This is a genomic window from Klebsiella sp. GW_Kp182 (assembly GCF_040062275.1).
Lineage (GTDB): Bacteria > Pseudomonadota > Gammaproteobacteria > Enterobacterales > Enterobacteriaceae > Klebsiella > Klebsiella michiganensis.
Genome location: NZ_JBEAFQ010000006.1, coordinates 1 through 57,671, shown reverse-complemented (window position 1 = coordinate 57,671; position 57,671 = coordinate 1). Strand labels below are relative to the sequence as shown.

Sequence of the window (57,671 nt, the reverse complement as noted above, 5' to 3'; positions counted from 1 at the left end):
AATTTGTTGTCTCATGAGGTTTCATTGAACCTCATGAACATCGAAAAAAACCACAAAATCCACGCAATTGCGTGGATTTTTCATTTCAGCAAGCGCGTAAGCAAGTCGCAGATGGAGTTAGCCCGACACAGGCTCGCCAGTTAGATAAGATCCGCAAGGTCAACGACGTCTCCAACACCTTTAAGCTGATCGCTAAAGAGTGGTTGCAGATGAAAGACTGGGCCGAAATTACCAAAACGCGCCGACTGGATATGCTTGAGCGTGTGGTTTTCCCCGCAATAGGTAAGCTCCCAATCAGAGAGGTCACTCCACACCACATCCTTAGAATTCTTCAAGAAACTGCTAAACGAGGAGCACCGACAGTTGCCGCTGAAGCTCGCCGCACCGTTTCATCAGTTTTTGAGTTAGCAGTTGCAACGCTTAGACTGATAGCGATCCTGTACGGCCTGTGCGCAAGGCCCTTCCGGCCAATAAGACACAGCACAAACAAGCACTGAATCCTCAGCAAATCGGAAAGTTATTAAACTGTTTTGATAATAGTCGTGGCTCGTACCAGGTTAACTATTGTATGTGGCTTATGTGGTGGACATTGACGCGTCCTGCAGAAGCCACCGAAGCAGAATGGACAGAATTCGATCTTGATAACGCCCTGTGGACAATTCCGGCAGCGCGAATGAAAGCCCGAGAGAACACGTTATTCCCCTACCCTCCCAAGCTATCAAAATGCTCAGAACACTACAGGGATTAACCGGGCATCGGCAGCACCTTTTCCCGGGCAGGGATAATCCGTTAGGTCCAATGACATCGCACTCGCTACGCCAGCTACGTAAAAGCCTCGGCTGGAGTGGTACATATAGCCCACATGCAACCCGAACCACTGGAAGTACCCGTTTAAACGAGATGGGCTATCGACCTGATGCTATTGAGGCCCAACTTGCGCACGCTGATACCAACAATGTTCGTCGCACATACAACCATGTAACTTATCTTGATGAGCGAAAGGTTATGATGCAGGACTGGGCAAATAAACTTGAAGAATGGGTAGGAAGCGCGCGCAGCACTATTGATGTTTCGTAAACCATGATGTATTGGTCTGTTAATGCTGATTATTAACGATAATTTCCCATCAGATTATAAAAACTATATTTCAGCCTACACTTTTGTAACTGTCTGATTATACGACCATTGTTACTCTCCTCACCCAGCGTTATAATTTCTTAGCACCCATTAGCGCAGGATGTTCCCATGAGCCGATACCGTATCTCTGGCAGTGAAGGACAATATGAGAAAAACTCCGATGAGCAAGTTCTGGCAAATAAGCTGGGGATTGCTGATTCTGGTGAGATGGACGAAGCGGAGCTTGTGCTGTTAGAGAAGCTCTATCACTGCATTTTTGAAGAGCAGTTTCCAGCAGGGCAGATCACCATTGCTTTGCTGAAAAGCTGGCATCGCCGCTGGCTGGGAAACATCTATGAGTGGGCCGGGCAAGAAAGGACTGTCAATATCAGCAAAGGGGGCTTTATGTTCGCGCCCTCTGCACAGTTGCCAAAACTAATACACGAATTCGACGCTAAATACCTTGCCCGATATACACCATGCACCAACATGAGCGAAGAACAGATCATAGAGGCTATTGCTGTAACCCATGTAGAGCTGATACTCATCCATCCATTCCGGGAAGGCAATGGACGTTTATCACGACTTTTAGCTGATGTGATGGCGGTTCAGGGGGGACACAGGCCGCTGGATTATCAAAGCTGGGAGCAAAACAAAGCCGAATATATTTCGGCTATCCACGCAGGTATGTCAATGGACTACGGCCCGATGTGTTATTGGGTCGGTACTGCGTTAAGACGTGATTAAACAGCAAGACGAAGATGGGCGAACTTTTTGCGCGTCGCTTCAAGCGAAGCTTCGATCTTCTCAGAAGACTGCCCCGTCTCAACGGCGGTTGACGTTGCTACCGAGCGAACAATGTCAGCGCGAGACGGTTTAACGTAATACACCTGCGTTTTCTTGTCATTGCTCATCGCGATTCCTCAGCTATCGAATGTGTAATCTGTACTCATTATATCAAGGTTTCGACACGACTTCACATCATCTGTAGCCCGACGTCATCAAGGGGCCATCTGGCTCTGATACGGGCAGACAACAACTTATCACAGCGTTTGCCATAACGCATGTAGAACGATTCTCATCAATTCAGATAGGAAAGTAGTCAACTTTCACGACTACTGGATGATGTGACGACGACCAGTAGATCGCTTTTTACCCATTCTTAACACAGATCAGAACGTAGAGAACATTCCTCATGACAAGCTCATCGTGTGACCCTGGTGACCCTGTGACCCTGGCCCAAATTCAGTGCAGTGCTAAATCAGAGATCCTCGTCTTTCTGACCCTGGCCCAAATTCAGTGCAGTGCTAAATCAGAGATCCTCGTCTTTCCGGAGACTTCGGATGAATTCAGCCGGAGTCATGTCATTTAATGATGAATGCGTTCTCTCATGATTATATTCCCTGCGCCAGTTGTCGAGTTTGTCCTGCGCATCTTCCAGCGACAGGAACCAGTGAATGTTCAGGCATTCATCCCGCAGACTGCCATTAAATGACTCAATAAACGGGTTATCGGTTGGTTTTCCGGGGCGGGAGAAGTCCATTGTGACACCGTGCTCATACGCCCATTTATCCAGAATTTTCGAAATAAACTCGCTGCCGTTATCTGTCTGAATACGTACCGGCAGGCGCTTGCCCAGCACCCGCAACCCTTCCATCACACCGACCACATCCTCACCTTTCAGCGACTTTCCGGCATGGATCGCCACACACTCCCGACTAAAATTATCCACTACAGTCAGCGCCCGGAAACGTCGTCCGTTAAACAGGTTATCCGACACGAAATCCATACTCCAGCACTGATCGACACCGGTCAGGACCGGACGTTGCTGACGATGTGCTGCACTGACATGCCTGCGCGGGCGTTTTCTGCGCAGGTTGAGGCCTTCCAGACAGTAAATCCGGTGTGTTTTCTTGTGGTTAACAGGCCAGCCTTCCCGCCGCAGCTGAATATGAATACGCGGGCAACCGTAGCGGATCCGGGTTTCCGCTATTTCCCGGATACGCAGGGTTATCGCCCGATCATCCCGCCGGCTCTGCCAGTGGTAAACGGTTCTGCTCTGCATCAGCAGTCCGCATCCCCGTCGGACACTGATACGGTAAGCCTCCCGCAGAAAATGCACCGCCTGACGCTTCTGAGCCGGCCTCAGAACTTTTGTTTCAGTACCTCCTGCAGCATCTCCTTGTCCAGACTCAGGTCAGCCACCAGTTTCTTCAGCCGTTGATTTTCATCCTCCAGTTGCCGCAGACGCCGCAGTTCGGTCACGCCCAGACCGGCGAATTTCTTCTTCCAGTTATAAAAAGTGGCTTCAGAAATCCCCATCTTTCGGCAGACTTCCCCGACACGGGTGCCGGTTTCGGCCTGTTTCAGCGCAAACGCGATCTGTTCTTCGGTATAGCGGGTCTTTTTCATGGCGATGTGCCTCTCTGTGAGATGGAAGAAAGACCGGAGACTTCAGTTTAGTCTGGCACTGTTTTCAGGGAGGAGATCAAAGGTGGGTGCGTTAATCAACAATAAAAATTATGTGGTTAATCATTTGTAATGTCCTCACAATGAACGATTTTCACCACACACAGCATTGTTTATGAGTAGAGACGCTGGTATTGACCTATTCTTTGCTAATTTATGGCTGGGCAAGGCGTTCACATGGTCACATCCAAAATTTTATCAACTTATCAATCTAAATACAGATAAATATAAGACGCTATCTAGCCATAGAATCGAACATCTTTATCTGCGAAATATTGACCTGGCAAAAATAGCAACGGTTTTCTACCGAACCGTCGTCCATCTACCATGTTGCCATTTCGTCAGCAACAGCCATTGAACCACAACAATCGCACGGTATTTCAATCTCGTCGCTTTCTTCATTTTCACAAAATGTACACACGAAATGCTGGAAGTTAAATTTAACACAAAAATTTCCATTATTGTGGAACACTTTACATAATTCAGAGATAATGTTGGGAGAGTCATCTCCCCAACATAATATTAAATGTTATATATGCTATTTTTTATAATTACATTCCTCAACTTGAAAAATAACTTCATCACCAACTTTTTTTTGCAAAAATAATTCTATCATCATTTATAAACAATGATTTAGTATCACTACCAAGATCGCATGGGCTTTTCGAATACATCTCAAATGTATATATAAATTTCTCTGCAAATTTTGATAAATTCTTTTCATACCATGACATAGTATTTTGTGATACTCCATAAATGAAAACAAAAAAAATGCCAAAACTAAAAATCTTGATTAGTATTGTGGATTTCTTTAGATAAATATCATCTTTTTCACTTTTGAAGGGGAATAAAAAATCATTTACTTTAGCATCCAATAATAAAAAATATAGAAGTATAAAAGGAAAAACAATTAAGGCTAAGATATAATATAAAAACAAAGCAATTAAAGCTGTAATGAATGGAATGGTTAAAATAGAAACAATAATTAATGCATGAGGAAAATTAGAAGGCTCAACTCCGCTAACATCATTTAATATGATCCCAGCAATAGATATAGAAAAATTAGTCCCGACAACCAATATTATTGTTAACAATGCTTTCCCTATAACATTTTCATAAATTTTCTTATATAGAAGAATAGCATCATATGCCAATGCAATACACCAAAATACAATAGCCAATAAGAATGCAGACCTGAACATTTGACCATAACTCAATACAAGAAATATTACGTATGTATAGACAAACAATAAAATATAATTTAAATGCAATTTTTGACTAACATTCAAACGAGAATAAAAACACTTAATCCATTCTATCAATAAATATTTTTTCAATCTATCCACCTTAATATCCATATAGTTCACAGATAGTTAATTATGCTCTCTCAGCTGCCTCTAACCATGTATTCACCCCATCAACACCTAAGGCCAACATAGTGTCTTGCAAAACAACTACTCGATATAGCATTTCTCCGTCATCCGATTCTTCCTGCTCTTCTGCTTGTGCAAATAAACGAGTCAATAGCTGCATTAAACTATTATTATAGTCATGCAAATAGGTTTTTGTTGTACGAACATATTCAAGATAAATCTCCGTAGCCTTCAATGCATACAATGGTTCTATGCATGAAACAATATTTAACCATGCGCCAAAATCGAATAAACCAATTTTCGATGGCTCTGAACTCATAGATACTAATGAAAAATAACGCTCTAACACTGGTACAGGTAAAATAATAACCGGCTCTTTCTCTCTAAAAATACTACCCATTGACGCTATTAATACTGAGGAATATTGATTATCATCACTTAACGCAGCGGCTAATCCAGCAAGACATAAATCCCGATGCCGCTGAAAATTCTCATGATGTGTCCAAACATCGATAGCACCTTCCCATGCATCACTATCGCTTAATTCTTTTAATTGTTTGATAAAATCACAATTTTCTATTTTTTCTGACAATACAGCTAATGCAGATATTCTTCCCCATGCTTGCAATCCATCTTTAATATCTTCAGATACAATCTTATTTAACCATGGGGAAACTCTGTCGAACTCATGATAATAGGTATAATAGAGACAACATTCTGCCATATCCCAAAGCCCTTCGCTACCTTTCCGCATTATTAATTCAAATACTCCCCAACCAACTTCAGGTAAAATATTCTGTAAATAAGGTAAACGGCGTAATACTACAGCTCTCACCGCAGGATGATCGTTAGTAGAAAATTGATGTAGTGTTGGTAACAATAACTCAGGCCAAGATATATGTTCTTCATGTAACTTTATTGCCATAACCATAAGGGCATCAGCGATATGCCCTCGAATCATATTAATACCTACGCCAATAAAAGTGACACCATCTCCTGAGATAGGATCTTTTTCTTCCACTGCTAAATAGGGAATAGATAAAAAAGTTATTCTTTCCGCATTATTGATATCTTTTACTACATGCGAACATCCTTGTAGCACTTCGGAAGCAGAGCGGTTTTGCCTCCAATAGACAGAATGTCGTTCCAATTCATCTAAAGTGTTGCTAACTAAAAAATCAATATTAGGTTCATTAATCGGTTTCCAGTCATTATTTTGGCGAAGGTTTCCATAACGATAATTCAAATAATGTGCAACACCATCCATAATATGATTTCGGAACTCTTCATTTATATCCTGCCAGTAAGAAGATAAAAAAAACAAAAATCGTAATGGATCCCTTGAGGATGCCTCACTCAGTTGTTGAGCAACTTCCTCCTCTCCACCAATTAACATGTCGCTAAATGAGTCTCGCCTATACCCATTATAGTGCTCAAGAAGACTGAGAACGCCTTCATTGCTAAGCTCATTAAAAATTTCAAATGAGAACGGAGCTCTTACTATTCCGCACCATCCATTAACATCTGGTTTATGTTCAAGTGGCCAGTTTGAACGAATATATTCATCTAAAATACTTACACATGACGATGAGCGTAAATGGCACGGTATACAAATAATAAACTTGACCTGCTCTTTAAGCATATATTGCCTATGCTCAGGGACATCAGTATATCTCTGAGAAAGAGAAAGTATTATAATCTGTATTGCGTCTTGGGATTCTGAACTCAAATGGATAAAAACTTTCTGAACTAAAGTACCCAATTCATGTGAAAGCTCAGACTTTAATAAATCCGCTTTCAACAGCAAACGAGAGGATATGTCAAGATTAGTTAGCGGAGAATTAATGCATGCTAACAATGCAAAGTAACGAAGTGAACCTTCCAGATTAAAGCATAAACGTTCACGATTGTTTTGCCACCACTCAGAATTGATATTAGCATGATGAATAATAGCAACTTCTAAAGCATCCATCAGGACACGTTGACTATCTTTATGCTCAAAGTCTCTCATTCTGCGATCATCAGAATGAGAAGTTCCACTTAGAAAACCACTTCGATAATTATTTTTTTCTTCATATCTAGAACTCCGCACTTGGCTCCACTGTTCAAGTGTCGATATAGCCCGTTCTAACAAAATAATAGAATTAATCATTCTATTTGAAAGGAATTTATTATCCTTATCACCAAATTCGTGTGGTCGGCACTTAAGTTTATTTCCAAAACGATATGACAGTATGTCTTCATCTTTAACATCAGCAATGATGTAATCCCAAAGCACCGCATCATCGCCCCCCCCTACAGCAACACAGCGAGCAAGGGCTCTACCTAAAAAGCTATATTTTTCTTGTGGGAATTTAAATAACTCCAGCAATAAAGGAGACATCAAATATGCATGATCTTCCTTTATGTTTGATATGGAAACAGCAATCTTACTGATCAATTGTGACTTATCTATCCAATCAGATCTTAATATTTCCATCCAAAAATAAACGACACCTGATGGATCTAGATTTAACCAATGCGCTATACGGTAAGTATGAATTCCTATACCATCAACATCACGCGTGTTTTTTAAAACCGGAACAAGATTCCTTAGCCAAAAATGATGCCATTCAACTTGTGAAGCTTTACTATAAATAACTTGGAAAACATCTCGATGCGTATTACGTAAATCACGTAACATTGGCCAATCATCATCTTGAGGTAATTGCTCAGCAAAACACTCGGCAACTAGGCGACGTATATGAAAAGCATAAGTTCCGGTAAGCACCGTTCGTAACTGTTTTCTAAACTCTTGTCTTCCTTCATTGACAAGCTGTGCAATAAAGCTACGAATAGATGGGCGGACAAAAGGTACTGGAGGGAGATCCTTTATAAAATTATTTAAGGTCAATCCATGACGAATCGCTCTACTAATAACTAATACATCAAGTAACGTTTGATGCCCAAATGTTAATTTATTATCCTCAGTTTCATGCAAAACATTATGACTAAGTAGCATTCTACGAATGTCATCTGAAGCAGTAAATCGTTGAGTTGGTATCGACAGGGTACGAAGCTTTAACATTTCCGTGGCCATATTTTCAAGTGCTATTTTCCCTTCATCACCTAGCGATGGATTCGTCAACATAATTGAATCAATATAGCGTTGAGCTAGCACTTGGCTAGTCACTATATTAAAACTACCATCTCTTTGAGCAAGATTTATAAATAGATCTAACTCACGTGGATTGCTAATTAAATGTCGCGTTATGTTATCAATAGCTGATGAGTCGATTGAGAGTTTTTCAAGCAACGGCATGATTTCACCTTCCCAATCTAACGGCTGGCACTTAAACTCTTTATCCCATGAGCGCTGAGATATACGTCTATCGTAATGTCTATCAAACTCTCTGCAAGCCGTAATAACGGTAACATTTGGAATTAATAACAGCTGATCTATTTGAGCTAAAAAATACGTTAGCACCGTATGTTCTCGAGCTATAGCAAGCACATCAAGTGAATCAATTATGACTATTACATGATAGCTGTCAGCTACACGCGCAATCTTTTCAATCCATTGCTCATCTAATCCTAGAGATTGCCGTTCCTGTGCAGTTTCTAAATCAGCAAACTCTCGCGATTGAATAAATAACGGTAACATAACACTATCAGATTGCGCCAATTGCTCTAATTTCTCCTGCAATTCAAGTAGAATACACGTTTTCCCTGAACCCGGCCCTCCAGTCACTAATATGGAATGGCTCTTGCTTTTGATAGCCTCAATTAATTCACTAACTAAAAGAGTGTCAATGCGATGACCACCAATATCTCTTTGCCACGAACGACCAATCGATGATGTTTTTCTGAATGAATTAAAAATAGATTGAATGTCTGTTGGAGGAGAAATGACACAACCTGACTGAGAAAGAAGATTTATAAGGTCGGTTTTGGTTAAACGCGAGCAAGATGACAGTTTATTATCTTGCGTATCAGCAACTCGCATCCCTTGGTAATCAAGGCAAGTCCAAAGTGAATTAAAAGCTGCAACAGAATTACTCACCAAATATTGTAAGCGCTCTTCTACTGTTTCTCGCATTCGCTCATGAATATCGCTAGTAACAAATTTTGTTCTGGATAAAAGCTCATAACTATTAAAATTAGAAGATATTTTTGCAATTAATTCACTGAGCTTTCTATTTGTCGCTTCATGTACCTTTATCTCTTTTAAAGCAGCATGATAGACACTTTCATCTGGAAAATTAGTACTAAACTCTTGTAAAGCTGCCAGTTCACCAAAAGGGGTACGGGAGTAGAATCTGACTGTCGTAGTAGGATCTTGTATAAGCATTTTAATGGCCTTTTCTAGCTCATCATTAAGATCGGTGAACGACCACGCTCGAAATCCTGTTTGATTTTTTTTGCACTGACAACAAATTATTGTACCGTCAGTCCGCCCTATCACAACGTCATCGACCAGCCATTTCACTGAATCTGTCTCTAACCATTGATAATCAGGATTGGATAACACGGTCAAAGCCCACTCAAACGCTACCAACGTTTGATATCCATCCCCCCTATTAGATTGAATACCAGCTTTACTCAATTGATAGCTCCTTCTGACAGTGAATAGCGTTAGTCGCCCTATGCTAGAATCTTTGTCCTATACAGCTAGTTACTAGCTTGAGTGCTTGTACATGCTATGCTTTTTAAGCATATAACCATACTATAAACGATACATTCGCACTAATAAAACAATAAGTTAAGCTAAAGTAGCTTATGAAGGGCAGCGAAAAAAGATATACCCTTGGTAAGAAGAATAGATGAACATGAGTTGTGATAATTCTCCTCAGATAGCAGCCTCAACTAAAGTGAGTACAGGCATGAGTATAAAAATAACAATCAAAAATAAAAATTTTAAATATAAAAATAATAAATTCACAATCACGATTCAACGTCTAAGCATTTCTTCGCCGTCATGCGATCCACAAAATCCACGCGCTCGCGTGGATTTTTTATTGCCCGCAGTTCCCGTCAGTTCTGACCCGCCGCCAGCGAATATTTCTTTATTTTGCGATACAGCGTGGCGATGCCGATGCCCAGCTCATCCGCCGCCTGCTTTTTATTACTGTAGCGAGAGAGCGCATCGCGGATCATCTGCCGCTCCATCTCCTCCAGCGCCGTCACGTTCTCCTCCTGAGTGAGGGTCGCTGGCGCTGAAGCCGACGACGTCGCCTGGCTCGCCGCTTCACCGCTGCTTAACAGATTCGGCGGCAGCAGCGACATATCGATGATTTCTCCCGACGGCACCACGTTGACCAGGTACTCCATCAGGTTGCTGAGTTCGCGAATATTGCCCGGCCAGCGATAGCGCTTAAGGAAATCGATCACGTCCTGCGCGACGCCGGGATAAACCAGATTGAGACGACCGGTATGCAGATGCAGGAAATAGTGAATCAGCAGTTCAATGTCCTCCTGACGTTCGCGCAGCGGCGGCAGGCGCAGCGGAATCACGTTCAGACGATAGTAGAGATCTTCGCGGAACTTCCCTTCCGCGATGTACTGTTCCAGGTTTTGATTGGTAGCGGATATGATACGAATATCGACCTGAACCGGATGGCTGGCGCCCACCGGCTGAATCTCACGTGACTCAATGGCCCGCAGCAGCTTGGCCTGCAGAGTGAGCGGCATATCGCCAATTTCGTCAAGAAACAGCGTCCCGCTATTGGCCGCCTGAATCAGGCCGGTCTTACCGTTTGCCGATGCGCCGGTAAACGCCCCCTTCACGTAGCCAAACAGTTCGCTTTCTAACAGCTGCTCGGGTATCGCGGCGCAGTTAATCGCGATAAAGGGCTTCGCGTGGCGATCGCTGAGCTTGTGGATAGCGCGGGCAACCACCTCTTTCCCGGTCCCGCTTTCACCGGCAATCATTACGCTGGAGGGGCTCGGGGCCACGCGGCTGATCAGCTTTTTGAGCTGCCGCATAGGTCGACACTCTCCGACCATCGCTTCAATCTGCGGCCCTTCCTGCCCGCAGCTGAAATCGGCCGAAGAGTGCGACTGATGGAACGCCATTAAAAATAACCACTGATCCTGCACCGCGTGCAGCTGGCCGATAATGAGCTCCTTGCGATCGTCAAAGGAGATAATGTGCTGCATATGGCCGTGCTTGAAATTATCTTCGAAAGTCAACGGCTGAAACTGGATTGACTTACCAATCACCTGTCCCTGAGTGACGCTCATTATTTTCAAAGCGGCCTGGTTGGCAAATTTGACTCTTTGATCGTTGCCCACGACCAGTACGCCCTGATCCATATTTTCGATCATGGTTAAAAATATTTTATGGATATTGTCGCCGACCGCCCGCTCCTGCAAAAAGCGGGAAACGAATATGGTTGAGACATGACGAACATAATCAGAAAACTCCTGGATATTCGCATTTATACGTTCCTGCTGCTCGCGCGTCAGCGCAACCAGGCTAATAACGCCGACGCAGCGGTCGTGATACATCACCGGCGTGCCAAGAAAGGCTTTCTCTTCGCATTTCTCCTTATTGTTACAGTCTTTACACAGGGGGTCGAAGCGGGAGTGGGTAACGACCTTCTCGGTCTGTGTTTCAATAATGTAACGCAGAAGCCGTGAATTTGAATTTAATTTATAGCCAATCTGTTTACTATAAGCGCCAGTTCCGGCGACCCGGTATAATTCGTTATCAACAATCTCGACCTCCAGCTGCAGCACGCTGGATAACATCCTTGCAAACTTTTGAATTGTAGGCTGAATCTGCATTAAAATGGAGGGTGCTTTGGACGGTATCATGTCTATCGGCCTTCTATTATTGCTCACCTGTTCGGCGTCAAGCGAAGCGGCTTTATTTATCTGCGGGGAATGATACCACTCCTTTTAGCCACCCGCGTTGATATAGATAGGGCCAATTCCCCCACCTTATCTTAAATATGCAAGAGCTATCACAGTTTCTTATCATTATGATAAATTTGCAGCGGTTTTTATCATATTGGCGCAATGTGAAGATGAGAATCGCATTATTTACGGCGGCAACCCGCGCCTGTCCCGCTGAAATGGACGGCGGGGGAAAAATTTCACCTTTCTCTTCCCGGGATAACTCGCCTGAATTCGTGACAGACCTGGCATAATCTTAACTATTCAATCCTCTCCGCCGCCTCTCCCGGAGGATTTGGCACGCTTATTGTTAGTGGTAATACAGCGCTGGCAGTCGCTAATTCGGCAACTCTGCATATCCGACCGCACAGCAATCAATAAGCCGTCATTCACGACCAGGATTGAAACATGAAAACTGTTAACGAACTGATTAAGGATATCAATAAACTTAACTCTCATCTCAGTGAGAAAGACTTTCTGCTGACCTGGGAACAATCGCCGGATGAGCTGAAACAGGTGCTGGACGTCGCCGCCGCGCTAAAAACGCTACGCGCTGAAAATATCGCCACCAAAGTGTTTAACAGCGGATTGGGTATTTCCGTGTTCCGCGATAACTCAACCCGCACCCGCTTCTCCTATGCCTCCGCGCTTAATCTGTTAGGTCTGGCGCAACAGGATCTGGATGAGGGGAAATCGCAGATTGCCCACGGCGAAACGGTCCGTGAAACCGCCAACATGATCTCCTTCTGCGCCGACGCCATCGGCATTCGCGATGACATGTTCCTTGGCGCGGGCAACGCCTACATGCGCGAAGTCGGCGAAGCGCTGGACGACGGCCACAAGCAGGGCGTCCTGCCGCAGCGACCGGCGCTGATCAATCTGCAGTGCGATATCGACCACCCGACGCAATCCATGGCCGATCTCGCCTGGCTGCGCGAGCACTTCGGTTCGCTGGAGAATCTGAAAGGTAAGAAGATCGCCATGACCTGGGCCTACTCGCCGAGCTATGGCAAGCCCCTCTCGGTGCCGCAGGGCATTATCGGCCTGATGACCCGCTTCGGTATGGACGTCACCCTCGCCCACCCGGAAGGGTACGACCTGATCCCTGACGTTATCGAAGTGGCAAAAAACAATGCCCAGGCCTCCGGCGGCAGCTTCCGCCAGGTGAACAGCATGGAGGAAGCCTTTAAAGACGCCGATATCGTCTATCCGAAATCCTGGGCGCCGTACAAGGTAATGGAAAAACGCACCGAGCTGCTGCGCGCAAATGACCATGAAGGTCTGAAGGCGCTGGAGAAAGCCTGCCTTGAGCAGAACGCCGGCCATAAAGACTGGCACTGTACGGAAGAGATGATGAAGCACACCCGCGACGGTGACGCGCTGTATATGCACTGCCTGCCGGCGGATATCACCGGCGTCTCCTGCGACGCGGGCGAAGTCACCGAGGGAGTCTTCGAGAAGTACCGGATCCCGACCTACAAAGAGGCCAGCTGGAAGCCGTACATCATCGCCGCGATGATCGTCTGCCGCAAATACGCGAACCCGGGCAAAGTGCTGGAGCAGCTGCTCAAGGAAGCGCAGAAACGCATCAAATAATCCCCAGGCTGGCCTGCGGGCCAGCCCCACGACTTTCGCATTTCAAAAAGGATAAGGATCGAGTATGTCTGCTTTCTCACTGAAAATGGATATTGCCGAAAACCGTTTTTTTAACGGAGAGATTTCACCGCTGTTTTCACGCCAGCAGGCGCAGCAGGCTCGCCGCTTTCATCAAAAGATCGCCGGCTATCAGCCTACGCCGCTGGTGGCGCTGAACGAACTTTCCGCGCTGTTTGGGGTACAAAAAATCCTCGTTAAAGATGAATCCCGGCGCTTTGGCCTCAATGCCTTCAAAATGCTCGGCGGCTCTTATGCTATCGCCCGGCTGCTGTGTGAAAAATATCATTTAGATATCAACGATCTCTCCTTCGAAACGCTCAAATCCAGCATCAAAGAGAAGATGACGTTCGCCACCACGACCGACGGCAACCACGGCCGCGGCGTGGCGTGGGCAGCCCGCCAGTTAGGCCAGAACGCCGTCATCTATATGCCGAAAGGCTCCGCGCAGGAGCGGGTTGACGCCATACTGCGCCTCGGCGCCGAGTGTATCGTCACCGACATGAACTACGACGACACCGTCCGCTTTACCATGCAGACCGCGCAGAAAAACGGCTGGGAGGTGGTGCAGGACACCGCCTGGGAAGGCTATACGAAAATTCCGACCTGGATTATGCAGGGCTACGCCACCCTCGCCGATGAAACGGTAGAACAGCTCTCCTCAATGGGTATCGCCCGTCCGACGCACGTGCTTCTGCAGGGCGGCGTGGGGGCGATGGCGGGGGGCGTGCTGGGCTACCTGGCCGATGTCTACGGCGCGAAGCATCTCCATTCCATTATCGTCGAGCCGGAGCTGGCCGACTGTCTCTACCGCTCTGCGCTGAAGGGCCAGATCGTCAACGTCAGCGGCGATATGACCACCATTATGGCCGGTCTCGCCTGCGGTGAGCCCAACCCGCTGGGCTGGGAAGTGCTGCGCAACTGCGCCACGCAGTTCGTCTCCTGTCAGGACGCCGTCGCCGCCCTCGGTATGCGGGTGCTGGGAAACCCGGCGGGCCAGGATCCGCGCGTTATTTCCGGCGAATCCGGCGCCGTCGGTCTCGGCCTGCTGGCGGCGATTTATTTCCATCCGCAGCGCGAAGCGCTGATGCACAAGCTCAAGCTGGATAGCGATTCCGTGGTGCTGGTGATTAGCACCGAAGGCGACACCGACGTTAAGCACTATCGCGAAGTCGTCTGGGAAGGCAAACATCCGGCCGCGCAGTAGCCGATTGATCAACATTCCTCCCGCCCGGCGGGACCCCCGTATTCAGAACTGGAGAACATCCTTATGGCTAAGCAAATTCCGTTCAACGCGATCCTGGAAAAATCAAAACAATACGAAAAAGAGATGACCCGCTTCCTGCGCGATATGATCGCCATCCCCAGCGAAAGCAGCGATGAGAAGCGCGTGGTGCACCGTATCAAAGAGGAGATGGAGAAAGTCGGATTCGACAAAGTGGAAATCGATCCGATGGGTAACGTGCTGGGCTACATCGGCCACGGCCCGCGTCTGGTCGCCATGGACGCGCACATTGATACCGTCGGCATTGGCAACATCAAGAACTGGAACTTCGATCCGTACGAAGGTATGGAGACCGATGAGCTGATCGGCGGACGCGGCGCGTCTGACCAGGAGGGCGGAATGGCCTCCATGGTTTACGCCGGTAAAATCATTAAAGATCTGGGCCTGGAAGATGAGTATACCCTGCTGGTGACCGGTACCGTTCAGGAAGAGGATTGCGACGGCCTGTGCTGGCAGTACATTATTGAACAATCCGGTATACGTCCGGAATTCGTAGTCAGCACCGAACCTACCGACTGCCAGATTTACCGCGGCCAGCGCGGGCGTATGGAGATCCGCGTGGAGGTTCAGGGCGTCAGCTGCCACGGCTCCGCCCCGGAGCGCGGCGATAACGCCATCTTCAAAATGGCGCCCGTTCTCACCGAGCTGGAACAGCTTTCGCACAAGCTGGGCGATGACGAGTTCCTCGGCAAAGGCACCCTGACCGTTTCCGAGATTTTCTTCACCTCGCCGAGCCGCTGCGCGGTAGCGGATAGCTGCGCCGTCTCCATTGACCGCCGTCTGACCTGGGGCGAAACCTGGGAAGGCGCGCTGGAAGAGATCCGCGCGCTGCCGGCGGTGAAAAAAGCCGCCGCGGTGGTCTCGATGTACAACTACGAGCGCCCCTCCTGGACCGGCCTGGTCTACCCGACCGAATGCTACTTCCCGACCTGGAAAGTGGAAGAGAACCACTTCACCGTCCGCGCCCTGAGTAACGCCTACGAAGGTCTGTTCGGCAAAGCTCCGGTGGTGGATAAATGGACCTTCTCCACCAACGGCGTGTCAATTATGGGCCGCCACGGCATTCCGGTTATCGGTTTTGGGCCAGGGAAAGAGCCGGAAGCGCACGCGCCAAATGAGAAAACCTGGAAATCGCATCTGGTGACCTGCGCCGCAATGTATGCCGCCATCCCGCTGAGCTGGCTGGCTACGGAGTAATTGTTCGTCCTGTCTGCCGCCGCGCTCTGCGGCGGTATGTTGAGGTTTCTATGCGCGTACTGATTAAAAATGGCCTCGTCGTCAACGCCGACGGACAGGTAAAGCAGGACCTGCTCATTGAAGATGGCCTCGTCAAGCGCCTTGCCGATTCTATTGAGGCAGAACAACCCTGCGAAGTGATTGACGCCGAGGGCTGCTACGTGATGCCCGGCGGCGTCGACGTTCATACTCATTTCAATATTGACGTGGGGCTCGCCCGCAGCTGCGATGATTTTTTTACCGGAACCCGGGCCGCGGCCTGCGGCGGCACCACCACCATTGTTGATCATATGGGCTTTGGCCCCGTCGGCTGCCACCTGCGCCACCAGTTCGAAGTCTATCGCGGCTACGCCGCCTATAAAGCCGTTATCGACTACAGTTTTCACGGCGTTATCCAGCACGTTAACCACGGCATTCTCGACGAGATCCCGATGATGGTGGATAGCGGCATCAGCAGCTTTAAGCTCTATCTGACCTACCAGTACAAACTCAGCGATGATGAGATATTGCAGGCGATGCGCCACCTGCAGCGCGCCGGCGCGCTGACGACGGTGCATCCGGAAAACGATGCCGCCATCGCCCAGCGCCGGGCGGAATTTATCAACGCCGGTAAAACCGCGCCGCGCTATCACGCCCTGAGCCGCCCGCTGGAGTGCGAGGCGGAAGCCATCGCCCGAACGATCAACCTCGCGCAGCTGGCGGGAAACGCGCCGCTGTATATCGTGCATCTTTCCAACGCCCTGGGCCTGGAGTACCTGCGCCTGGCCAGAAGACGCCACCAGCCGGTGTGGGTGGAGACCTGTCCGCAGTATCTGCTGCTGGACGAGCGCTGCTACGAGCGCGAAGACGCGCTTAACTATCTGCTCAGCCCTCCCCTGCGCAACGCCAGCAACAACGATGCGCTATGGCGCGGTATCCATGATGGAGATATTGACACGGTCGCCACCGACCACTGCGCGTTCTCTGCGCAGCAGCGCAGGCAGATCTCCGGCGGCGACTTTAGCCGCTGCCCGAACGGCCTGCCGGGGGTGGAAAACCGGCTGCTGCTGCTGTTCTCGCACGGCGTGATGACCGGGCGCATCACCCCTGAGCGCTTTGTGGCGCTCACCAGCGCCAACCCGGCGAAGCTGTTTGGCCTGTGGCCGCAGAAGGGGCTGCTGGCGCCCGGCGCCGATGCCGACGTGGTTATCATCGATCCGCAGCGTACCACCACCATCCGTCATGCCATGCTGCACGACAACGCCGACTATTCACCCTATGAAGGCTTTATCTGTCAGGGCGCGATTCGCCAGACGCTCTCCCACGGCAGAGTGATCTTTGATAACGGCACCTTTACCGGCATCGCCGGACAGGGCCGCTTTTTACGCCGACAACCCTTTTCCACCGCTCACCAGGCCGTCAGCGGAACAGAAACGTAATGAGAGGAAGCTATGAGTAAAAAAATTGTTCTCGCTCTCGGCGGGAATGCGCTGGGCGACGATCTCGCCGGACAGATGCAGGCCGTACGACACACCGCCCGGACGATCGTCGATCTTATCGCCCTTGGCCACCAGGTGGTGGTCACTCACGGCAACGGTCCGCAGGTGGGCATGATCAACCAGGCTTTCGAGGCCGCAGCAAAAACCGAGGCCCATACGCCCATGCTGCCGATGTCGGTCTGCGTGGCCCTGAGCCAGGGCTACATCGGCTACGACCTGCAGAACGCGATTCGTGAAGAACTGCTAACGCGCCAGCTGGATATCCCGGTGGCGACCCTGATAACCCAGGTGGAAGTGGATGCTAACGATAAGGCATTTCTTAATCCGACCAAGCCCATCGGCTCGTTCTTCAGCAAAGAAGAGGCCGAAAAGCTGAGCCAAAACGGCTACATCATGAAAGAGGACGCCGGGCGCGGCTACCGTCGCGTCGTCGCCTCGCCCATGCCGGTAGATATTATCGAGAAACAAACGGTAAAAGCGCTGATGGATGATTGCCACGTGGTGATCACCGTCGGCGGCGGCGGCATTCCGGTGATTCGCGAGGGTAACCATCTGCGCGGCGCCAGCGCGGTTATCGATAAGGACTGGGCCAGCGCGAAGCTGGCGGAGATGATCGACGCCGACCTGCTGATCATTCTCACCGCCGTAGAAAAGGTGGCGATCAACTTCGGTAAACCTGACGAGCAGTGGCTGGATAACCTCTCCCTGCGCGATGCCGAACGCTTTATCGAAGAGGGGCACTTTGCCAAAGGCTCAATGCTGCCAAAAGTGGAAGCCGCCGCCGCCTTCGCCCGCTCAGGGCCGGGGCGTAAAGCGCTGATCACGATGCTGAGCAAAGCCAAAGAGGGGATTGAAGGAAAAACGGGCACCATTATTAGCCAATAAGCTGTACGCCACGGGTTGCCGGGAACCTCCCGGCAACATTTCCCCTCGCAGAAGCTCAGACCTCAACCGCCTCAGCCAGACAATCCGGCTGGCACGCTTGCCTCACCTGGTTCATCAGCCCCCCCGGCGCGCCGTTTTTCACCTGCAGGATCTCCGCCAGCACGCTGATGGCAATCTCGTTTGGCGTCTCGGCGCCGATGTCATAGCCAATCGGCGCCCGCAGACGGCTGATATCCGCCTCCGTTACGCCGTTTTCCCGCATCTGGCGGACAAAGGCCTGCACTTTCCGCCGGCTGGCCAGCAGCCCCAGCCACGCCACCGGCTGGGTTATCAGCCTGTCCAGCGCCTCCCGATCCTGGTTGTTGGTGGCAATCAGCACAAAATCCTGCGGCCGGACCGCCATCGCCTCCACTACGTCCGTGAAGCTGGCAGCGTGCACCAGCCGCGCCGAAAGCGGAAAAGCGTCGGGGCAAAGGCTGGCGGAATAGATATCGCCGACGCAGATGTCAAAATCCACCCGCGCCGCGGCGTGGGCAACCGCGCGGTTAACGTGCCCGGCGCCGACCAGCAGCAGGCGCGGGCGCAGGCCGTGCACGCTGATGTAAACCGACATCGCGCCGCCGCAGTCGGAGCCCACGGCGTCGCTGCCGGTGCGCGCCATGCGGCCGTGAAACATTCGCGACGCCCGTTCGCGCAGCGCTTCCAGCGCCGCATCGATGACTTTACGCTCCACCATCCCGCCGCCAATGGTGCCCACAATCGAACCGTCCTCCCGGATAAGCATCTGAGCGGAGTGTCGGGGGGTGGAGCCCCGACTTTCGACAATCTGCGCCAGGGCAAAGGGGCGATTCTGCTCCTCAAGTCGTGCTGCTTCTGCAAAAATATTCATACTAACCTCAAAGGCGATGTTTACGGCTCTATATCCTTCATACTTCAAGTTGCATGTGCGTTGGCTACGGATTACTCGGCCCATCCATGGGCCTCGCCCTCACGGGCCGTCGCAAGCGACGTTCAAATCTGCTCCCGGCAGATTTGTCGCTCACCCCAGTCACTTACTAGAGTAAGCTCCTGGGGATTCACTGCGTTGCCGCGTGATTCGCCCCTACGGGACTCACCCTTTCAGGGCCAGCGCAAGCGCTGTTCAAAACGGTTAACCGTTTTGTCCTGCAACTCGAATTATTTTGGGTATATTTGTTTATCTGCGATATTTCCCCGGGTTCTCAGTTTGAGAGTTTACCCGGCGTTGAAATAGCGTCGCAGCGACCCGTATCGACTATGCAATATTTATACTTAGCCGCCGTTTTTCATCGCAAATTGTGAGACAGGTCATTTCGTTAGCCGTAATGACGCTGCGGCAGGGATCCTACGCCGAATATTTCCTCTGTCGCCGCGGTAAAAGAAAGCCGCCCGCTGAAATCACCGCCGAACGGCCGGCATAAATTATCATTCTGATATTCAGGATCTGATTTTGAGAAATCTCGCCGAATGATAAAGCGTATTGATTTGAGTTCTCATTTCCCCGCTGTGGAATTATTCACGCATTCGCGTCGAGTTTCGACCTGGTTCACAAATTAATTATTCTACCGCCGCGGTTTGAATAACTGGTGTGATTGTTGCTCCTCTTTCGTTATCCGTCGGGATGATTACCACCGGCAATGTCGATCTTACAATGATATCTAAGGAGAGGGTTATGGGAGATATAATGCGTCCCGTGCCGTTTGAGGAGCTTTTAACGCGCATTTTCGACGAGTATCAGAGTCAGCGGACTATTTTTGGCATCCCCGAGCAACAGTTTTATACGCCGCAGGCGCAGCGGTCGATCGGCGTATTCGGCGAAAGCTGCGCGACGCCGCTCGGCCCGGCAGCCGGGCCGCATACCCAGCTGGCGCAGAACATTATTACCGCCTGGCTAACCGGCGGGCGGTTTATCGAGCTGAAAACCGTACAGATCCTTGACCGCCTGGAGCTGGAAAAGCCCTGCATCGATGCCGAAGATGAGTGCTTCAACACCGAGTGGTCCACCGAATTTACCCTCAAAAAAGCCTGGGATGAGTACCTGAAAGCCTGGTTCACGCTGCATCTGCTGGAGCAGGTCTTTCCGCTGGGCACCCATAAAGAGAGCAAGTCGTTTATTTTCAACATGAGCGTCGGCTACAACCTTGACGGTATTAAGCAGTCGCCAATGCAGGAATTTATCGACAACATGATGGACGCTTCCGCCCATCCTAAATTCGCCCAGTACCGCGACACCCTGAACCGCTGGCTGCAAAATAGAACCTTTATCGACAGCCTGCCAACCTGCGCGCGCAAAGACGGGCTGGACAATCTGGCTCAACGCGTGCCGGCCAGGCTGGTTCAGGGCGTCACCCTCTCAACCATGCACGGCTGCCCGCCGGACGAGATTGAAGCCATCTGCCGCTATATGCTGACGGAGAAAAATCTCAATACCTTTGTGAAGCTCAACCCGACCCTGCTCGGCTATCCGCGCGTTCGCCAGATCCTCGACGCCTGCGGCTTCGGCTATATCGGCCTTAGCGAAGCGTCGTTTGACCACGACCTTAAGATCGACCGGGCGCTGGAGATGCTGACGCGCCTGATGGCGCTGGCGAAAGCGCGCAGCCTCGGCTTTGGCGTCAAGCTGACCAACACCCTCGGCACCGTCAACAACAAGGGAGCGCTGCCGGGAGATGAAATGTATATGTCAGGCCGCGCGCTATTCCCGCTATCGATCAACGTAGCCGCCCTGCTCTCGCGGGCGTTTGACGGCAAGCTGCCGATCTCCTACTCCGGCGGCGCCAGCCAGCTCAACATTCGCGAGATTTTCGACACCGGCATTCGCCCTATCACCATGGCCACCGACCTGCTGAAGCCGGGAGGATATCTGCGCCTGAGCGAGTGCATGCGCGAGCTGGAGAAAGCCGACGGCTGGAACATGACGCAGATCGACGTCGAGCGCCTCAACGCGCTGGCGGAAAAAGCGGTGAGCATGGACTACACCCAGAAACAGTGGAAGCCGGAAGAGCGCATTGATACCGGCGAGCCGCTGCCGCTGCTGGACTGCTACGTCGCCCCCTGCGTGACGGCCTGCGCCATCAAGCAGGATATTCCGGAGTATATCCGCCTGCTGGGCGAGCATCGCTACGCCGACGCGCTGGAGCTGATCTATCAGCGCAACGCGTTGCCGGCCATCACCGGTCATATCTGCGACCACCAGTGCCAGTACAACTGTACGCGTCTGGATTACGACAGCGCGCTCAACATCCGTGAGCTGAAAAAAGTGGCGCTGGAGAAAGGCTGGGACGAGTACCGCAGCCGCTGGCATAAGCCCGCGGGATCCGGCTCCCGGCACCCGGTAGCGGTGATCGGCGCGGGCCCTGCCGGTCTCGCCGCCGGATACTTCCTCGCCCGCGCCGGGCATCCGGTCACGGTTTTTGAACGCGAAGCCAGCGCCGGGGGCGTGGTGAAGAATATCATTCCGCAGTTCCGCATTCCCGGCGAGCTTATCCAGCACGATATCGATTTTGTCGTCGCCCACGGCGTCAAAATTGAGTACGGCTGCGACCCGCATCTGAGCGTGGAAAAACTGCAGGCGAAGGGTTTTCGTTACGTGCTGGTCGGCACCGGTACCGATAAAAACAGCGGCGTGAAGCTGGGCGGCGATAACCAGAACGTGCATAAGTCGCTGCAGTTCCTGCGCGAGTTTAACCGCGGCGCCGAGCTGAACCTGGGCAAACGCGTGGCCGTGGTCGGCGCCGGCAACACCGCCATGGACTGCGCCCGCGCGGCGCTGCGCGTGCCCGGCGTGCAGAGCGCGACCATCGTCTATCGCCGCTCGCAGCAAGAGATGCCCGCCTGGCGCGAAGAGTACGATGAGGCGCTGCTCGACGGCGTCGACTTCGAGTGGCTATGCAACCCGGAACAGTTTAACGCCGACGGGACGCTCGTCGTACGCGTCATGAAGCTCGGCGAGCCGGATGAGAAAGGCCGCCGCCGCCCGGTGGAAACCGATGAGATTCGCACCCTGCAAGTCGACTCTCTGATTACCGCCATCGGCGAGCAGCAGGACGGCGAAGCGCTGTCGGCAATGGGGATCCCACTCGACCCGCAGGGCTGGCCGGTGGTCAACGCCGATGGCGAGACCAGCAAACCGAACGTCTTCCTGATCGGCGACGTTCAGCGCGGCCCCTCTTCTATCGTCTCCGCTATCGGCAACGCGCGACGGGCCACGGACGCGATCCTGGCCCGGGAAAATATCGCCAGCAGCTACGGAAACAAAGTCTGGAACAACGTCGATCCGGCGAAGGTGTACCAGCGTAAAGGCGCCATCGCCGTCACGCTGGTGGATAAAAACCAGCGCGAGGCTTTTGTCGAGCAGGAAGCCAGCCGCTGCCTGGAGTGCAACTACGTGTGCAGCAAGTGCGTCGACGTCTGTCCGAACCGCGCCAATATTTCCGTGGCCGTGCCGGGCTTCCAGAATCGCTTCCAGACCCTGCATCTGGATGCTTATTGCAACGAATGCGGCAACTGCGCTCAGTTCTGCCCGTGGCAGGGAAAACCGTATAAAGACAAAATCACCGTGTTCAGCCTGGAGCAGGATTTTGTCAACAGCACCAATCCGGGCTTCTTCGTCGCAGGCGCCAGCGTCAAAGTGCGTCAGGACGACCAGACGTGGCAGCTGGAAATTAACGACCGCGGCCAGTTTAACGAGGTACCGGCCCAGCTGGACGCCATGTGCCGCATCATAAGCCATATTCATCAGCACCAAAGCTATCTTCTGGGAGGCGTTGAAGTATGAGTATCCTGATCCTGAAAAATGCCACCGCCGCGCAGATCTATCCGGCGAAAGTGTGGGAGAACGTCGATATCGCCATTGAGAGCGATAAAATTCTCGCTGTCGGCCCCGGCCTGTGCCAGCGCTATCCGCAGGCGCAGGTGAAAGAGATGCGCGGGCAGCTGGTGATGCCCGGCATGGTCTGCTCCCACAATCACTTTTATTCCGGCCTGTCCCGGGGGATTCAGGCCAATATCGCCCCCAGCCCGGACTTTATCTCCACGCTGAAAAACCTGTGGTGGCGCCTTGACCGGGCGCTGGATGAAGAGTCGCTCTACTACAGCGGGCTGATCTGCGCCATGGAGGCCGTGCGCAGCGGCTGCACGGCGGTTGTCGATCATCATGCGTCGCCCCACTATATCGCGGGCTCCCTGAGCCAGCTGCGCAACGCCTTCCTCAAAATCGGGCTGCGCGGGATGACCTGCTTCGAAACCACCGACCGTAACTTTGGCAGCCGCGAGCTGCGCGACAGCGTTGAGGAGAACATTCGCTTCGCCAGAGAGATCGACGCCGCGCGCGAAAAGGGCGACCAGCCTTATCTGGTCGAGGCCCATATCGGCGCCCATGCGCCGTTCACCGTTCCGGATGAGGGTCTGGCGATGCTGCGCGAAGCGCTAAAAGCCACCGGCCGCGGCCTGCATATCCACGCGGCGGAAGACCGCTACGATGTCTCTCACAGCCATCACCTTTACGGTAAGGACCTGCTGGTGCGGCTGGCGGAGTTCGACCTTATCAACAGTAAGACGCTGATTGCCCACGGCCTGTACATCTCCGATGCCGACGTCGAGCTGCTGAACGCGCAGGACGGCTTCCTGGTGCACAACGCCCGCTCCAACATGAACAACCACGTCGGCTACAACCCCCGCCTGCCGCAGATGCGCAATCTAGCGCTCGGCACCGACGGCATCGGTTCCGACATGTTCGAGGAGATGAAGTTTGCCTTCTTTAAACACCGCGACGCCGGCGGGCCGCTGTGGCCGGACAGCTTCGCGAAGGCGCTGAGCAACGGCAATGAACTGTTGAATCGCAACTTCAACGCCCGCTTTGGCCGCCTTGAGGCGGGCTATAAAGCGGACCTCACCATTTGCGACTATATGGCGCCGACGCCGCTTATCGCGGAAAACATCGCCGGACATATCGCCTTCGGCCTGGGGGCAAACAGCGTGCGCAGCGTCATGGTGAACGGCGTGATGATCTACGAGGATCGCCAGTTCAGCTTCGACTGCGGGCCGATATTCCGCGAAGCGCAGAAAGTGGCGAAAAAAATGTGGGCGCGAATGGATGCGCTCCCCGCGTAGCCCGCATAAAAACGCTAAACCGGCCTGGCAGGCCGGTTTTTTTTGCTGACAGAACGCGGGCGTATGAAATTGCCCGGCAGCTTCCGCGCCGCCGGACGCAAGGTTTACAGCGACAGCAGCACGGCGGTGGCGATATTGCGCTGCTTTTGCAGCGCGCTGAGCTGCTCTTCGGTCATGATACTCAGCGCCGCCGTCGGGCAGACATCAACGCAGGCGGGGCCGCGCTCCCGGGTGCCGCAAAGATCGCACTTAACGATAACCGGCGTCAGACCGGCCTCCACCTCAATGGTAATCGCCCCAAACGGGCAGGCGACCACGCAGCTCTGGCAGCCAATGCAGCGCCCGCCGTCGGCCTCCACTTTCTCCGCCCCCATGCTCAGCGCCCCGGTCGGGCAGGCGCCCACGCAGGGCGCATTCTCGCACTGATGACACATCACCGGCACGCTAAGCTCGTCGAGGCGCATCACCTTCAGGCGAGGATGAAACTCCGCCCCCGGCGCCACGTGTTCCAGCGCACAGGCTACCTCACAGGTCCTGCAGCCGATGCAGGCCTGCGAACTGGCAACGATAAAACGAGTCATATCTCCTCCCAGGCCGTGAATTGCATCAACATCTCGCTGGCCGCCTGCCGCCCGGCAACCATGGCGGTGACCACCAGGTCCGCGCCGGTCACGGCATCGCCGCCGGCAAAGATTTTGTCATGGCTGGTTTGCGTCGTTCCGCGCCCTTTGCCGCCGGTCACTATCTGCCCCCAGCGGTCCAGCTTTATCCCGTGGCCGCGCAGCCACGGCATCTCGTGAGCCTGAAAGCCAAACGCCATAATGAGCACATCGACTTTAAGTTCAAACCCGGAATCCGGGATCGGCTGCGGCCGGCGGCGGCCGTCCGGGCCCGGCTCGCCCATCTTCGTGCGGATCATCTCCACCGCGCAGACCTGCCCCTTGCGGTTGAGCTGAATGCGCTGCGGCTGCACGTTAAACTCAAATTTCACCCCCTCCTCCCGCGCGTTCACCACCTCTTTTTTCGACCCGGGCATGCTCAGCTCATCGCGACGGTAGGCGCAGGTCACGCTCGCTGCGCCGCGGCGAACGGCGGTGCGCAGGCAGTCCATCGCCGTATCTCCCCCGCCAAGCACCACCACCCGTTTCCCCTTAATGTCGGTCAGCGGATACTCGGGGCTCTCTTCGAGCCCCATCACCTCGCGGGTGCTGGCAATCAGGAACGGCAGGGCCTGAATCACGCCGGGGGCGTTCTCTCCCTCCAGGCCGGCGGCCATCAGACCGTAGGTGCCCACGCCAAGGAAGACGGCGTCATAGTTTTTCACCAGATCGGCAAAAGCCACGTCGCGCCCCACCTCCTGGTTGAGATGAAAATTGACGCCCATGGCGCTAAAAACGTCGCGTCGCTTCTCAAGCACGTTTTTATCCAACTTGAACGGCGGAATACCGAAGGTCAGCAGGCCGCCGATTTCCGGATGGCGATCGAACACGTCAACGTGCACGCCCGCGCGCACGAGAATATCGGCGCAGCCCAGTCCGGCTGGCCCGGCGCCAATCACCGCCACCCGCTCCGGGCGCGGGGCCACTGTGCCGATTGTCGGTCGCCAGCCCATCGCCAGCGCGGTATCGGTGATATAGCGCTCAAGGTTGCCAATGGCGACCGAGCCGCCTTCGTTCTTTAAGGTGCAGGCCCCTTCGCACAGCCTGTCCTGCGGACAGACGCGGCCGCAAATCTCCGGCAGGGAGCTGCTCTGATGGCACAACTCCGCCGCCTCGATAATCTTGCCCTCGCTCACCAGGCGGATGAAATCGGGAATATGATTATGTAAAGGACAGGTCCAGTTACACCACGCTTTCTGCGCGCAGTAGAGACAGCGTTCGCTCTCATACTCCGCATCGCACTCGCTCAGCGGCTGATAGATTTCGCCGAAGTGCTGCATGCGGTCATCGGCGGGCACTTTTTTCGCCCCCACCCGCGGAGGTTTATTGAGTATCGCGCTGCGTCTGGCGCCGCGAACGGCGCCCAGCGGGGTTTCCAGCGCGGAGCGAATCTGCCGCGCGCTACGCAGCCGGTTAACGGCGGCCTCATCCATCAGTTGCAGCGCCTGGGTTGGACAGCTGGCCACGCACGCCTGCTGACCGGAAGGATGCTGGCTGCAAAGATCGCATTTCTGCGCCAGCTGCGGCGCGTCGTCATCGTTGGCCACCATCTCAATGGCCCCAAAGGGACAGGCGATGACGCAGTTTTTACAGCCGATGCACAGCGCCTCTGTAAACTGAACGCTGTCGTTCGCCACGCGCAGCGCCTGGGTCGGACAGGAGCCGACGCAGGGGGCGTCGTTGCAGTGGCGGCAGGTCGTCGCGCTGCTGGCGTGGCGGTGGAAGAACACCCGAATGCGCGGCAGAAAGTCGCTGCGCTGCCGGGGCCAGCTGTCCTGGCGATGAGAGGTGACGCAGGCCACTTCACAGGCGTGGCAGCCAATACAGTTTGCAGAATCGGCAACAATAAATTTATTCATTTGCTTCCCTTTATTATTCCAGGACTCACCGGGAAGCAATGCAATAATCAGGCGCTTTTGTTCAGGGTATTCATATGGTGCTTATTTTTGCGAGCCGTCTCAAAAAAACAGGCCCACTCTCACTTAGCAGCACGATATATATCCGCTCTCGCTGAACAAAAATTATTCTCCGCGCTCAGGGTTTAATCATGTTGATAATTCAACGTATCGCGCGTGATACCAAAATGAGACGCTCCCTGTCTCAATGTGATAGCGCGCGTTTATTCACCACGAGATTTATTTGAGAAGTTTCGCAGCGCGTCGATATTCCCGCCTTTTTCTCGTGAGTTATTTCACACAATTCTCCTTCAATTCTCCAGGCGCTTATTTTTGGCACAGCTTACGCATATTACTTCTCGTGCGCGCAACACGCTGATGAACGCATCGGCTCAGGGAGGCAGCGGCCTTCGAATCGTAACTTCGGCTCTGTTCACGCTTATACCCAAAATAATTCGAGTTGCAGGAAGGCGGCGACACAGCGAATCCCCAGGAGCTTACTCTAGTAAGTGACTGGGGTGAGCGAGGAAAGCCAACGCACAAGCAACTTGAAGTATGAAGGGTATATACGGAGTGAAGTCGTACAGGAGATAACAACTTCATGAAAGATATCGCCAATTCCGCCTCACAAAACGGGAGCTCGACCGCACCGGTCGATGAAATATTACCCGTTACGCAAATGATTCTTTATGGGCTACAGCACGTGCTGGTGATGTACGCGGGCGCCGTGGCGGTTCCGCTCGTTGTGGGTAATGCGGTAGGGCTCCCGCCGGAGCACATTATTTTACTGATCAGCGCCGACCTGTTTATCTGCGGCGCGGCCACCATCGTGCAGTCGCTGGGGGTCGGTAAGTGGCTCGGCTGTCGGCTGCCGCTTATCCAGGGCTGTACCTTCGCCGCGCTGATCCCGATGGTGTTGATCGGTAAGGAGTACGGGATCGGCGGTATTTCCGGGGCGGTGATCGTGTCCGGTATTTTTATCCTCTGCTGCGCGCCGTGGATTAGCAAGCTCATCCGCTTCTTTCCCAAGGTGGTGATGGGCAGCATCGTCACGCTTATCGGCATGTCTATTATGCCGGTGGCAGGCGGGTGGATTGGCGGCGGGAGCAGCGAAATGAGCGGCTTTGGCGCCCCCTTCTCGCTGCTGATGGCGGCAATCACGCTGGTGATTATTCTCAATATTTACACCTTTGCCTCCGGCGTCGTGAAAAACACGTCGGTGCTGATCGGCCTTATCATCGGCACCGTACTCTGGAGCTGCTTTAAGCCTCTCGACTTTAGCCTCGTCCACGCCACCCCCTGGCTCCATCTGCCGACCCTGATGCCCTTCGCCAAACCTGAATTTCATATTATCCCCGTCGCCCTGCTGTCGATGGTGATGGTGGTGGTGATGGTGGAAACCATGTCCTCGATGATGGCGACCGGGGATATCGTCGGGAAAAAGGTGGACGCGAAGATGCTGCGCAACGGCCTCAACACCTGCGGTATCGCGACCACTATCTGCGGCTTCTTCAATCTGTTTCCCTACGCCGCCTTCGCGCAGAACGTCGGCCTGATCGGTTTAACCGGGGTGCGCAGCCGTTTTGTGGTGTCGGTCTCCGGCATCATTCTGATTCTGATGGGCGTGTTCTCGAGGATGGCGGCGCTGGTGGTGCTGATACCGAAACCGATCCTCGGCGGCGCGGGCATTGTCATGTTCGGTATGGTGGCGGTGTCCGGTATTCGTACCCTGGGACAGGTCAACTACCGCAACAATAATAACGGTATGGTGGTGGCATTAACGCTCGGCCTCGGCATGATGCCGGTGCTGGTGCCCAATCTGTTTACCCAGTTTCCGCCGATGGTTCAGCTGTTTCTGCACAGCGGGATTACGATTGGCACCCTGACGGCTATCGTCGCCAACCTCACCCTCAACGGCAGCGTGCCATTCCGCGTTAACCACGAAACGCCGGTCCCCGATCCGGCCCCGCCAAGCTCGGCGGCGCGCAACATGGCAGTCAGAACCGTCAGAATGTGGCTCCTGCTGCGCAAAGTTCAGAAGGAGAGACAGCCTGAAGAAGCGCAGGAGGGGTAATGATGCTCACCAGACTTCTGTTTGCCTTGATCACCCTGCTGCTGCTGGCGATTCCCGTCGTGCAGCAGGGTATCGCGCAGGGCCTGAACGGCCGCTTTAGCTATGCCCTGCTGTTCTAAGTTTAAGGACCACTGCTATGAAAAGAGTCACGACCGTCTGCCCCTACTGCGCCTCCGGCTGCAAAATGCAGCTCACGGTAGAAGAGGGAAAAATTACCCGCGCCGACGCTGCGATGGGGAAAAATAATCAGGGCACCCTGTGCCTGAAGGGCTACTACGGCTGGGATTTTATTGACGACCCGCAGATCCTCACGCCGCGCCTGAAAACGCCGATGATCCGCCGCCGGCGCGGCGGTAAGCTGGAGTCCGTCTCCTGGGAGGAAGCGCTCGATTACGTGGCAAACCGCCTCAGCGACATAAAAGCGAAGTACGGGCCGGATGCGATTCAGACCACCGGATCTTCGCGCGCCACCGGCAATGAAACCAACTACATCATGCAAAAATTTGCGCGCGCCGTTATTGGTACCAATAACGTCGACTGCTGCGCACGCGTCTGACACGGCCCTTCGGTTGCAGGTCTGCACCAGTCGGTCGGCAACGGCGCGATGAGTAATGCCATCACCGAGATCGATAATACCGATCTGGTGTTTATTTTCGGCTATAACCCGGCGGATTCGCACCCGATCGTGGCGAATCACATCCTCAATGCCAAACGCAACGGCGCCAAAATCATCGTCTGCGATCCGCGTAAAATCGAAACCGCGCGCATCGCCGATCTGCACATTGCGCTGAAGAACGGCTCGAATATCGCGCTACTCAACGCTATCGGGCAGGTGATTATCGAAGAAGATCTCTACGATAAATCCTTCGTCGCCGGGCGTTCCGAAGGCTTCGAAGCGTATCGCAACATCGTCGAAGGCTATACGCCGGAGTCGGTGGAAGCCATCACCGGCATCAGCGCCAGGCAGATTCGCGAATGCGCGCGGCTGTACGCCAGCGCCGGAAACGCCATGATTCTGTGGGGGATGGGCGTAACCCAGTTCTGGCAGGGCGTCGAAACGGTGCGTTCCCTGACCAGCCTGGCGATCCTCACCGGTAATCTGGGGAAACCGCACGTCGGCGTCAATCCGGTGCGCGGCCAGAACAACGTCCAGGGCGCCTGCGATATGGGCGCGCTGCCGGACACCTATCCCGGCTATCAGTACGTGAAATTCCCGGAAAACCGGGAGAAGTTCGCCAACGCCTGGGGCGTTGAGAGCCTGCCGGAGAGCCCTGGCTATCGCATCAGCGAGCTGCCGCACCGCGTGGCGCACGGCGAAGTGCGGGCGGCGTACATTATGGGGGAAGATCCGCTCCAGACCGACGCCGAGCTTTCCGCCGTACGTCAGGCCTTCGAAGAGATGGAGCTGGTTATTGTCCAGGATATCTTTATGACCAAAACCGCCGCGGCGGCCGATGTGATTCTGCCCTCGACCTCGTGGGGCGAGCATGAGGGCGTCTATACCGCAGCGGACCGCGGCTTCCAGCGCTTTTTCAAGGCGGTGGAGCCGAAGTGGGATCTGAAGACCGACTGGCAAATCATCTGCGAAATCGCCACCCGGATGGGGTATCCAATGAAGTACGACAACACGCAGCAGATCTGGGATGAACTCCGCCATCTGTGCCCCAACTTCTTCGGCGCGACCTACGAGAAGATGGGAGAACTGGGCTACGTGCAGTGGCCGTGCCGCGACGAGTCGGAGGCGGACCAGGGCACTTCGTATCTGTTTGCGGAACGGTTCTCCACGCCGAACGGGCTGGCGCAGTTCTTCACCTGCGAATGGCAGGCGCCGGTCGATAAGCTGAGCGATGCCTATCCGATGGTGCTCTCCACGGTGCGCGAAGTGGGCCACTACTCCTGCCGTTCGATGACCGGCAACTGCGCTGCGCTGGCCAAACTGGCGGACGAACCGGGCTACATCCAGATCAACACCGCCGACGCCAAGCGGCTCGGGATTGAGGACGAAGAGCTGGTGTGGGTTAACTCGCGCAAAGGCAAGGTGATTTCCCGGGCGAAAATCAGCGACAGGCCGAATAAAGGGGCGGTCTACATGACCTATCAGTGGTGGATCGGCGCCTGCAACGAGCTGGTCACCGAGAATCTCAGCCCGATAACCAAAACCCCGGAGTACAAGTACTGCGCCGTTAACGTTGAGCGTATTGCCGATCAGCGGGCCGCCGAACGGTACGTCAGTGAGGAATACAGCCAGTTGAAAGCCCGTCTGCGCGAAAGCGCCGCGGGGTAAAAAATATCGCCCCGGCGCTGTGCGCCCCGGGGCGATATTGTCTTTTCTTCTTCCCTGCGCTAGCGCTAACCGACGGCGGCCAGATCTTTGCGGCAGCGGCGCGCGACCTCAAGATACTGCTGCGGAGTGTCAACATCCCAGTGAATCCCCTGATTCGCCACGGGGATAACGCGCGCCGCCATCTGACCGATAACGTCCCGCAGGGTGGCCCCTTGCGGCGCGCGACGAATCAGAGAAATCGCCCGCTGGGGCAGAAGAACCGGATGGCCTTTACCGCGATCGTAGGCCGGAATAATGCAGCTCCCGGCGTCGGCGTTGGCCCACAGCCGGCGGTAGACGCCCGGCGTGACCTCCGGCATATCGCCCAGCGCCAGAAAGAAGCGCGAAGCGCGAATATGGCCTACCCCGCACTGAATAGAAGAGAACATACCGTCCTGATATTGCGGGTTAAAGACCACCTCAACGCCCGGATGATCCCGATAGCACGCGGCCAGTTCGTCGCCGCGAAACCCCGTCACCAGCACCACCCGATCGCAGAACGCCAGGGCGCTGGCAAGGGCGCTATCGAGAATCGTTCCCTCGCCCCACGGCATCATCATTTTCCATTTGCCCATCCGGCTGGAGAGCCCGGCGGCCAGCATAACGCACTGTTTATCCATTTTTTTGCTCATCGTCATCCTCCCCCTGAAGCCGAATACAACGCCGCCGTCGGCTGGCGACGGCGGCGCTTGCGGCGATCAGGATTTCAGCACCGCTTTAATCGAGGTAATGATCGGCTGATATCCCGTACAGCGGCAGATATTCCCCTCCAGCGCCTCTTTCAGCTCATCGTCGCTGGGGGCCGGGTTGGCATCCAGCAGCGCCTTGGCGCTCATCAACACGCCGGGCGTGCAGAAGCCGCACTGAACGCCGCCGTGACGAATAAAGGCGTTCTGCAATTTTTTACCGACCGGATCGTGATGCAGCGCTTCGACGGTAGTGACCTCCGCCCCGCTGCACTGGGCGGCCAGCAGCAGGCAGGAGCAGACGGATTTGCCGTCCATAATCACGGTGCAGGCTCCGCACTCGCCCACCGAGCAGCCCTCTTTGGTGCCGGTGAGCTTCAGCTCCTCGCGCAGAAAATCGATCAGGCGGACATTGTCTTTCACATCGCGGGCAATGCGGATGCCATTCACTTTTAGCTCAATATGGTTCATGTTCATGGCTCCTTATTTTTTCTGCTCTGTCATAACTTCCTGCAGCATCTGCCGGAACATATCGATAAATACGGGGACTTTATAAGGCGCAGACCAGCGTCCGCCGATGGCTTTTTCTACCTTGTCGTGCAGTACCGCGGCCGCATAGTCAATGGCGGCAGCGTCTAACGCCTTCCCGGTGAGCGCCTGCTCAACCTCAGTCAACCGCTGCGGTTTGGCCATCAGCGCGCCATCCACCAGACGGCACAGGCGAACCACGCCCTTATCGACCATAAACTGCCCGGTTAAGCTCTGGCGCGTAATGTTCAACGCATTGCGCCGGCCAAGCTGCAGATAGCGATTGATCAGCGGCTGCTGCGTCGGCGCCGGCAGGATAAAGCGGACAACCAGCTCATCTGGCTCAAGAAGGGTGCGATAGCCGCCCACGACAAATTCGCTGACCGGCATCCGGCGCGTTCCGCGCGCGCTGCGCAGCTCTACTTCCGCATCGTAGATAATGAGCGGCGGCATGGAGTCCGCGCACGGGGCGGCGTTGACGATATTGCCGCCGATCGTTGCCCGGTTGCGCAGCTGCAGGGAGCCGACGGTTTTACAAGCCGTAACCAGTAGCGGATAGCGCTGCTGAATCAACGGATGCTTAACCAGATCGGTAAAGCAGATGCCGGAGCCAATGGAGATCCCGCCCCCAACGTCAAAAATCTCCTTCAGCTCCGCCAGTCCGGCAATGTTGACAAGCGGCACCTCGCCGGACAGCATCCGGGCCTGCACCAGCACATCGGTGCCGCCGGCAATAGGCATTGCCCCCTTCCCGGCCATCAGCGTCAGGGCCTCTTTCAGGGTTTGCGGGACGCTCAGCGACAGGGTGTTGAGGCGGTGAACCTGTTTCTTATCGCCAGACTCCAGCATCTGCTCGCTCTGGCGCTCCGGCTTCTTGAGGTTATAACCCAGGCGAACCTGCTCAAGGGTCAGCGGCAGGATCCGGTTGGGGCGGTCGATGGCGAAGCTCACCGCGTTATTGAGAGCCGCAGCGCCCAGTTCAAGTACCGGTTCGCCGATAACTTTCGCCCCCATCGGGCCCGCTTTATCGTAGTTTTCCACCGCAATGATATCGATGTGCGGCATATCCTTGATGGTCGGCAGCAGATAGGTATCGAAGTTTTCCGATTTCACCACGCCGTGCTCGGTGTTGAAATCCTCCAGCATGCCGTAGCCGATCATCCCCTGCAGTACGCCGCCGTAGACCTGGCCGCTAAAACCAACCGGGTTAATGACTTTACCGACATCGTGGGTGGCGACGACGTTATTGACGGTGATTTTGCCGGTGCGCATATCCACCGCCACGTCGGCCAGCTGGCAGCCGTACACCCAGGTGAAATAGGGGCTGCCGCAGCCCTTCTCTTCATCCCAGTGAATATTCGGCGCCACGTGCCAGCCGTAGGCGGAGAGGTTTGCCCCGGTAGCCCGGGTCATATCGCACACCTGCTGGAAGCTGAGGCTCAGCTCCGGGCTGTGGCGGTTGAACACCTTGCCATTTTGCCAGGCGATATCGTCGATGCTCTGCGCTTTCAGCGTTTCCCTGACGGCGTCCGCCATGCGTTGTTTAATTTTGTTCGCCGCGCTCAGAATCGCCTGTCCGCCCATCAGGGTACCGCGCGAAGCGACCGTTGAGCCGCCGTCGGCGATCATCGCGGTGGCCGGTTCGCTAAACATCACCCGGTCGAGCCCAATACCAAAGGCTTCCGCCGCCAGCAGCGACATGGTGGTCTGCAGCCCCTGCCCGTTCTCGGATACCGAGGTGGAGATGTTCACGCTGGCGTCGGCATTCACCTGAATCAGCGCCGAGGACGCATCCAGCCCCTCGGCCCCCAGAGAGCAGCCGCGATGGCTCAGCGCGAAGCCAATCCCGTAGCGGATCGGGCCGCCTTCCGCGTTAAGCTTTTTGTAGTGCTCGCGTTTGGCCTCGTATTCGGCCTTAAGCAGCGTCTTCTCCAGCACCTCCCGCGCGGAGACGGTATGCTCGCTGAAGACCTGCCCGGCCATGCTGGTATCGCCCTGCTTGAGAATATTGCGCAGGCGGAACTCAACGGGCGACAGGCCCAGTTCGCCCGCCACGTCATCCATCAGCGATTCGTTGGCGAAAATGACCTGCGGCGCGCCGTAGCCGCGGTAGGCCGAGGTATAGTTGTTGTTGGTGTAAACGCCCACCAGATCGACGCGTACGTTAGGAATGTTGTAGGGGCCCGCCGCCTGCACGGAACTGCGCCAGGTGACAAACACCGTCTGACCGCAGTAGCTGCCGCCATCGGCGATAATGTCGATTTTAATCGCCTGAATGCGCGCGTCGTCGTCCACGCCAATGCGGTATTTCATCTTATAAGGATGGCGCTTGTAGCTCTCGCGCATCGACTGTTCGCGGTTATAAGAGATCTTAACCGGCCGCCCGGTCAGGTGCACCAGCAGCGCCGCGCGGCAGGAGACGTTATCGATAATGTCATCTTTACCGCCGAAGGAGCCGCCGAGGACGGAGCGCTTAATGTTGACCTTCGCCTGGGGCAGGTCGAGATATTTGGCAATCACCGCCCGGGTGCGGTGAGCGTTCTGAATCGACCCTTCGATGGTCATGATCTGTTCATTATTGTCCAGGTAGGCGGTAATCGATTCCGGCTCAATATAGCCGTGCTCCTGGAACCCCACCTCATACTCACGTTCGAAGATATGGCTGGAGGCGGCAAAACCGGCATCAATATCGCCCTTCGCCGTGTGGTGGCGATTGATGATATTGCTATCGAGTTCGCTGTGAATAAGGCGCGCCCCGGGCTTCATCGCCTCTTCCGGGGAGGTAATCGGCTCCCACGGGGTGTAGGTGATTTTGATTTTATCGACGGCGATGCAGGCTGCCTCGTAGGTTTCCGCCGCCACTACGGCAACCACGTCGCCGCGGTAGGCGATCTCCTTGTCGATAATCGGCGGATGATCGGGAACAATCGCTCCCAGCTTGCGCTGACCGGGGATATCGTTCCAGGTGGCAATACGCACGACGCCGGGCACTTTTTCCGCCTCCGACAGGTCGAGCGCATCGATGCGCCCGGCAGGAATATCCACGTAGCGACAAACGCCATACAGCATATTGTTCATAATAATGTCATCGCCGTAGACCGCTTTACCCGTCACCTTGGCGAGCCCGTCTACGCGGGGCACCTCACTGCCAACTAGCAATGTATCCATATTTTTCAGTCTCCACTCACAAAGAAAGATAACGGATTAAAGCAATGGCTATGCCACCTATAAATAAAGGGTTATTTGAGGCTGAGTTATGTGAGGCGTATCTAAAAATAGCGGCCGGTTAAAGAATAAAAAGCGCATGAGGTCGCCGCTGATTATCAAAACGAGAGCATGCGTATCACTATGATAATTGGCGGTTCTCAATTGTGTTTCCAGGGTGACGCCAGCGGTGCATCCGCAGCTCCTGCCGCCGCCGGGCATTGAGCGCAACCGTCACCCTGCGGCAAAACGCGTATCGAGGTGATGAAGCTTTTTGACGCCCCCCGATTTCGAATAAAAAATAAAACAGACGCAATAATGAAATTTAAATTTCATAAACGAGCATGTTAACAAATGTGATATATATCATAATTTTAACAATTCATTTTCCTGCCACCGGGCCAGCCCCCCGTAAACAATCCTAAAAATTGCCATATATATCAATTAATTATAAAAATAGCCTTTCTATACACAAGGCTGTTACACATGGTCCACAAAATCAAACCGAAATAAAACTTTCAAAATGTGATCTGTTTGTATTTTTATTTCACTTATCGCGGTAATAATCATCTCTCACTAAACGCACTCTGCCCGCCTTGATGGCGCAGCAGAAATCCTAACCCCCCGGAGGATGCAATGAAGGAAGTGAGATCAGGACTTATCCGAACCGTTTATATTGGCCCGCCCCTTTTCCACCCTCACGCTACCGGGGACTTTCTGAACGTCAACCACCCCGGAGGCCCCAGCCCCGCATCTACCGATGATTCATCATTAATCAAAAAGAAACCTCTTTGATCGGTTTTATTTAGCGCATAGCAATCGCGCTAAATAGTTGCACTAAGAACAAAAAAACATTTCATCCCGGCCGTGCTTCGCCAGGCGCAAAGGCATGCCGTGACGAGGATGGGATGACACGTTTTTATCTCGTGCCGTTAATCAAAACAAAAGGTATAAAAATGTCTCTTATTATGAATCTGAACCTACAGCAGAGAAAACGATTACACCAGATAACCCTGGTTGCGACATTTGGCGGCCTGCTATTCGGTTATGACACCGGCGTTATTAATGGCGCATTTTCCTCTCTGAAACAATATATGGCCCTGACCCCGACTACAGAAGGTCTGGTCATGAGCGTATTGCTGATCGGCGCCGCGTTAGGTAGCGTATTCGGGGGGAAATTCGCGGACTTCTTTGGCAGAAGAAAGTACCTGCTCTTTTTATCCTTCATCTTTTTCATCGGCGCATTAATGTCCGCTCTGGCGCCGGATATCACCGTACTGCTTATTTCACGTTTCATCCTCGGCTATGCCGTGGGTGGCGCCTCGGTGACCGCCCCCACCTTTATTTCCGAAGTGGCGCCAACCGAAATGCGCGGTAAACTAACCGGCTTAAACGAAGTCGCCATTGTTATCGGGCAGCTCGCCGCATTTGCCATCAACGCCATTATTGGCATCCTCTGGGGCCATCTCCCCGACGTCTGGCGCTATATGCTGATGGTGCAGACCATTCCCGCCATCTGCCTGTTTATCGGTATGCTGCGATCGCCGGAAAGCCCGCGCTGGCTGATCAGTAAAAACCGTCATGAAGAAGCGCTGGAAATATTAAAGCAAATCCGCCCTCTGGAACGCGCAACCAAAGAATTCAACGATATCACCACCTTAATTAAGGCCGAAGCGGACAAAAAGCTTCATTCGCAGAACGCCTTTGTCACCATTCTCCAGACGCCGTGGATTTTCAAACTCCTGCTGGTGGGCGTCATTTGGGCGGCGCTGCAGCAGACCACCGGGGTCAACGTCATTATGTACTACGGTACTGAGATCCTCAGCAGCGCCGGATTCTCAGAAAGAACCTCCCTCATCTGCAACGTACTCAATGGCGTGTTCTCCGTCGGTGGCATGCTATTTGGCGTGCTGTACCTCGTCGATCGTTTTAAACGTAAAACCATCATTATTTATGGGTTCGCGATCATGGCTACCCTGCACCTTATCATTGCTGGCGTAGACTACACGCTGGTCGGCGACGTCAAAGCCACGGCCATCTGGCTGCTCGGCGCGATGTTCGTTGGCGTTATGCAGGGAACGATGGGCTTTATCACCTGGGTGGTGCTGGCTGAGCTGTTCCCGCTCAAGTTCCGCGGACTGTCGATGGGCATATCGGTATTTTTCATGTGGGTGATGAACGCCATCGTCAGCTATCTGTTCCCATTATTGCAGGCCAAGCTCGGGTTAGGTCCGGTATTCCTGATTTTTGCCGCGATTAACTACCTGGCGATTGTTTTTGTCATCGCGGCGCTGCCTGAAACGTCCAATAAATCGCTGGAGCAGCTGGAAGAGGAGCTTTCAGCAAATAAATCTACAGCGGGATTCAATACGGCCACCAAGGAAAACGGATTATGATCGATACTATTACGCAGGATAATCTCCATCTGTCGTGCCGGGCGAAAAATAAAGCAGAAGTCCTGGCCATGATTGGCGCAGAATTTAAATCTAAAGGCTATGTCAGTGAAGATTGCGTTACTTTTCTTGCTGAAAGAGAGCGCCAGGTCTCCACCTTTTTAGGCAATGGCATTACGTTGCCGCACCTGCCTAAATCAGCAACCAATATCATTGCTAAAACCGGGGTTGAAATTTATCAGTTCCCCGATGGCGTTATCTGGGACAGAAGTAATGTCATGTTCATTGCCATTGGCGTGATTGCCAAAGAAAGTGAGCATATTGATGTACTGAGAGAAGTTGCTTCTATTTTTAGTGATGAAATTATCGCCAAGGCGCTATCATTAATCTCCAGCAAGCAGGATTTCCTGCGGATCCTGCAACAAAACTGAGGGTGGAGGATATATTTGATACGAACAGAAATTGAGTGTCGTAGCCAACCCCAATGATTCATCACCGGTCAAAACGCTTAGTATATCCATGTAATCCCTGTAAAAAGCCTGCTCGCGAGCAGGCTTTTTTACTGACGTTGACCAAACCAAATACGCTTATCAGGGCCATCCCACCCAAAATCATCTTCCGCGCTGAACCGATATCAATATTCATATAATTTACCTTGGTGATGGTAACGGATTGGTATCTATAAAACGCGTACATTCATTGCCCAATATCAAGATTTATATAACAGGGATTAAAAATGAGTTCTCAGCAAATTTACTTATTTGGTATAACAACTTCCCATCTTGTCACACCTTTACCACGTCGTAGCGAATCGCTGAGGACGGTATATGGCTTTAACAGATTCATCGCGGGACGAAACGCCCCGGCAGGAACGCTCTGGCTCAGGGAGGATTTCGGGGCTAGCGCTGCTGGTTGCCAGCGCATTTTTTATGGAGTTTCTTGATGGAACGGTGATTGCTACTGCTCTGCCGGATATGGCAAAGGCGTTTGGCGTCACAGCGATAGACCTTAATATTGGTATCAGCGCCTATCTATTAACTCTGGCTGTGCTGATCCCGGCCAACGGCTGGGTTGCGGAGCGTTTTGGCGCACGAAACGTCTTTACTCTGGCACTGTGCATTTTTACGCTTTCATCCCTGCTATGCGGTCTGACCCATAATGTGACTGAGTTCGTTCTGATGCGTATCCTTCAGGGGATTGGCGGCGCGATGATGGTTCCTGTAGGACGTCTGGTCGTTCTGCGCACCACCCCGAAAGATCGGCTTATTAAGGCCATTGCCACGCTAACCTGGCCCGCGCTGGTGGCCCCCATCATTGGGCCGCCGCTTGGTGGATTTATTACCACCTACGCCAGCTGGCACTGGATCTTCTTTCTCAACGTCCCCCTGGGGCTGATCGCCATTGTACTATCATTGCAGATGATGCCAAACCAATCGGCTAACGAACGCAGACCGTTTGATTTTACAGGATTTGTCGCCACTGGCGTAACGATGCTGTGCCTGGTTGCAGGGCTGGAAATGCTCAGCCAACAAAACGTTAGCCTGATCGGGGCGGCAGTAACCATTACTGTTGGCTTCGCTACCCTGGTCTGGAGTATTCATCATCTTTTGACCAGTAAAACGCCGCTGATTGGCCTGTCATCGCTCTCAGTCCCCTCATTTCGCATCAGCATGCGCGGAGGATTTATCCTTCGTGCGACGATTAGCTCAGCCCCCTTTATGCTGCCTCTGATGTTTCAGGTTGGTTTCGGAATGAACGCGTTTGAAGCCGGCTCGATGGTACTGGCCGTTTTTGCAGGCAACCTGGCGATGAAACCCGCTACAACGCCGCTAATTCGCTATTTTGGCTTCCGTAAGCTGCTTATCGGTAACGGTGTCGCCTGCGTATTGACGCTGTTACTCTGCGCACTGCTAACGCCTGACTCGCCGCATCTGATAACGCTGGTGCTGTTGTTCCTCGGCGGATTAAGCCGTTCCATGCAGTTCACCGGTATCAGTTCACTGGCCTTCGCTGAAGTTCCGTCACAGGAGATGAGCTCAGCCAATACGCTGTTCAGTACTTCACTTCAGCTCGCCAGCGGACTGGGAGTGACAATGGGAGCGCTAAGTATTCGCATGGGCAGCATCCTCAGTGAGGATCTTGGTTACGCCACTGTTCCTGGAATGGGGTTTCGCCTGGGATTTGTCGTCATCGCGATTATCACTGCGCTCGGAGTGTATGATATGACGCGGCTTGCGCCGAATGCGGGTATCAACGTCTCACAGAAAAAATAGCTTAACGCCGGTCAGCCGATTGCTTTTCATTGCGTGCTCGCTCAACGACAGGATGCATTACAATCAGTTACCGGCTACCATTTAACTAAGATAAAACCGACTCATATGGCACGTCAGGGCAATCATAATAAATTCGTCTGCATTATTGAGGCTTAAACCGGTTAGCGTTTCGAACTTCTTAATCCGTTGATACAGCGTATTGACGTGAATGCCCATCTCCTCTGCAGTATTCACTGCGGACTGCCTGTTTTTTAAAAAACAGATAATCGTCACCAACAATATACCAGGTTTGTTATTCTCTTCCAGCACAGGTGAAAACAGATCCAGGATAAAGTCTTTTAGTTCCTCAGGGGTATGTTTTATAAACAAGCGATCAATACCTGAATGACGAAAACTCATTACGCCACTTTTATTTCTGGTTTTAAGAACATCAAGCGCAGTATTAGCTTGTTTAATGCTGGTGATAACCTCCTGGCGTCGCAGAACTGAACTCACCCCCACTTTATAAAGCTTGTCCTGCTGATAGCGCGCGATTACTTTTTCCTCAAAAGCGAAAAGCTTTTGCTCATTCATATCAAATATGATTAACGTTATCACGTCAGCGTCAAAATAATGAAAAACGTTTTTCAATGCGAAGTCTCTGGTGAGAACGTTGATTGTCGACAAATAGTGTATTTCATCGCTGGTCACTTGTGGTGCTGTTAGCTTAATGCACAGTACTGATTTATGGAGAACGATGCCCCTGCGGGCAAATGATATTTCACTTTCTGCCGTCAATCCAATCACCATAATCTCAGCGATAAGATCCAGATTCTTTTTATTCTCCAGCGCAACAGAACCCGCCTGCTTGACGATCTCCATTATCACAAACTCTTTTAGTCTGGAGATAATCGATGATACATGTTCATTTAAGTCCGGGTTTCGCATGATAAAAAAGGCGAGCAAGCGCCCCTCATTTTCAAGAGGAAGCAGACAATAGTCTCTACCGCCCACAATGATTGTCGACACATTTTTTTCGCCGGCAGAGGCGCGCAAGTGACTCCACGTCAATGCACTAAGCGATTCACTTAAACTCTGGTTTCCCAGTACATCCAGATAGTTAAGATCCAAAGAGAGATGTGAAGCGATCGCCGCGATAAAATCACCTAGTCTATTGTATTTAATGGACAATGAGACCATCAAATTATAAAAATCTACGCTCGCGTTCAGCAACGTGTTTTGCGCCTGCAGCTGATTGCGTAGGTCTTCAACGACCCGCAGACTTTCCGTGCGTTCATCATAGAGACGAGCATTGCGCCAGGCCAGCGCCACCTGCGATGAATAGGTTTCGAGTAGCGATTTTGCTAAAGAGTTAAATACAAACTGTCGGCTAAATGAAAGCATAGTCAATGTGCCATAGCATGCCGACTGATCGTATACCGGGACGCAAATAAGCGAAGTTGCCAGCGGGTTATCTTTAAGTATTTCATCACGCAAGGAAGAGCTTGCCGTAAAGCTGTGGTTAATTTCTTCCCGTGAGTTTAAGACCGCCGTCTGCATTGATTTAAACACTTTACCGGATATTGATTCATGCAGACCTACAATATAATCATAATAATTATTTTTAAATCCTGTCATTGCAACCGGAACCAGCCGGTCGCTTTTATCATCATAAATACGAAAGATTGCCGCATCGCTATATGCAATAGTCTTCAGCGCGCCGTCAATAACATGCTGCGTAACAACCTCATGCGAAAGCCCGGAGGCGAGATGCCAGGTATTGTCGCTAATCTTCGTGAACATCGTATTTTGATAATTAATTACTTCAGTTAAAAGTAGTATTTTCACTTCACTGAGAAATACTCTGACATTTTCTTCACTTAGTAGCGCGCGTTCCGTCCGGATGGCAATACGCAATGATTCAATATGCAGGCAAATAATATTAATCACCATGCAATCACCATCCCTTTCACGAATTAATATGTACGATTCATTTTTATCTTCAAAACCGGACATGTCTCCCGCCATTAGCGAGTCGTAACGTAAATCGGAATGTTCAATATGCACATTCGACTGTGGAAAATACCGTACAGACACAACACTCAAGGATTTACGCAATGAGTCAGAATTATTATCAAATGTAGGATTGTACATAAAAATCATCTCTTGAGTGTATAGTTACACATAGATATTTATCATCACTTCTGTAAGGGTAGCAAGGACAAAATCACATCATCTCATGTCTTATGAGGGAACTTTATGCTCAGTGCTACATTCAAGAATAAAAACAATTTGATAATCCTGATATTGTTTCTGTGTTGGGTCGTAGGGTTTATCGATAAAGCCGCTATTAATATTGCGATCATTCCAATTTCTGCTGATTTTGGACTGGGAAGTGAACAAACCGGTATGGTCATCAGCGGTTTTTTCCTTGCCTATTCGCTCACCCAGCTTATTGGCGGCTACCTTGTTGACCGGATGGGCAGTAAAACCATCTTAACCGGTGCGGTTGCCCTGTGGTCCGTTGCCACCGCTATGGGCGGAATGGCAAGCAGCGTTTTCACGCTGGCAGTTACGCGTTTTTTTGTCGGAATGGGGGAAGCGGTTTTCCCTGCAGGAAGCTCCGTTGTCATCGCCCAAAGGTTTGAAAGAAGCAAAATGGCGCGCGCTAAATCATTTCTGCAATCTGGCGCATCGGTCGGGTTCGCCGTTGGCTCGGTGGTCGTATCTACGCTGATTACCTGGTACAACTGGCGAATCATGTTCTTTGTTTTGGGTATCGCTGGCCTGATTCTGGCTTTCTGCCTGTGGTACGTCCTGCGTTCCAGCGCCCCGGACACCGCTGGCGGTACGATGCCACAACCATCCGCAGCGCACGGTAGCATCCCAGAAAAGCAGCGTTTGTTGAATATTATTCGCCGCCCATTAACATGGCAAATCGCCGCCTGCTACTTCTTTACCAATATTGTATTCTGGGGTTTGCAGTCCTGGCTGCCATCCTATTGGGTGAAAGTCAAAGGGATGAGCATGGTATCCATGGGCGCATGGTCAATGCTGCCGCCGGCCCTGGGCTTTGCCTCATTTTTGTTTTGTGGATGGCTGCTCGACAGGTATTTTCAGGGTCGCGAAAAATACCTGATTGCGATGGGCTCTTCTGTCTCAGCGCTGTTCATCTGGCTGATGTTTAACGCCTCTTCCGTGCCGATTGCCTTTGCCTGGCTTTCGCTATCTAACATATTCCTTAACGCCATCAGCATCAGCGTGTTCGTTACCATCATCAAACAATTTCCAAAGGCCTCAGTAGGTACCGCAACGGGGTTTATTAACTCAATTGCGCAGATAGGTTCCTTCTTATCGCCGCTTATGATCGGATACTTACTGAAGCTGACCCAACAAAACTACGCCACCGCTTTCCTGTCGATCATTGCCTGCGCGGTCATCACCTGCCTGATCGCACTGTCCATTACTCATTCTACTGGCGCGGCTCAGGCCGAAGCGACATCTAATGTATCCCAATAAAAGAGAGAAACGATGAACTACTTATCGATTATTGAACGTACGATTGAACAACAACGTGAACGTATTACCGCCGTTAGCGACAAGATCTGGGAATTTGCCGAAGTGCGCTATGAAGAAGCGCAGTCTGCTGAACTGATGGCGCAAGCGCTTGAAGACAATGGCTTTCAGGTCACACGAAAGGCTGGCGGCATCGATACGGCGTTTGTCGCCACCTACGGCAGCGGCGAACCGGTCATTGCTTTTCTCGGCGAATATGACGCCCTGCCCTCATTAAGCCAGCAGGCCAATTGCGATATTTTTTCTCCCGTCGTCGCTGCGGGAAACGGCCACGGCTGCGGGCATAACCTTCTTGGCGCAGGTGCGCTGGCAGCTGCGCTAGCGACCAAAGCCTGTATGCAAGAACTCGGCCTGGCGGGAACGGTGAAATACTTTGGCTGCCCGGCTGAAGAAGGCGGCGGCGGCAAGGCCTATATGGCGCGTGCCGGGCTGTTTGACGGTGTTGACATCGCGTTCACCTGGCACCCGTGGGACGAGAATCTGGCCTACAACGCCAGAATGCTTGCGACTAACCAGGTGAAATATCTGTTTAAAGGCAAAAGCACCCACGCAGCATTCAGTCCGCACATGGGGCGCAGCGCGCTTGACGGCGTTGAGCTGATGAACGTTGGGGCCAATTTCCTGCGTGAACATATTATTCCTGAAGCGCGGCTCCACTACGCCATCACCAACGCGGGTGGCAACGCGCCAAACGTGGTGCAGTCTGAGGCCCATGTTCTGTACAAAGTACGCTCACCCAAAATGCAGGAAGTTCGAGAAATCACTCAGCGCGTTGACGATGTCGCTCGCGGCGCGGCGCTGATGACCGGAACGGAAGTCACCATTGAATTTGATGCGGCCTCGGCCGATCTTATCCCTAACGTCACCCTCGCCAGCGTAATGAACGAAGAGTTGCTCAAAACTGGCCCGGTCACCTTTAGCCCTGAAGAAAAAGCCTTTGCCCAGGCGATACAAGAGACCTTTTCTGAGGAAGAAAAGCGCAAAGTCGCCAAAAGGGGCCGCACGCTATCCGAAGACATCACGCCGTTTCGCCAGGAACCTGATTTCCTCAATGGCTCAACGGACGTTGGTGACGTGAGCTGGCTGCTGCCTGTCGGCCAGGTCTATATCACCACCTGCGCCTGGGGCACACCACCGCACTCATGGCAGATGGTTACCCAGGGAAAAACCTCCTACGCCCACAAGGGGCTGCTGCTGGCTGGTCGTGTGATGGCCGCCTCGGCAATTCGCGTTCTCACCACCCCAGCGATCATTTCACAAGCGAAGGAAGAACACCTTGAGCAAAGAGACCACGAAGAGTACCGCTCGCTAATTCCTCAAGACGCAAGGCCACGCTCACTAAACAGATAACTAATGCAAAGGCGGTTCCATACCGCCTTTATTCTAAAATGATGAGGCGCTAAAAATGAAAATGTATAAAAACACACTGCTTGCGGTGGTTATTCTTACGTCCGCAGCAGCCCCTGCGGCAGAAATATATAATAAGGATGGCAATAAATTAGATCTATATGGTAGCATTCGTGCTCGCCACTATTTTAGCGATGATACAACCATTGATGGCGATAATACCTATTTCAGATTAGGTATTAAGGGCATGACTAAAATTAATGACGAGCTCACCGGCTTTGGTCAATGGGAATATAATATTCAGGGAAATCGCGCGGAATCTGACGGTTCAGACGGTACCAAAACCCGCTATGCTTATGCCGGGTTAAAATACGCTGACCTGGGTTCCATCGACTATGGAAGAAATTCCGGCGTGCTCTATGACGTCGCCAGCATAACCGACTATGCGCCAATCTTTGACATCATGACCGATAGCTATACCGATGGCTTTCTTACGGGCAGAGCCAACGGGCTGTTAACCTGGCGCAACACCAACTTCTTCGGCCTGAACGATAACCTTAAATTCGCTCTGCAATATCAGGGAAAGAACGGATCCGGGAGTAACAATAGCAGCCGTTCAGTCTATGGTTCTAACGGTGATGGCGCAGGCGCATCGGTTAGCTACGATTTCGACTGGGGCGGCTCTCTGCTGGCCGCTTACGGCAACTCACGACGCACGGCGGAACAGGAGGCTTTGGCCTACGGTGGTGGTAAGCACGCGGAAATGTGGGCTACCGGTTTTAAATACGATTCTGGCAGTCTTTATGCGGCGGTAAAATATTCTCAAGGATATAATATTACACCTATCAAAAATTATGGCTATGCGAATAAAAGTGAAAACTTCGAAGTTTATACCCGCTATGTTTTTGATAACGGCATTATTCCCGGCATTGGTTGGTTCCAGTCGCGAGGAAAAGATATCGAGAATAGCGGTGATATCTATTTAATGAAATATCTCGATATTAACCTGTCCTGGTTCCTGAACAAGAATTTCTTTACCTATGTCGATTACAAAATAAATCAGCTGGATAAAAATACGCCTTTCAGTATTTCGACCGACGACACTTTTGGCGTTGGCATGACCTGGCAGTTTTAATATCCAGCCGCCACGCAAGCAGGTCCGGTCAACGAGCCCAGACCTGTTTCTGGTTTTTAATGTGCAAGGTCTTCTGCGCCATAATCCCCGACAGGGGATGCGGTTGATAGCACGCTTCCAGATAATAATCCAGAGAAGAGGATTTTTTAAGGATCCTCCAGCAGAATCACTAAGCACGGCTATCTCCCGATAGTCGCCCGAAAAAAGCCTGCTTGCGCGCAGGCTTTTTGCTTATTCAGGATGGACGTAGCGATTAGCTGCCTTTGTAGGTGGAGTAACCATACTGGCTGAGCAGCAGTGGAATATGCAGCTTTTCATTGGTGCGCGTGACGGTGAAGAGAACCGGGATCTCCGGGAAAAACGAGGCCAGTTTCTGTTTGCTGAAGTCATCGCCGGTTTTGAAGGTCACTTTATAAATCCCCGGCTGCATATCCCCTTCAGCTGGATAGAGCGATTTAATACGACCATCGTTGTCGGTGACGCCGGTGGCCAGCGCTGTCCATTTATTCGCCTGCTGTTTTTCAAGGGTGACCGTCACGCCCGATGAAGGCAGACCCGTCTGCTGATTGAGAATATGTACGCTGAGCGTCCCGACGGGGGCGCTAAATGCGGCTGGAGCGACAGACATAGCAGATAACAGAATCAGACTGGATAATTTTTTCACGATGTTTTCCCGTTGTGAATAATAACGTTCAAACGTTAGCACCCGGGCCGCGAAAATATATTCAACTTTTTGTGATAATCGCCTTAACGGAAGCAGGACGAGGAAAATAGCGAGCAGGGCAACAGCCCATTCGAAGTGATAGAATTATCTGAATATAAGGGGCATCCCTGGGGCGTGAATAAAGGCCCGCGCGCTTGCGCTATACTTATTTTCCTCCGCGTTCACAAAAGGAATTCACATGAAGATATGGCCAGTTCTGACGGGTGTGGCTATCGCCCTGACGCTTGTCGCCTGTAAATCCCCCACTCCTCCCAAGGGGGTCCAGCCGATAAATAACTTTGACGCAAGCCGCTATCTGGGGAAATGGTATGAGGTTGCCCGGCTCGAAAATCGTTTTGAACGCGGCCTTGAGCGGGTTACCGCAACGTATGGTCAGCGCAGCGATGGCGGCATCAGCGTGGTTAACCGCGGTTACGATCCGCGGAAACAGAAATGGAGCGAGAGCGAAGGTAAAGCGTATTTTACCGCGGCGCCGACCACCGCCGCGCTAAAAGTCTCCTTCTTTGGCCCGTTTTACGGCGGCTACAACGTGATCGCCCTGGATAGCCAGTATCAGTATGCGCTGGTCAGCGGTCCCGATCGCGGCTATCTGTGGATCCTGTCGCGCACGCCGACCATCCCGGAATCCATTAAGCAGGAGTATCTGCGCATCGCGCGGGATCTCGGCTTCCCGGTAGAAAAATTAGTCTGGGTGAACCACGGGTAACAGGCTGAATCCACACTATCTTCAGCGAACCAACGAGCTGAAGATAGTGTGGCGATAAGGCTGGAAGACGATAAATAATTAGTGCGATGACGGCTGGCTGGAGTCGGCCGCCTCTTCTGCAGTTTTAGCGGGAGCGATACTCTCTTTAATCTCTTTGGTTTTATTCGCCGCATCGTTGGCCAGGTTATTGGCATCAACAATCGCGCTGTCTTTAATTTTTCCCGCTTCCTGCACGATTTGGTCGCTTTTCTGCCGGGCATCCTGCTTCACGGCATCAGCCTGGGCCTGGGCTTGCTGAGCAATAGCTTCCGCTTTTTTATCCGCTTCCGCCTTGATGCTGGAGGCCTGGCTGCTGAGATTGTTCGCCTCATCCGCCGCCTGTTTTTTTATCGCATCAATGTGTTTATCCGCTTCATCCTTAATTGCTTCGGCTTTATCGGACGCCGCCTCTTTAATTTGCTGCGCGTTATCTTTTGCTTTATCCAGATTTGCATCAACTTTTGATGAATCATCACAGCCGGCGAGAATTAAGCAAACGGCAGAAGCGATCAGCGTTTTACTCCAGAGTTTCATAGTCATTCCTTTATTTATTAATATCAGCGTATCGGGGAAGTCATCGCCGCAGGGTTGCCAGGATAATTCTCATAACAATGATGTCATGAAATTATTTAGCCCCAATACTTAGCCCTGCATCCCTTTATTTATAATCGCTAACCAGGCAGAGTCAAGTTCCTGCGCCACTCCCCCGGCGAGGGCTGACGTAAAAAACCCGGGCGGCTGCCCGGGTTGGTCACTGAAAAAAGAGTTTAGGCGGTGACGGCTGATTTTGTCAGCGTTGGGCCGGCTAACGCCAGTCGCGCGCCGGCATCGGTATCGGTATATTGCTTAAAGTTATCCATAAACAGTTGCGCCAGACTCTCGGCCTTCTCCTGCCATTTGTCGGCAGAAGGCCAGCCGCTACGCGGGTCAAGCAGCGCGCTGTCCACGCCAGGCACGCTTTGCGGGATAGCGAGACCGAATACCGGTACCGTTTCTTCGCGAAGCTCGCCGGTGGTCCCGTTTAAAATCGCGCTGATGATATTGCGCGTGTCGCGCAGCGAAAGGCGCTTGCCTTCGCCGTTCCAGCCGGTGTTAACCAGCCAGGCCTCGGCGCCGGCCTCCGCCATTTTGGCCGCCAGAACGCTGGCGTACTGCGTCGGGTGCAGCAGCAGGAACGCCGCGCCGTAGCAGGCAGAGAACGTTGGCGTGGGCTGAGTAATGCCGCGTTCGGTACCGGCCAGCTTCGAGGTAAAGCCAGACAGGAAGTGATACTGCATCTGCTCGGTCGTCAGACGGGATACCGGCGGCAGGACGCCAAAGGCATCGGCGGCAAGGAAAATCACCTTCGACGGATGGCCCGCACGCGACACCGGTTTCACGATGTTTTCAATATGCGATAGCGGATAAGAGACGCGGGTATTTTCGGTCTTGCTGCCATCGGCGTAATCCACGCTGCCATCGGCTCTGACCACCACGTTTTCCAGCAGCGCGTTACGACGAATCGCGCGATAGATTTCCGGCTCGGCCTGCGGGTCAAGATTAATCGTCTTGGCATAGCAGCCGCCTTCGAAGTTGAACACGCCGTCATCATCCCAGCCGTGCTCGTCATCGCCGATCAGCTGACGCAGCGGATCGGTGGAAAGCGTGGTCTTACCGGTGCCGGAAAGACCGAAGAACAGGGCCACGTCCCCCGCTTCACCGCGGTTCGCCGAGCAGTGCATCGAGGCGATGCCCTGCTGCGGGAGCAGATAGTTCATCACCGAGAAGAGGCCTTTTTTCATCTCGCCGCCGTACCAGGTGCCGCCGATAAGCTGAATTTTTTCGCTCAGGTTAAACGCGACAAAGTTCTCGGAGTTGAGCCCCTGCTCCTGCCATTTATCGTTGGTGCAGCCCGCACCGTTGAGGACGACGAAGTCCGGCGTAAATTCAGCCAGCTCCTCTGCGCTCGGCGCAATAAACATGTTTTTGACAAAGTGCGCCTGCCAGGCCACTTCGGTGACGAAGCGGACGCCCAGGCGCGTTGCCGGGCTGGCGCCGCACCACGCATCAACGACATATAATTTCTTGCCGCTCAGCTGTCCGGCGACCAGCGCCTTCAGATCTGCCCATATCTCGGTGGATAGCGGCTTATTGTCGTTGCGGCCAAGGCCGGAGTCGGCCCACCAGACGGTGTCACGCGTCAGATCGTCCCTGACAATATATTTGTCGCGCGGCGAGCGCCCGGTAAAGATCCCGGTATCCACGGCAACGGCCCCGGGCTCGGTCATGACGCCGCGCGCCGCGCCGGTTAATTCCGGGCTGGTTTCATGCGCAATCAGCAAGTCGTAATCGGGGTTATAAAACAGCTCGCTGCTCTCCTGAATACCGAGCGAAAGAAGAGCGTCTTTTACTGATTCAATACGTGACATGGCACTCCTGACAAACTATTGGCTGGATAAGATGCTATTAGGGTATTTCAACCTGTCAGCTAAGCGGATGGATTTATTTTAATAAAAAAACCATCGTGAAATTAAATAAACAGGATGAACAGACCAGAGCCGGCGATGTAAAATCGTGCTCGTGTAGGGTGTCGCCTGAACTTTAGAAATATCGTTTGCACGAATAAGTCATAAGCTAACTCTGCAAAAAATGTTAACACCTGTAGATAATTATGTTAATTGCATAGTTTCTATACGTCATGCTAAAATTGCATAGCTATTATTGCAGGGCAGAGGAACGGATCGGTGCTGGCGAATCTTGAAGTAAAATGGCTTTACGATGTGATTGCCCTTGAGGAATCCAGAAGCTTTACCCTGGCGGCAAAAAGCCGCAATATTTCCCAGTCCTCCTTCAGCCGCCGCATCCAGGCGCTCGAGGCGTCGCTGGGCTTCAGCATCTTCGACCGTTCGGCAAACCCGCTGCAGCTGACCAACCGCGGGAAGATTTTTGTCGGCTATGCGCGAAATATGCTCGACGACATGGACTTCCAGATTAGCCGAATTAAAGGGCTGAACAACACCACCCAGAAAATAAGAATCGACGCGGCGCCGTCGCTTTCCGTTTTATTACTTCCGGAAATCATCGCCGGTTATACCGACCGAAAGAATAAAACTTTTCATGTTGAATCGATTAACGTCAACGATGCGGTGTTCAACCTGAAAGAAGGCAAAAGTGATTTTATCCTGTCGTTTTATAATGAAGAGCTGATGAACTATCCGTTTATCAATCACAAAATTTTTGACTCGGCGCTGCACCTCGTTTCTCCCTGCGATAAACACGGCAGGCCGCTTTTTCATTTACACCGCGGGGTGCTGCCGCTGATGAAATACGCCAACGACAGCTATATGGGGCGCCAGGTGAATCAGGTGATCGACCGCAAGCCGGAGATCACCTTCTCGCTGACCTTTGTCTCCTCGATGAGCGAGCTATTAAAACGCATGATCCTCAACGGCGACGGCGTGGGCTGGCTGCCGCAGTACTCTATCAAGCGCGAGCTTGAGGAGGGCCGCCTGACGATTATGGATGAGAGCTTGTCGCTGCCGATCGGCGCCTATATTTACCGCTCCGGCGCGCGGCTCAACCAGTCAGCCGAGCGCTTCTGGCAGCATATTAAGTCTATGAATACCGTGACCGCATAACTCGCATGGCGGCGGGAAATTCGCTATCATCCGCATCCACGCTCTCTCCGTGCAGCCTGATGTCTACGATTATCGATACCTTTATCGCCCCGCCGTGCCACGCTGAAATCGACATCCTCTACGAGGATGACCATCTGCTGCTGATCGATAAACCCTCGGGCCTGCTGAGTCTGTCGGGGAAAAATCCGCGTAATCTCGACTCGGTGCATTATCGGCTGGTACAGCGGTTTCCCGGCTGCACTCTGGCGCATCGTCTTGATTTCGGTACCTCCGGACTGATGGTGATTGCGCGCAACAAGGCCATCAACGCCGCGCTCTGCCAGCAGTTCAGCCAGCGTGCGGTGAGCAAAGTCTACAGTGCGCTGCTGTGCGGGCATCTGGCGGATGATGAAGGAACCGTTGACGCTCCGATAGCCAAAGATCCGGCGCTGTTTCCGCTGATGACGATTTGCCCGCGCCGCGGCAAGCCTGCCCGCTCCGGCTATCGGGTGGTTGAGCGCCTGCGCTATCAAGGTAGCGTGCCGGTGACGCGGGTCCAGCTGACGCCGGAAACCGGCCGCACCCATCAGCTGCGTATCCACTGCCAGTGGCTTGGCCACCCTATTCTGGGCTGCGATCTGTACGGCGGTCTGTTGCTTCCGGGAACAGAACAGGCGCCGCGTCTGATGCTGCACGCCAGCGAACTGCATTTCGTGCATCCGGTTAGCGGAGAGCGGATCGATGCGATAAGCCCCAGCGGGTTTTAACTCGCCCGCTCGCCAGCCCTTTTACCGAATCTCTCCCGCACGCTGATTGACGTCGACGCTTTAATTCGAATCGCGGCATTGCAAATGCAAATATCATATTTGCTCGTTAATCACCGCCTCTGTAGCTTGTGCTCTATTCATGCTTTTCATGAAAGAACATTCAGGGCGCAACGGCTTTATGATTAAACTCGATAATATTCGCAAGACCTACCCCGGCAGCGCGCATGCGGCTATCCGCGGCCTTAATCTGGTGATTAATAGCGGCGAGCTGTGCACTTTCGTTGGCCCCAGCGGGTGCGGAAAAACAACCATTCTGCGGATGATTAATCAGCTGGATATTCCTGACGCCGGTGACGTATACGTTCAGGGCGTTAAGCTTGCCGCTGCCGATATTATTCAGGTGCGCCGCCAAATTGGCTTTGTCATGCAAAGCGCCGCCCTCTTTCCGCATCGTACTGTCGCGCAAAATATAGCCACGGTTCCGCGCCTTCTCGGCTGGAGCAAAAAGCATATCCAGGCGCGCATCGACGAATTAGTGGATTTGATGTCTCTCGACCGCAACGTCCTGCCCCGCTATCCGCACCAGCTTTCCGGTGGCCAGCAGGGGCGCGTAGCGATCGCCAGAGCGCTGGCCGCCGATCCGCCTATTCTCCTGATGGACGAACCTTTCGCCGCCATCGACCCGGTGGTTCGCGAGCGCCTGCAGGACGAGCTGCTGTTGCTGCAACAGCGCCTGCGCAAAACGATCGTCCTGGTGACCCATGATATCAATGAAGCGATTCGCCTTGGCGATAGAATCGCTATCTTCCAGGAGGGCGGCGAGCTGGCGCAGTTCGCCACGCCTGACCATATTTTGTCGTATCCGGCCAGCGACTTTGTGCGCCGTTTTATCGGCCCCGAACCGAATCTGCAGCGGCTGGGGAGAATTCAGGTCGGACAGCTCCCACGCCATGACGTGCCGCTTATTGATGAGAGCCTCTCCCCCATCGCCAGCCCGCATCCGCCGGTCGCCAGTCCGCTGCGCCTGGTGCTGGACAAAAAACGGCGTCCGCTGAACTGGTTCGATCCGGTTAAGCGCCGCACGCTGCCGGTCGACGCGCCGCTGGCGGCCATCAACACGCTGCGCTTTGCCTACAGCGCACTGCTGGATGCGCCCGGCGGCGTAGTGGTTCATGTCGATACCGACGGTGAATATCAGGGCAGCATCTCCCACGCTCTGCTGCAGAACGTGCTGGAAGGCCGCGTGGATCTTCGCCGCTATGATTGACTGGCCGTGGATCCTCGACAACAAAATCATGATCGGTGAACTGCTCTGGCAGCATATACAGCTGGTGATCGTTTCGCTGTTTTTCGGCACCCTCTTCACCGGCGTATTGATTAGCCTGACGCTGCGCTGGCCCGCGGCCGCCCAGCCGCTGATCTACCTGTGCGGGATACTGTTCACCATCCCGTCTCTGGCGCTGTTTATTCTATTACTGCCGTTTACCGGACTGTCGCTGATGACCTCAATCATCGGCCTGACGCTCTACTCGCTGCTGATCCTGCTGCGCAACGTTATCGCCGGAATAGAGAAACTCCCGGCGACGGTGCTGGAGTCGGCGCGCGCGCTGGGCTATACCCGCTGGTTTCGTTTTGTCGATATAGAGCTGCATCTGCTGCTGCCCTCGCTGTTCGCCGGGTTACGCATCGCTTCGGTGACGCTGGTCGGGCTGGTGACGGTCACCGCCTTAATTGGCCAGGGCGGTCTCGGGCAGCTTCTGTTAGCCGGGTTTAACCAGAACTTTGTCACGCCTATCGCGGTCAGCCTGGTGCTCAGCGTTGCGCTATCTCTGCTGTTGGATTCGCTGATTGCCCGCGTCGGCTATTGGCTAACGCCGTGGGCCCGCTAATGGATATCCTGCAAGCAACATTTCACTGGTTATTACAACCGCAGCACTGGACAGGCGATGCGGGAATATTACTTCGCCTGCGCGAGCATCTTTATTATGTGCTGATCAGCATCGTCGTTGCCTCGGCGATTGCGCTGCCGCTGGGGATTATTCTCGGCTACTGGCGCAAGGGCGCGTTTGTGATTATTAATCTGTTTAATATTGGTCGCGCCATTCCCTCTTTAGGTTTAATTCTTTTATGCATTATTGTGTTTGGCTTTAATGATATTCCGGTCTTTACCGCGCTGGTGGCGATGTCGATTCCGCCGATCCTCACCAACGCCTGGGTTGGCATTTATCATGCCGACCGTCAGCTGTGCGATGCGGCAAAAGCGCTGGGCATGACGCCACTCCAGAGCCTGTGGCAGCTGCGGATACCGCTCGCCGCGCCGCTGATACTCGCCGGCCTGCGGACCGCGCTGGTACAGCTGATCGCGACCGCCGTCGTCGCCGCCTACGCCGGCCTTGGCGGCCTCGGGCGCTTTCTGATCGACGGACTTGGCCAGCGCGATATTCCCCAGGTCATTGCCGGTTCGCTAGTGGTATCGCTGCTGGCCATCGGCTGCGAGCTGCTTTTTTCATTACTCTCCCGGCGCATCGTTCCGGCGCCGGTCACGCAAATAAATTAATTTCCCAACAACAAAAAACCACCTGCAGGTAAAGAGGTATTATGAAGCAGCTATTTAGCATTTCCGCGCATCGTCGCCGCTTGCGTCTTTCGGTATTCACCGCGGGATTATTAAGCTTAAGTTTTAACGCCCTGGCGCAGGACGTCACCATTGGCGGAGCGAATTTCACCGAAAGTTCAATCCTTGCCAATATTTACGCCAGCGCGCTAAAGAAAAACGATATTGCGGTGAAAACCCGTCTTAATCTCGGTAATCGCGAGATTATTATTCCGGCGCTGCAGAGCGGCGAAATTGATATTGTTCCGGAATATCTCGGTGCCCTGCTGAACTATTATGACGGCAAAACGCTGGCTACCAGCCAGAGCGACGTTAGCGCTGAGTTAGCTAAAGCGCTGCCGGCGGACTTTACGCTGCTCACCCCCTCCCCGGCCTCGTCCATTACCGCCTGGGCCGTGCGCGCGGAAACGGCAAAAAAATATCACCTCAGCAAGCTTTCCGACCTGCAGCCCGTGGCCCATCAGCTGACTATCGGCGGCCCGCCGGAATTCCCGGTGCGCGCCCTGGGCCTGCCGGGCCTTAAGCGCGTCTACGGGCTTGAATTTAAGGCGGTGAAATCTCTGGATATGGGCGGGCCGCTGACCCGTCTGGCGCTGAACTCCGGCAAAATCGACGTCGCCACGGTCGTCTCTACTCAGGGCAACCTCGCGAAAGAGGATTGGGTGGTCCTGGAGGATGATAAGCATGAGCAGCCGAGCCAGAACGTGGTGCCGCTGGTGCGCAAAGCCAGCCTGACGCCGAAAATCAGCGAAGTGCTCAATGAGGTCTCCGGCAAGCTGAACAACGCCGCGCTGATCGAACTTAACCAGCAGGTCGATCTGCAGCATAAAGATCCGGCGGCGGTGGCCGAACAGTGGGTCAAAACGCACCTCAACGGCAACTGATTGCCGCCATGCCAGGGAAGGCATCACCTCCAACTGAGCCGAGAAAATGCCAAATAATCCTATGATCCTGAACCTTTTCTTCTTCAATCCCCAGGGTGACTACCGCTTTTCCTGGCGTCACCCGCAGGCGCCGGAGAAGGAAATTTTCAGCCTCAAGTACTATGCCGATCTGGCCCGTAAAGCGGAGGCCGCGACGCTCGACGCCATTTTTATTGCCGACCATATCGCTATCTGGGACACGGTGCCCAGCGGCTTAACCCACTACGCTAACGCCCGGCTGGAGCCCATCACTCTCCTCTCGGCGCTGGCGGCGGTGACGGAACATATCGGCCTGATGGGCACGGCTTCCACCTCTTATAACGAGCCCTATAATCTCGCCCGCTATTTTGCCTCCCTCGATTTTCTCAGCAACGGGCGGGCCAGCTGGAATATCGTCACTTCATGGCTGGAGGAGGAGGCGGCCAACTTCGGCCTTGACCACCTGCCGCAGCACGGCAGCCGCTACCAGCGCGCCGGTGAGTTTATTGATGTGGTCACTCAGCTGTGGGACTCGTGGGAAGACGGCGCGGTGCGCTATGACAAAGCCAGCGGGCTGTTTGCCGATTCCAGCAAGGTGCATCATCTTGATTTCGCGGGCGAGTTCTTCCGCGTGCGCGGGCCGCTGAACGTCCCTCGCCCGCCGCAGGGGCATCCGGTCCTGGTACAGGCCGGCTCGTCGGAGGCGGGTAAAAACCTCGCCGCCGCCTGGTCAGATATGCATTTTGTGTTTATCAAATCTATCGCTGAGGGGCTGGCCTACCGCGAAGAGATGAACCAGCGTTTACGCAGCCACGGCCGGGATCCGGCGCATTTCAAAATCATCGCCGGCGTTTTACCGGTGGTGGTGAATTCAAACGCGGAAAAGGAAGAGCGCCAGCGGCTTAACGAGCAGCTAATGAGCGACCAGATGGCCATCGACCTGCTCTCTTCCTATCTGCGCATGGATTTATCCGCTTATCCCGTCGACCAACCGCTGCCGCCGCTGCCGGAGGAAGAGACCTTTGATGGGATCCGCACCGCCCTCAGGCTGATTCGTGATTACGATCCGCAGTTGTCGATCCTGGCGTTGGGCAAGCTGCTGTTGCAAAGCTCCGATAGCTGGCTGCTCATCGGCAGCGCCGAGGAGATCGCCAGCGCGCTGACGGAAACCTGGCGCGCCGGCGCCGCCGATGGTTTTAACCTGATGTTCCCGCTGCTGCCGGGGGACTTCGACCGCTTCGTTGAGCAGGTAGTGCCGATTCTGCAGCGCAGCGGCGCGATGCGGGATCGCTATCCGACCGGCACGCTGCGCGAGAAGCTGGGTCTGCCGGTCGTCGAAAACCGCTTCGCCCGCGGGGATGGCAAACCGCTGGCTTCATAGCGCGGCTGTTCCCCGGTGGCGCTGTGCTGACCGGGCTACGGGTTCACAACCGTCTGCGGATCGGTAGCCCGGACAGGCGCAATGCGCCGCCTCCGGAGAAGGTGCGCTGCCGGGTGCTTTGCTGCGGTTTTCTTCCCGGCTTGCGCTGCGCTTAGCCGGGCTACGGGTTCACAACCGCCTGCGGATCGGTAGCCCGGACAGGCGCAATGCGCCGCCTCCGGGGAAGGTGCTGTGTCTGAAACCTCGGTGCGGTTTCTCCCCGGCTTGCGCTGCGCTTAGCCGGGCTACGGGTTCACAACCGCCTGCGGTTCGGTAGATACTGTGAACGCCTGCAACCATTTTTAGTTGCCGATACTTTCTCCGGCTC

At 53.3% G+C, this 57,671-nt stretch carries 39 protein-coding genes and 2 pseudogenes; 25 read left to right on the top strand and 16 right to left on the bottom strand.

Going from position 1 to position 57,671, the window contains the following annotated elements:
- Nucleotides 1-71: 71 nt before the first annotated feature.
- Nucleotides 72-1,077 (top strand): annotated as a pseudogene (locus ABLU88_RS07840) (tyrosine-type recombinase/integrase).
- 168 nt (nt 1,078-1,245) lie between these two features.
- Nucleotides 1,246-1,863, top strand: a complete 618-nt coding sequence (locus ABLU88_RS07835) for a Fic family protein (protein WP_049069127.1) — start codon at nt 1,246-1,248, stop codon at nt 1,861-1,863.
- Here ABLU88_RS07835 and ABLU88_RS07830 read toward each other — a convergent pair.
- From ABLU88_RS07830 to ABLU88_RS07810, 5 genes are all read right to left on the bottom strand, one after another.
- Nucleotides 1,860-2,030: a hypothetical protein gene (locus ABLU88_RS07830; protein WP_004900141.1), complete on the bottom strand. Its 171-nt coding sequence runs from the start codon at nt 2,028-2,030 to the stop codon at nt 1,860-1,862. The genes ABLU88_RS07835 and ABLU88_RS07830 overlap by 4 nt on opposite strands.
- A gap of 398 nt (nt 2,031-2,428) precedes the next feature.
- A protein-coding gene (locus ABLU88_RS07825) for an IS3 family transposase (RefSeq protein ID WP_108703685.1) occupies nt 2,429-3,528 on the bottom strand; the annotation gives its coding sequence in 2 pieces (ribosomal slippage) (nt 2,429-3,273 and nt 3,273-3,528; 1,101 coding nt in all).
- 638 nt (nt 3,529-4,166) lie between these two features.
- Complete coding sequence (locus tag ABLU88_RS07820; protein WP_348836283.1) at nt 4,167-4,931, bottom strand: hypothetical protein; 765 nt, start codon at nt 4,929-4,931, stop codon at nt 4,167-4,169.
- Nucleotides 4,932-4,962: 31 nt separating this feature from the next.
- Nucleotides 4,963-9,495 (bottom strand): ATP-binding protein, encoded by a 4,533-nt coding sequence (locus ABLU88_RS07815; protein ID WP_348836282.1) that lies wholly within the window; start codon nt 9,493-9,495, stop codon nt 4,963-4,965.
- A 476-nt stretch (nt 9,496-9,971) separates the two neighbouring features.
- The gene (locus ABLU88_RS07810) at nt 9,972-11,756 is read right to left on the bottom strand and encodes a sigma-54-dependent Fis family transcriptional regulator (protein ID WP_046877763.1); all 1,785 of its coding nucleotides are present in this window, start codon (nt 11,754-11,756) and stop codon (nt 9,972-9,974) included.
- A gap of 489 nt (nt 11,757-12,245) precedes the next feature.
- On the opposite strand from ABLU88_RS07810, the gene ygeW reads away from it, so the two are divergent.
- The 5 genes from ygeW (at nt 12,246) to arcC (ending at nt 18,374) form a co-directional block, all read left to right on the top strand.
- Nucleotides 12,246-13,433, top strand: a complete 1,188-nt coding sequence (gene ygeW, locus ABLU88_RS07805) for a knotted carbamoyltransferase YgeW (RefSeq protein WP_004851903.1) — start codon at nt 12,246-12,248, stop codon at nt 13,431-13,433.
- A gap of 64 nt (nt 13,434-13,497) precedes the next feature.
- A complete protein-coding gene (dpaL, locus tag ABLU88_RS07800) occupies nt 13,498-14,697 on the top strand; it encodes a diaminopropionate ammonia-lyase (protein WP_064375326.1) in 1,200 nt (399 codons plus the stop codon).
- Nucleotides 14,698-14,760: 63 nt separating this feature from the next.
- Nucleotides 14,761-15,972 carry a YgeY family selenium metabolism-linked hydrolase gene (locus tag ABLU88_RS07795; protein WP_004851906.1) on the top strand — a complete coding sequence of 404 codons (1,212 nt, stop codon included), beginning with the start codon at nt 14,761-14,763 and terminating at the stop codon, nt 15,970-15,972.
- A 50-nt stretch (nt 15,973-16,022) separates the two neighbouring features.
- On the top strand, nt 16,023-17,429 hold the full coding sequence (hydA, locus tag ABLU88_RS07790; protein WP_348836281.1) for a dihydropyrimidinase: 1,407 nt from the start codon (nt 16,023-16,025) through the stop codon (nt 17,427-17,429).
- A gap of 12 nt (nt 17,430-17,441) precedes the next feature.
- Nucleotides 17,442-18,374, top strand: coding sequence for a carbamate kinase (gene arcC, locus ABLU88_RS07785; RefSeq protein ID WP_014229764.1), 933 nt, complete (start codon nt 17,442-17,444; stop codon nt 18,372-18,374).
- A gap of 112 nt (nt 18,375-18,486) precedes the next feature.
- Here arcC and ABLU88_RS07780 read toward each other — a convergent pair.
- Nucleotides 18,487-19,263: pseudogene (locus ABLU88_RS07780) on the bottom strand (XdhC family protein); the annotation flags it as partial.
- 801 nt (nt 19,264-20,064) lie between these two features.
- Between ABLU88_RS07780 and ygfK the strand changes: the two are divergent.
- Both ygfK and ssnA read left to right on the top strand, forming a co-directional pair.
- Nucleotides 20,065-23,169, top strand: a complete 3,105-nt coding sequence (gene ygfK, locus ABLU88_RS07775) for a putative selenate reductase subunit YgfK (RefSeq protein ID WP_032718847.1) — start codon at nt 20,065-20,067, stop codon at nt 23,167-23,169.
- 2 nt (nt 23,170-23,171) lie between these two features.
- Nucleotides 23,172-24,503, top strand: a complete 1,332-nt coding sequence (gene ssnA, locus ABLU88_RS07770) for a putative aminohydrolase SsnA (RefSeq protein WP_162934476.1) — start codon at nt 23,172-23,174, stop codon at nt 24,501-24,503.
- Between the two features lie 104 nt (nt 24,504-24,607).
- On the opposite strand, the gene ABLU88_RS07765 is transcribed toward ssnA, so the two are convergent.
- Together ABLU88_RS07765 and ygfT are read right to left on the bottom strand one after the other, a co-directional pair.
- The gene (locus tag ABLU88_RS07765; protein WP_064375329.1) at nt 24,608-25,084 is read right to left on the bottom strand and encodes a 4Fe-4S dicluster domain-containing protein; all 477 of its coding nucleotides are present in this window, start codon (nt 25,082-25,084) and stop codon (nt 24,608-24,610) included.
- Entirely contained in the window at nt 25,081-27,021 is a 1,941-nt protein-coding gene (gene ygfT, locus ABLU88_RS07760; protein WP_348836280.1) for a formate-dependent uric acid utilization protein YgfT, read from the bottom strand. Before ygfT ends, ABLU88_RS07765 begins: the two co-directional genes overlap by 4 nt.
- Before the next feature lie 637 nt (nt 27,022-27,658).
- On the opposite strand from ygfT, the gene ABLU88_RS07755 reads away from it, so the two are divergent.
- Complete coding sequence (locus ABLU88_RS07755) at nt 27,659-29,131, top strand: nucleobase:cation symporter-2 family protein (protein WP_032718844.1); 1,473 nt, start codon at nt 27,659-27,661, stop codon at nt 29,129-29,131.
- 136 nt (nt 29,132-29,267) lie between these two features.
- Complete coding sequence (gene fdhF, locus ABLU88_RS07750; protein ID WP_348836279.1) at nt 29,268-31,415, top strand: formate dehydrogenase subunit alpha; 2,148 nt, start codon at nt 29,268-29,270, stop codon at nt 31,413-31,415.
- A 65-nt stretch (nt 31,416-31,480) separates the two neighbouring features.
- On the opposite strand, the gene ABLU88_RS07745 is transcribed toward fdhF, so the two are convergent.
- From ABLU88_RS07745 to ABLU88_RS07735, 3 genes are all read right to left on the bottom strand, one after another.
- Complete coding sequence (locus ABLU88_RS07745; protein ID WP_014838779.1) at nt 31,481-32,086, bottom strand: CTP--molybdopterin cytidylyltransferase; 606 nt, start codon at nt 32,084-32,086, stop codon at nt 31,481-31,483.
- 66 nt (nt 32,087-32,152) lie between these two features.
- Nucleotides 32,153-32,611 (bottom strand): (2Fe-2S)-binding protein, encoded by a 459-nt coding sequence (locus ABLU88_RS07740; protein ID WP_025108437.1) that lies wholly within the window; start codon nt 32,609-32,611, stop codon nt 32,153-32,155.
- A gap of 12 nt (nt 32,612-32,623) precedes the next feature.
- Nucleotides 32,624-35,836, bottom strand: a complete 3,213-nt coding sequence (locus ABLU88_RS07735; protein WP_348836278.1) for a molybdopterin cofactor-binding domain-containing protein — start codon at nt 35,834-35,836, stop codon at nt 32,624-32,626.
- A gap of 992 nt (nt 35,837-36,828) precedes the next feature.
- On the opposite strand from ABLU88_RS07735, the gene ABLU88_RS07730 reads away from it, so the two are divergent.
- Nucleotides 36,829-38,268: a sugar porter family MFS transporter gene (locus ABLU88_RS07730; protein ID WP_049069139.1), complete on the top strand. Its 1,440-nt coding sequence runs from the start codon at nt 36,829-36,831 to the stop codon at nt 38,266-38,268.
- Nucleotides 38,265-38,696, top strand: a complete 432-nt coding sequence (locus ABLU88_RS07725; RefSeq protein ID WP_025108434.1) for a PTS sugar transporter subunit IIA — start codon at nt 38,265-38,267, stop codon at nt 38,694-38,696. Before ABLU88_RS07730 ends, ABLU88_RS07725 begins: the two co-directional genes overlap by 4 nt.
- A 61-nt stretch (nt 38,697-38,757) precedes the next feature.
- Here the strand turns inward: ABLU88_RS07725 and ABLU88_RS07720 are convergent, their stop codons facing one another.
- Nucleotides 38,758-38,910 carry a hypothetical protein gene (locus tag ABLU88_RS07720; protein ID WP_157835624.1) on the bottom strand — a complete coding sequence of 51 codons (153 nt, stop codon included), beginning with the start codon at nt 38,908-38,910 and terminating at the stop codon, nt 38,758-38,760.
- Nucleotides 38,911-39,092: 182 nt separating this feature from the next.
- Here ABLU88_RS07720 and ABLU88_RS07715 point away from each other — a divergent pair, with 182 nt between their 5' ends.
- Complete coding sequence (locus tag ABLU88_RS07715) at nt 39,093-40,538, top strand: MFS transporter (RefSeq protein ID WP_025108433.1); 1,446 nt, start codon at nt 39,093-39,095, stop codon at nt 40,536-40,538.
- A gap of 81 nt (nt 40,539-40,619) precedes the next feature.
- Here ABLU88_RS07715 and ABLU88_RS07710 read toward each other — a convergent pair whose 3' ends face one another.
- On the bottom strand, nt 40,620-42,533 hold the full coding sequence (locus ABLU88_RS07710; RefSeq protein WP_348836277.1) for a helix-turn-helix domain-containing protein: 1,914 nt from the start codon (nt 42,531-42,533) through the stop codon (nt 40,620-40,622).
- 243 nt (nt 42,534-42,776) lie between these two features.
- On the opposite strand from ABLU88_RS07710, the gene ABLU88_RS07705 reads away from it, so the two are divergent.
- From ABLU88_RS07705 to ABLU88_RS07695, 3 genes are read left to right on the top strand one after another with little or no spacing between them, the layout of a single operon-like run.
- The gene (locus ABLU88_RS07705) at nt 42,777-44,036 is read left to right on the top strand and encodes an MFS transporter (protein WP_025108431.1); all 1,260 of its coding nucleotides are present in this window, start codon (nt 42,777-42,779) and stop codon (nt 44,034-44,036) included.
- Nucleotides 44,037-44,048: 12 nt separating this feature from the next.
- Entirely contained in the window at nt 44,049-45,443 is a 1,395-nt protein-coding gene (locus ABLU88_RS07700) for a M20 family metallopeptidase (protein WP_064375336.1), read from the top strand.
- Nucleotides 45,444-45,498: 55 nt separating this feature from the next.
- Complete coding sequence (locus ABLU88_RS07695; protein ID WP_048262544.1) at nt 45,499-46,575, top strand: porin; 1,077 nt, start codon at nt 45,499-45,501, stop codon at nt 46,573-46,575.
- A 253-nt stretch (nt 46,576-46,828) separates the two neighbouring features.
- On the opposite strand, the gene uraH is transcribed toward ABLU88_RS07695, so the two are convergent.
- Complete coding sequence (uraH, locus tag ABLU88_RS07690) at nt 46,829-47,239, bottom strand: hydroxyisourate hydrolase (RefSeq protein WP_014229777.1); 411 nt, start codon at nt 47,237-47,239, stop codon at nt 46,829-46,831.
- Nucleotides 47,240-47,477: 238 nt separating this feature from the next.
- Here uraH and ABLU88_RS07685 point away from each other — a divergent pair, with 238 nt between their 5' ends.
- On the top strand, nt 47,478-48,005 hold the full coding sequence (locus tag ABLU88_RS07685) for a lipocalin family protein (protein ID WP_014229778.1): 528 nt from the start codon (nt 47,478-47,480) through the stop codon (nt 48,003-48,005).
- Nucleotides 48,006-48,083: 78 nt separating this feature from the next.
- Here ABLU88_RS07685 and ABLU88_RS07680 read toward each other — a convergent pair whose 3' ends face one another.
- Together ABLU88_RS07680 and pckA are read right to left on the bottom strand one after the other, a co-directional pair.
- A complete protein-coding gene (locus ABLU88_RS07680) occupies nt 48,084-48,578 on the bottom strand; it encodes a hypothetical protein (protein WP_014229779.1) in 495 nt (164 codons plus the stop codon).
- 233 nt (nt 48,579-48,811) lie between these two features.
- Nucleotides 48,812-50,452, bottom strand: a complete 1,641-nt coding sequence (gene pckA / locus ABLU88_RS07675; protein ID WP_348836276.1) for a phosphoenolpyruvate carboxykinase (ATP) — start codon at nt 50,450-50,452, stop codon at nt 48,812-48,814.
- 315 nt (nt 50,453-50,767) lie between these two features.
- Between pckA and ABLU88_RS07670 the strand changes: the two genes are divergently transcribed.
- The 7 genes from ABLU88_RS07670 to ABLU88_RS07640 all read left to right on the top strand — a co-directional run bounded on the left by ABLU88_RS07670 (nt 50,768) and on the right by ABLU88_RS07640 (nt 57,304).
- A complete protein-coding gene (locus tag ABLU88_RS07670; RefSeq protein ID WP_004851947.1) occupies nt 50,768-51,661 on the top strand; it encodes a LysR substrate-binding domain-containing protein in 894 nt (297 codons plus the stop codon).
- Nucleotides 51,662-51,720: 59 nt separating this feature from the next.
- The gene (locus ABLU88_RS07665; RefSeq protein WP_014229781.1) at nt 51,721-52,407 is read left to right on the top strand and encodes an RluA family pseudouridine synthase; all 687 of its coding nucleotides are present in this window, start codon (nt 51,721-51,723) and stop codon (nt 52,405-52,407) included.
- Nucleotides 52,408-52,585: 178 nt separating this feature from the next.
- Nucleotides 52,586-53,674 (top strand): ABC transporter ATP-binding protein, encoded by a 1,089-nt coding sequence (locus ABLU88_RS07660; protein ID WP_348836275.1) that lies wholly within the window; start codon nt 52,586-52,588, stop codon nt 53,672-53,674.
- Nucleotides 53,667-54,296: an ABC transporter permease subunit gene (locus ABLU88_RS07655; RefSeq protein WP_048262552.1), complete on the top strand. Its 630-nt coding sequence runs from the start codon at nt 53,667-53,669 to the stop codon at nt 54,294-54,296. Before ABLU88_RS07660 ends, ABLU88_RS07655 begins: the two co-directional genes overlap by 8 nt.
- Nucleotides 54,296-54,964 (top strand): ABC transporter permease, encoded by a 669-nt coding sequence (locus tag ABLU88_RS07650; protein WP_014229784.1) that lies wholly within the window; start codon nt 54,296-54,298, stop codon nt 54,962-54,964. The genes ABLU88_RS07655 and ABLU88_RS07650 overlap by 1 nt, the downstream gene beginning before the upstream one ends.
- A gap of 41 nt (nt 54,965-55,005) precedes the next feature.
- Nucleotides 55,006-55,905, top strand: a complete 900-nt coding sequence (locus ABLU88_RS07645) for an ABC transporter substrate-binding protein (RefSeq protein WP_025108423.1) — start codon at nt 55,006-55,008, stop codon at nt 55,903-55,905.
- A gap of 46 nt (nt 55,906-55,951) precedes the next feature.
- Nucleotides 55,952-57,304: an LLM class flavin-dependent oxidoreductase gene (locus ABLU88_RS07640; RefSeq protein WP_049101199.1), complete on the top strand. Its 1,353-nt coding sequence runs from the start codon at nt 55,952-55,954 to the stop codon at nt 57,302-57,304.
- Nucleotides 57,305-57,671: the final 367 nt, after the last annotated feature.

Excerpts from the sequence above, each read along its gene's own strand:
- ABLU88_RS07835 (WP_049069127.1), top strand. The coding sequence starts at position 1,246 with ATGAGCCGATACCGTATCTCTGGCAGTGAAGGACAATATGAGAAAAAC.
- ABLU88_RS07830 (WP_004900141.1), bottom strand. The coding sequence starts at position 2,030 with ATGAGCAATGACAAGAAAACGCAGGTGTATTACGTTAAACCGTCTCGC.
- ABLU88_RS07810 (WP_046877763.1), bottom strand. The coding sequence starts at position 11,756 with ATGATACCGTCCAAAGCACCCTCCATTTTAATGCAGATTCAGCCTACA.
- ygeW (WP_004851903.1), top strand. The coding sequence starts at position 12,246 with ATGAAAACTGTTAACGAACTGATTAAGGATATCAATAAACTTAACTCT.
- dpaL (WP_064375326.1), top strand. The coding sequence starts at position 13,498 with ATGTCTGCTTTCTCACTGAAAATGGATATTGCCGAAAACCGTTTTTTT.
- ABLU88_RS07795 (WP_004851906.1), top strand. The coding sequence starts at position 14,761 with ATGGCTAAGCAAATTCCGTTCAACGCGATCCTGGAAAAATCAAAACAA.
- hydA (WP_348836281.1), top strand. The coding sequence starts at position 16,023 with ATGCGCGTACTGATTAAAAATGGCCTCGTCGTCAACGCCGACGGACAG.
- arcC (WP_014229764.1), top strand. The coding sequence starts at position 17,442 with ATGAGTAAAAAAATTGTTCTCGCTCTCGGCGGGAATGCGCTGGGCGAC.
- ygfK (WP_032718847.1), top strand. The coding sequence starts at position 20,065 with ATGGGAGATATAATGCGTCCCGTGCCGTTTGAGGAGCTTTTAACGCGC.
- ABLU88_RS07765 (WP_064375329.1), bottom strand. The coding sequence starts at position 25,084 with ATGACTCGTTTTATCGTTGCCAGTTCGCAGGCCTGCATCGGCTGCAGG.
- ygfT (WP_348836280.1), bottom strand. The coding sequence starts at position 27,021 with ATGAATAAATTTATTGTTGCCGATTCTGCAAACTGTATTGGCTGCCAC.
- ABLU88_RS07755 (WP_032718844.1), top strand. The coding sequence starts at position 27,659 with ATGAAAGATATCGCCAATTCCGCCTCACAAAACGGGAGCTCGACCGCA.
- ABLU88_RS07745 (WP_014838779.1), bottom strand. The coding sequence starts at position 32,086 with ATGAGCAAAAAAATGGATAAACAGTGCGTTATGCTGGCCGCCGGGCTC.
- ABLU88_RS07740 (WP_025108437.1), bottom strand. The coding sequence starts at position 32,611 with ATGAACCATATTGAGCTAAAAGTGAATGGCATCCGCATTGCCCGCGAT.
- ABLU88_RS07735 (WP_348836278.1), bottom strand. The coding sequence starts at position 35,836 with ATGGATACATTGCTAGTTGGCAGTGAGGTGCCCCGCGTAGACGGGCTC.
- ABLU88_RS07730 (WP_049069139.1), top strand. The coding sequence starts at position 36,829 with ATGTCTCTTATTATGAATCTGAACCTACAGCAGAGAAAACGATTACAC.
- ABLU88_RS07725 (WP_025108434.1), top strand. The coding sequence starts at position 38,265 with ATGATCGATACTATTACGCAGGATAATCTCCATCTGTCGTGCCGGGCG.
- ABLU88_RS07720 (WP_157835624.1), bottom strand. The coding sequence starts at position 38,910 with ATGAATATTGATATCGGTTCAGCGCGGAAGATGATTTTGGGTGGGATG.
- ABLU88_RS07715 (WP_025108433.1), top strand. The coding sequence starts at position 39,093 with ATGGCTTTAACAGATTCATCGCGGGACGAAACGCCCCGGCAGGAACGC.
- ABLU88_RS07710 (WP_348836277.1), bottom strand. The coding sequence starts at position 42,533 with ATGTCCGGTTTTGAAGATAAAAATGAATCGTACATATTAATTCGTGAA.
- ABLU88_RS07705 (WP_025108431.1), top strand. The coding sequence starts at position 42,777 with ATGCTCAGTGCTACATTCAAGAATAAAAACAATTTGATAATCCTGATA.
- ABLU88_RS07700 (WP_064375336.1), top strand. The coding sequence starts at position 44,049 with ATGAACTACTTATCGATTATTGAACGTACGATTGAACAACAACGTGAA.
- ABLU88_RS07695 (WP_048262544.1), top strand. The coding sequence starts at position 45,499 with ATGAAAATGTATAAAAACACACTGCTTGCGGTGGTTATTCTTACGTCC.
- ABLU88_RS07685 (WP_014229778.1), top strand. The coding sequence starts at position 47,478 with ATGAAGATATGGCCAGTTCTGACGGGTGTGGCTATCGCCCTGACGCTT.
- ABLU88_RS07680 (WP_014229779.1), bottom strand. The coding sequence starts at position 48,578 with ATGAAACTCTGGAGTAAAACGCTGATCGCTTCTGCCGTTTGCTTAATT.
- pckA (WP_348836276.1), bottom strand. The coding sequence starts at position 50,452 with ATGTCACGTATTGAATCAGTAAAAGACGCTCTTCTTTCGCTCGGTATT.
- ABLU88_RS07665 (WP_014229781.1), top strand. The coding sequence starts at position 51,721 with ATGTCTACGATTATCGATACCTTTATCGCCCCGCCGTGCCACGCTGAA.
- ABLU88_RS07660 (WP_348836275.1), top strand. The coding sequence starts at position 52,586 with ATGATTAAACTCGATAATATTCGCAAGACCTACCCCGGCAGCGCGCAT.
- ABLU88_RS07655 (WP_048262552.1), top strand. The coding sequence starts at position 53,667 with ATGATTGACTGGCCGTGGATCCTCGACAACAAAATCATGATCGGTGAA.
- ABLU88_RS07650 (WP_014229784.1), top strand. The coding sequence starts at position 54,296 with ATGGATATCCTGCAAGCAACATTTCACTGGTTATTACAACCGCAGCAC.
- ABLU88_RS07645 (WP_025108423.1), top strand. The coding sequence starts at position 55,006 with ATGAAGCAGCTATTTAGCATTTCCGCGCATCGTCGCCGCTTGCGTCTT.
- ABLU88_RS07640 (WP_049101199.1), top strand. The coding sequence starts at position 55,952 with ATGCCAAATAATCCTATGATCCTGAACCTTTTCTTCTTCAATCCCCAG.